Annotated in this window: 43 protein-coding genes; 16 read left to right on the top strand and 27 right to left on the bottom strand. The window is 63.3% G+C overall.

The annotated features are described in order from the left end of the window. From ABNU97_RS04080 to cynS, 3 genes are all read right to left on the bottom strand, one after another. Window positions 1-702 (bottom strand): PP2C family serine/threonine-protein phosphatase (locus tag ABNU97_RS04080; protein WP_348765475.1); only part of this gene is annotated, 702 nt, incomplete at its 3' end. Between the two features lie 94 nt (window positions 703-796). Then, window positions 797-1,609, bottom strand: coding sequence for a formate/nitrite transporter family protein (locus ABNU97_RS04075; protein WP_348765474.1), 813 nt, complete (start codon window positions 1,607-1,609; stop codon window positions 797-799). Between the two features lie 54 nt (window positions 1,610-1,663). Then, a complete protein-coding gene (gene cynS / locus ABNU97_RS04070) occupies window positions 1,664-2,110 on the bottom strand; it encodes a cyanase (RefSeq protein ID WP_348765473.1) in 447 nt (148 codons plus the stop codon). Between the two features lie 248 nt (window positions 2,111-2,358). Between cynS and ABNU97_RS04065 the strand changes: the two genes are divergently transcribed. After that, window positions 2,359-3,630 carry a mechanosensitive ion channel domain-containing protein gene (locus ABNU97_RS04065; RefSeq protein WP_348765472.1) on the top strand — a complete coding sequence of 424 codons (1,272 nt, stop codon included), beginning with the start codon at window positions 2,359-2,361 and terminating at the stop codon, window positions 3,628-3,630. A gap of 29 nt (window positions 3,631-3,659) precedes the next feature. Here the strand turns inward: ABNU97_RS04065 and ABNU97_RS04060 are convergent, their stop codons facing one another. Both ABNU97_RS04060 and ABNU97_RS04055 read right to left on the bottom strand, forming a co-directional pair. Further along, window positions 3,660-3,929, bottom strand: a complete 270-nt coding sequence (locus tag ABNU97_RS04060) for a DUF3253 domain-containing protein (RefSeq protein WP_348765471.1) — start codon at window positions 3,927-3,929, stop codon at window positions 3,660-3,662. Between the two features lie 2 nt (window positions 3,930-3,931). Then, window positions 3,932-5,668, bottom strand: coding sequence for an alkaline phosphatase family protein (locus tag ABNU97_RS04055; protein ID WP_348765470.1), 1,737 nt, complete (start codon window positions 5,666-5,668; stop codon window positions 3,932-3,934). A gap of 262 nt (window positions 5,669-5,930) precedes the next feature. Between ABNU97_RS04055 and ABNU97_RS04050 the strand changes: the two genes are divergently transcribed. Beyond that, window positions 5,931-6,911: an aspartyl/asparaginyl beta-hydroxylase domain-containing protein gene (locus ABNU97_RS04050; RefSeq protein ID WP_348765469.1), complete on the top strand. Its 981-nt coding sequence runs from the start codon at window positions 5,931-5,933 to the stop codon at window positions 6,909-6,911. A 286-nt stretch (window positions 6,912-7,197) separates the two neighbouring features. Further along, entirely contained in the window at window positions 7,198-8,295 is a 1,098-nt protein-coding gene (locus ABNU97_RS04045; protein WP_348765468.1) for a mechanosensitive ion channel domain-containing protein, read from the top strand. Here the strand turns inward: ABNU97_RS04045 and ABNU97_RS04040 are convergent, their stop codons facing one another. From ABNU97_RS04040 to ABNU97_RS04015, 6 genes are all read right to left on the bottom strand, one after another. Next, window positions 8,296-8,952: a DsbA family oxidoreductase gene (locus ABNU97_RS04040; protein WP_348765467.1), complete on the bottom strand. Its 657-nt coding sequence runs from the start codon at window positions 8,950-8,952 to the stop codon at window positions 8,296-8,298. An 84-nt stretch (window positions 8,953-9,036) separates the two neighbouring features. Next, window positions 9,037-9,684: a helix-turn-helix transcriptional regulator gene (locus ABNU97_RS04035; protein ID WP_348765466.1), complete on the bottom strand. Its 648-nt coding sequence runs from the start codon at window positions 9,682-9,684 to the stop codon at window positions 9,037-9,039. A 160-nt stretch (window positions 9,685-9,844) separates the two neighbouring features. Further along, on the bottom strand, window positions 9,845-11,338 hold the full coding sequence (locus ABNU97_RS04030) for a UdgX family uracil-DNA binding protein (RefSeq protein ID WP_348765465.1): 1,494 nt from the start codon (window positions 11,336-11,338) through the stop codon (window positions 9,845-9,847). After that, window positions 11,339-12,616, bottom strand: coding sequence for a putative DNA modification/repair radical SAM protein (locus tag ABNU97_RS04025; RefSeq protein WP_348765464.1), 1,278 nt, complete (start codon window positions 12,614-12,616; stop codon window positions 11,339-11,341). A 93-nt stretch (window positions 12,617-12,709) separates the two neighbouring features. Further along, window positions 12,710-14,233, bottom strand: a complete 1,524-nt coding sequence (locus ABNU97_RS04020) for a chemotaxis protein CheW (protein WP_348765463.1) — start codon at window positions 14,231-14,233, stop codon at window positions 12,710-12,712. After that, on the bottom strand, window positions 14,233-16,731 hold the full coding sequence (locus tag ABNU97_RS04015) for a PAS domain S-box protein (protein ID WP_348765462.1): 2,499 nt from the start codon (window positions 16,729-16,731) through the stop codon (window positions 14,233-14,235). Before ABNU97_RS04015 ends, ABNU97_RS04020 begins: the two co-directional genes overlap by 1 nt. 249 nt (window positions 16,732-16,980) lie before the next feature. On the opposite strand from ABNU97_RS04015, the gene ABNU97_RS04010 reads away from it, so the two are divergent. Beyond that, window positions 16,981-17,889 carry a mechanosensitive ion channel family protein gene (locus tag ABNU97_RS04010; protein WP_348765461.1) on the top strand — a complete coding sequence of 303 codons (909 nt, stop codon included), beginning with the start codon at window positions 16,981-16,983 and terminating at the stop codon, window positions 17,887-17,889. Here ABNU97_RS04010 and ABNU97_RS04005 read toward each other — a convergent pair. Together ABNU97_RS04005 and ABNU97_RS04000 are read right to left on the bottom strand one after the other, a co-directional pair. After that, window positions 17,875-18,462, bottom strand: a complete 588-nt coding sequence (locus tag ABNU97_RS04005; protein WP_348765460.1) for a nitroreductase family protein — start codon at window positions 18,460-18,462, stop codon at window positions 17,875-17,877. The two genes, ABNU97_RS04010 and ABNU97_RS04005, sit on opposite strands and share 15 nt — an antisense overlap. A 91-nt stretch (window positions 18,463-18,553) precedes the next feature. Then, window positions 18,554-19,387 (bottom strand): alpha/beta hydrolase, encoded by an 834-nt coding sequence (locus ABNU97_RS04000; RefSeq protein ID WP_348765459.1) that lies wholly within the window; start codon window positions 19,385-19,387, stop codon window positions 18,554-18,556. Between the two features lie 346 nt (window positions 19,388-19,733). On the opposite strand from ABNU97_RS04000, the gene ABNU97_RS03995 reads away from it, so the two are divergent. The 4 genes from ABNU97_RS03995 to ABNU97_RS03980 all read left to right on the top strand — a co-directional run bounded on the left by ABNU97_RS03995 (window position 19,734) and on the right by ABNU97_RS03980 (window position 24,434). Next, window positions 19,734-20,528: a formate/nitrite transporter family protein gene (locus ABNU97_RS03995; protein WP_348765458.1), complete on the top strand. Its 795-nt coding sequence runs from the start codon at window positions 19,734-19,736 to the stop codon at window positions 20,526-20,528. Window positions 20,529-20,641: 113 nt separating this feature from the next. Then, window positions 20,642-21,064, top strand: coding sequence for an alternative ribosome rescue aminoacyl-tRNA hydrolase ArfB (gene arfB / locus ABNU97_RS03990; protein ID WP_348765457.1), 423 nt, complete (start codon window positions 20,642-20,644; stop codon window positions 21,062-21,064). Between the two features lie 333 nt (window positions 21,065-21,397). Then, on the top strand, window positions 21,398-22,960 hold the full coding sequence (locus tag ABNU97_RS03985; RefSeq protein ID WP_348765456.1) for a BCCT family transporter: 1,563 nt from the start codon (window positions 21,398-21,400) through the stop codon (window positions 22,958-22,960). A gap of 250 nt (window positions 22,961-23,210) precedes the next feature. Further along, a complete protein-coding gene (locus tag ABNU97_RS03980) occupies window positions 23,211-24,434 on the top strand; it encodes a GGDEF domain-containing protein (RefSeq protein WP_348765455.1) in 1,224 nt (407 codons plus the stop codon). 91 nt (window positions 24,435-24,525) lie between these two features. Here ABNU97_RS03980 and ABNU97_RS03975 read toward each other — a convergent pair whose 3' ends face one another. Further along, complete coding sequence (locus tag ABNU97_RS03975) at window positions 24,526-27,162, bottom strand: EAL domain-containing protein (RefSeq protein WP_348765454.1); 2,637 nt, start codon at window positions 27,160-27,162, stop codon at window positions 24,526-24,528. A gap of 480 nt (window positions 27,163-27,642) precedes the next feature. Between ABNU97_RS03975 and ABNU97_RS03970 the strand changes: the two genes are divergently transcribed. Beyond that, window positions 27,643-27,993: a DUF4186 domain-containing protein gene (locus tag ABNU97_RS03970; protein WP_348765453.1), complete on the top strand. Its 351-nt coding sequence runs from the start codon at window positions 27,643-27,645 to the stop codon at window positions 27,991-27,993. Window positions 27,994-28,016: 23 nt separating this feature from the next. Here ABNU97_RS03970 and ABNU97_RS03965 read toward each other — a convergent pair whose 3' ends face one another. Next, entirely contained in the window at window positions 28,017-28,238 is a 222-nt protein-coding gene (locus ABNU97_RS03965) for a DUF3072 domain-containing protein (RefSeq protein ID WP_348765452.1), read from the bottom strand. Between the two features lie 217 nt (window positions 28,239-28,455). Here ABNU97_RS03965 and ABNU97_RS03960 point away from each other — a divergent pair, with 217 nt between their 5' ends. Continuing rightward, the gene (locus tag ABNU97_RS03960; RefSeq protein ID WP_348765451.1) at window positions 28,456-28,983 is read left to right on the top strand and encodes a hypothetical protein; all 528 of its coding nucleotides are present in this window, start codon (window positions 28,456-28,458) and stop codon (window positions 28,981-28,983) included. A gap of 138 nt (window positions 28,984-29,121) precedes the next feature. Here ABNU97_RS03960 and ABNU97_RS03955 read toward each other — a convergent pair whose 3' ends face one another. Then, complete coding sequence (locus ABNU97_RS03955; RefSeq protein ID WP_348765450.1) at window positions 29,122-30,720, bottom strand: isocitrate lyase; 1,599 nt, start codon at window positions 30,718-30,720, stop codon at window positions 29,122-29,124. Between the two features lie 349 nt (window positions 30,721-31,069). Continuing rightward, window positions 31,070-32,155, bottom strand: a complete 1,086-nt coding sequence (gene ada / locus ABNU97_RS03950) for a bifunctional DNA-binding transcriptional regulator/O6-methylguanine-DNA methyltransferase Ada (protein ID WP_348765449.1) — start codon at window positions 32,153-32,155, stop codon at window positions 31,070-31,072. Window positions 32,156-32,424: 269 nt separating this feature from the next. Here ada and ABNU97_RS03945 point away from each other — a divergent pair, with 269 nt between their 5' ends. Beyond that, window positions 32,425-34,263: a sensor domain-containing phosphodiesterase gene (locus ABNU97_RS03945; protein ID WP_348765448.1), complete on the top strand. Its 1,839-nt coding sequence runs from the start codon at window positions 32,425-32,427 to the stop codon at window positions 34,261-34,263. A gap of 33 nt (window positions 34,264-34,296) precedes the next feature. On the opposite strand, the gene ABNU97_RS03940 is transcribed toward ABNU97_RS03945, so the two are convergent. Together ABNU97_RS03940 and ABNU97_RS03935 are read right to left on the bottom strand one after the other, a co-directional pair. Next, a complete protein-coding gene (locus ABNU97_RS03940) occupies window positions 34,297-34,749 on the bottom strand; it encodes a hypothetical protein (protein WP_348765447.1) in 453 nt (150 codons plus the stop codon). 258 nt (window positions 34,750-35,007) lie between these two features. Beyond that, complete coding sequence (locus ABNU97_RS03935; RefSeq protein ID WP_348765446.1) at window positions 35,008-35,940, bottom strand: ring-cleaving dioxygenase; 933 nt, start codon at window positions 35,938-35,940, stop codon at window positions 35,008-35,010. A 161-nt stretch (window positions 35,941-36,101) separates the two neighbouring features. Here ABNU97_RS03935 and ABNU97_RS03930 point away from each other — a divergent pair, with 161 nt between their 5' ends. Then, window positions 36,102-36,680 carry a DUF2452 domain-containing protein gene (locus tag ABNU97_RS03930; protein WP_348765445.1) on the top strand — a complete coding sequence of 193 codons (579 nt, stop codon included), beginning with the start codon at window positions 36,102-36,104 and terminating at the stop codon, window positions 36,678-36,680. Window positions 36,681-36,766: 86 nt separating this feature from the next. On the opposite strand, the gene ABNU97_RS03925 is transcribed toward ABNU97_RS03930, so the two are convergent. The 3 genes from ABNU97_RS03925 to ABNU97_RS03915 all read right to left on the bottom strand — a co-directional run bounded on the left by ABNU97_RS03925 (window position 36,767) and on the right by ABNU97_RS03915 (window position 39,895). Further along, on the bottom strand, window positions 36,767-38,725 hold the full coding sequence (locus ABNU97_RS03925; RefSeq protein ID WP_348765444.1) for a diguanylate cyclase: 1,959 nt from the start codon (window positions 38,723-38,725) through the stop codon (window positions 36,767-36,769). Next, window positions 38,722-39,342 (bottom strand): hypothetical protein, encoded by a 621-nt coding sequence (locus ABNU97_RS03920; protein WP_348765443.1) that lies wholly within the window; start codon window positions 39,340-39,342, stop codon window positions 38,722-38,724. Before ABNU97_RS03920 ends, ABNU97_RS03925 begins: the two co-directional genes overlap by 4 nt. A gap of 229 nt (window positions 39,343-39,571) precedes the next feature. Further along, a complete protein-coding gene (locus ABNU97_RS03915; protein ID WP_348765442.1) occupies window positions 39,572-39,895 on the bottom strand; it encodes a hypothetical protein in 324 nt (107 codons plus the stop codon). 205 nt (window positions 39,896-40,100) lie between these two features. On the opposite strand from ABNU97_RS03915, the gene ABNU97_RS03910 reads away from it, so the two are divergent. Next, window positions 40,101-40,373, top strand: coding sequence for a DUF4235 domain-containing protein (locus tag ABNU97_RS03910; protein WP_348765441.1), 273 nt, complete (start codon window positions 40,101-40,103; stop codon window positions 40,371-40,373). 27 nt (window positions 40,374-40,400) lie between these two features. On the opposite strand, the gene ABNU97_RS03905 is transcribed toward ABNU97_RS03910, so the two are convergent. The 4 genes from ABNU97_RS03905 to ABNU97_RS03890 all read right to left on the bottom strand — a co-directional run bounded on the left by ABNU97_RS03905 (window position 40,401) and on the right by ABNU97_RS03890 (window position 43,621). After that, window positions 40,401-41,093, bottom strand: coding sequence for a uracil-DNA glycosylase family protein (locus tag ABNU97_RS03905; protein ID WP_348765440.1), 693 nt, complete (start codon window positions 41,091-41,093; stop codon window positions 40,401-40,403). A gap of 79 nt (window positions 41,094-41,172) precedes the next feature. Beyond that, window positions 41,173-41,904: an SURF1 family protein gene (locus ABNU97_RS03900; RefSeq protein WP_348765439.1), complete on the bottom strand. Its 732-nt coding sequence runs from the start codon at window positions 41,902-41,904 to the stop codon at window positions 41,173-41,175. A gap of 543 nt (window positions 41,905-42,447) precedes the next feature. Then, the gene (locus ABNU97_RS03895; protein ID WP_348765438.1) at window positions 42,448-43,503 is read right to left on the bottom strand and encodes a 3-deoxy-7-phosphoheptulonate synthase; all 1,056 of its coding nucleotides are present in this window, start codon (window positions 43,501-43,503) and stop codon (window positions 42,448-42,450) included. After that, complete coding sequence (locus ABNU97_RS03890; protein WP_348765437.1) at window positions 43,478-43,621, bottom strand: hypothetical protein; 144 nt, start codon at window positions 43,619-43,621, stop codon at window positions 43,478-43,480. The genes ABNU97_RS03895 and ABNU97_RS03890 overlap by 26 nt, the downstream gene beginning before the upstream one ends. A gap of 388 nt (window positions 43,622-44,009) precedes the next feature. Between ABNU97_RS03890 and ABNU97_RS03885 the strand changes: the two genes are divergently transcribed. The 3 genes from ABNU97_RS03885 to ABNU97_RS03875 all read left to right on the top strand — a co-directional run bounded on the left by ABNU97_RS03885 (window position 44,010) and on the right by ABNU97_RS03875 (window position 46,948). Beyond that, the gene (locus ABNU97_RS03885; protein WP_348765436.1) at window positions 44,010-45,152 is read left to right on the top strand and encodes a GGDEF domain-containing protein; all 1,143 of its coding nucleotides are present in this window, start codon (window positions 44,010-44,012) and stop codon (window positions 45,150-45,152) included. Between the two features lie 73 nt (window positions 45,153-45,225). Then, on the top strand, window positions 45,226-45,567 hold the full coding sequence (locus ABNU97_RS03880; protein ID WP_348765435.1) for an MliC family protein: 342 nt from the start codon (window positions 45,226-45,228) through the stop codon (window positions 45,565-45,567). A 109-nt stretch (window positions 45,568-45,676) separates the two neighbouring features. Beyond that, window positions 45,677-46,948: an aminotransferase class I/II-fold pyridoxal phosphate-dependent enzyme gene (locus tag ABNU97_RS03875; RefSeq protein WP_348765434.1), complete on the top strand. Its 1,272-nt coding sequence runs from the start codon at window positions 45,677-45,679 to the stop codon at window positions 46,946-46,948. A gap of 140 nt (window positions 46,949-47,088) precedes the next feature. On the opposite strand, the gene ABNU97_RS03870 is transcribed toward ABNU97_RS03875, so the two are convergent. Beyond that, window positions 47,089-48,876 carry a bifunctional diguanylate cyclase/phosphodiesterase gene (locus tag ABNU97_RS03870; protein WP_348765433.1) on the bottom strand — a complete coding sequence of 596 codons (1,788 nt, stop codon included), beginning with the start codon at window positions 48,874-48,876 and terminating at the stop codon, window positions 47,089-47,091. Window positions 48,877-49,115: the final 239 nt, after the last annotated feature.

Below are 49,115 nucleotides of genomic sequence, written 5' to 3'. Positions count from 1 at the left end.
CACGGTGAGGTTGTCGTGGCTGCCGTGTTCGTAGGCCATGTCCACGATGCGTTGCGCCGCGGTTTCCAGCGCATCGCCGTGGCAGGCCACGGTATCGATGAGGGTGGCATCGTCCATGTATTCGTAGACGCCGTCGGTGGCGAGGATGAACACGTCGCCCACGTCGATCGCGAGTCGCTGGTAGTCGATTTCCACCTGATTGTTAATGCCCAGCGCCCGGGCCAGATAGCTTTCATGGCGCGACATGCGGATACGATGATCTTCGGTCAGGCGTTCGAGCGCGCCATCGCGCAGGCGATAGATACGCGCATCGCCGACATGAAACAGATAGGCGCTTGCGGCCTTGAACACCACCGCGCTGAAGGTGCACACATAGCCGCGATCCGCATCTTCGCGATACTGGCTCTGGCGTGTCTGGGCATACAGCCAGGCGTTGATGGCGGTAATGACGCGCTGTGCCGAATTACGAACCGACCAGGCATCGGAGGTGCAATAGTAGTCTTCGAGAAAACTCGACACCGCGGTTTCGCTGGCGATATGGGCCACATCGCTGCTGCTGATACCGTCGGCGATGGCCAGGGCAATGCCCTTGGACTGCAATGCCGTCCCCTCGGGTAGGCGCAGGCCGTGAAAATCCTGGTTGCGCGGTTTGCGACCGGCCTGGGTAGCCTGACCGGCGGTGATGGCAAGCGACGTGTTCATGACCGCATCACTCGCTGGCGCAACGCGCTCGATACGGGATCACGGGGCGAACCGATGGCCCGCCCCGTGAGTTGCCGGCATAAACGCGCGGCGATCAAACGATCTCGCGCCGTGCCTGGGTACGCACGTGGGTGGAATACAGCGTCAGCCCGGTGAGCGAAATGCCGCCGACGATATTGCCCAGCACGGTGGGAATCTCGTTCCAGACGATGTAGTCCCCCAGTGTATAGCTGCCGCCCAGAATCAGCCCCAGCGGGAACAGGAACATGTTCACCACCGAGTGCTCGAAGCCGAGATAGAAGAACACCATGATCGGCATCCACATGGCTGCGATCTTGCCGGTGGCCGAGGTCGACACCATGGCGCCCACCACGCCCATCGACACCATCCAGTTGCACAGACAGCCGCGGATGAACAGCGTCATCCAGCCGCCGAAACCGTGCTCCTTGTAGCCGAGCGTACGGCCTTCACCGACGTGTGCAATCGTCTGGCCGACTTCGTTGACCGGTACGGAAAAGCCGTAGGTGAAGTTGATCGACATGATCACGGCCACCGTGAGCGCGCCGGCCAGATTGCCGAGGAACACCAGCCCCCAGTTTTCCAGCACCCGGGGGATGGTCACGCCCGGGCGCTTGTCCAGCCAGGCCAGCGGGGTGAGCATGAACACCCCGGTGAGCAGGTCGAACTTCATCAGGTAAAGCATGCAGAAGCCGACCGGGAACAGCACCGCGCCCAGCAGCGGGTTGCCCGTGTTCACGGTGATGGTGACCGCAAAGACCACGGCCAGCGCCAGGATCGCGCCGGCCATATAGGCACGCACGATGGTGTCGCGTCGGCCCATATAGATTTTGGATTCGCCGGAATCGACCATCTTCTTGACGAATTCCGCCGGTTCTAGATACGACATGGGTTCTCCCTGAAACGAGGTGACTGCACCGGAATAGAGCGCTGCATCGCGGTGCTACCAGCGCACATAGGGCAGGAACTTGCCGTTCATGACGATCTTCACGCGATCCCCCTTGGGATGTTCTTCGCGCGCCACGTCGATGGTGAAATCGATCGCCGACATGATGCCGTCGCCAAATTCTTCGTGAATGCACTGCTTCACGCCCGGGCCGAATACCGACAGAATCTCGTAGAAACGATAGAGCAGCGGATCGCTGGGGATGGTCTTGTCCATCCATTGCCCTTTCAGAGGGCATTCCTGTAATGCATCGGCGACGTCGTCGCCCAGGTCGAGCACGGCCGTGATCTTCTGGGCCTGTTCTTCGGTCGCCGAGGCTTCGCCCAGGCAGGCAGTGGCCGTCCATACCGGCGCCATGCCGATCTCGGCGGCGATTTCATCCCAACGCAGTCCCTTGGCTTTCTTGGCATCCAGAATGGCCCGGGTCATGTCTTTCTTTTCCACAGTGTTCCCCTTGATGACGTGAGTTTCTGTCGCCCGGGCGTTGTAACGCGCGCCCCGCCGCGTACCGGTGCGACATCGACAGCGCTTACTGCAAGATACTTGCCATACCCGTCGCGATTGGTCGGCGCGACGCCCGGCTGCAAACGACGCGGTCGCAGGGGCGGCGCTGCGCTTGTGGGCCACCGCGCAGGCCGCTACGGTCGTATCATCTGTGTGTCATCGGCTTTTTCGGGGTATCGATAACCTGCATGTATAAACGTCTGGGCGCGGGCATCACGGCCCTGCTATGTGTTGCCACCTGCGTTGCGGCTGCGGCTGCCCTGTATGGCTGGTGGCGTACCGATCACTGGAACGGACTGCCGATCCCACAAATTGCGCTGACGCTGGCCACGGTTCTGCTGGCATGGCTTGCCAGCCGCTGGACCGACCGACTCGCCACCGGCCTCAATGAAGGCCATCGCGTATGGCAGCGCCGTCTGCGGCGCTGGCTCAACGTGGAAGACGGCGAACGCTTTCGCGAAGCCGACCTCGTCGCCGCACTCCTGCATATGGCCATATGGCTGGCCGTGCCTCTGGCATTACTGGGTATCTGGGGGCTGTCCCGCGCGAGCTTCGACATGCTCCGGCATCTGGCCTGGACCGGGTTCAACCTCGGCCAGGTCCAGATCGTGCCGGCCCAGCTCATCATGGGTGCCCTGTTGCTGGTACTGCTGGCCACCGTCATCCGCTGGCTGACCGGGCGCATGGAGAACCAGTGGCTGGCGCGCACGCCCATGGAAACCCATACCCGCGAGGCGGTGGCCACGATTACCGGCTACGTGCTGTTCGTGATCGCGGCCCTCGTGGTGCTCAGCTATGTGGGCCTCGACCTCACCAAGCTGGCGTTCATCGCCGGCGCGTTGTCGGTGGGTATCGGCTTCGGGCTGCAGACGATCGTGAACAACTTCGTCTCGGGGCTGATCCTGTTGTTCGAACAGCCGGTGCGGCGCGGCAACTACATCACCGTGGGCGAAACCGAAGGCTTCGTCCGCCGGATTCGTATTCGTGCGACCGAGATCGAGACGCTGCAACGCACGACCGTGGTCGTACCCAACTCCGAGCTGCTGACCCTGCACCTGAAGAACTGGAACCTGCGCGATCGCTACGGGCGGATCGGCTGTCCGGTCGGCGTGGCTTACGGCAGCGACGTGCGACTGGTGGAACGGCTCCTGTTGGAAGTCGCCGACGAGCACAAGGACGTCATCAGCGATGGGCGTGGCGGCGTGCCGAAACCGGTGGCCCTGTTCCGCGGCTTTGGCAATTCCACTCTCGACTTCGAGCTGCGCTGTTTCATCCGCGATGTGACCCGACGCTTTTTCGTGGTCTCGGACCTGAATTTCGCTATCGACGCCGCTTTTCGCGAACACGATGTCACCATCGCCTTTCCGCAGCTCGACGTTTGGCATCGCAGTCTACCGCCCACCCCACAGCCGCCCGTTGATAGCGGCGACGACGCGCCGGACAACACGCGCCCGGACTGAGCCGGGCCTCGTTCCGTGCCCGGTACCGGCTAGGGGCCGCCCTCAGTCGGGCGGCCGAGACGGATCGGCCCACGCGCGTTGCGAATATTCACCGGCCAGCCGCCCTGCGTGGCCACGATCTCGCCTGCATCGATCAGCCGCGCGGCCGCTGCGCGCACCTCGTCCATATGATCTCGCCACTCGTTCGCCGACCACAGGCCCCGCGCGACTTCGGAAGGACAGATCGTGGCACCGCGCCGACGTGCGTCAACGCCCTCCAGAATGGCGGTTTCGATCGCGTTGTATCCAGAATCGGTCATGCTTAGCGGTGCGGCGCGGCGTCGCCGGCAGGCGCACCCTGGCGTAGACGCAGCAGCAGATCGGCGATCAGACGCTGGTCGTGGCGGCCGGCGAACGTCGTCTCCACGATACGACGCAGCGCCTCGCGCGTTTCACCGTGCCGAGCGACGATCAACGGCAGTTCGGAATCCCGCGCCGAGGGGCTGCCGTGCCAGGAATGATAAAGCGGTGCGAAATAATAACGCTGGGCCGGGTCTTCGCGATCGCCGTTGTGAGCGACCAGGATCAGATCGCCGGCGCGATCACCGTGCGGGCCCACCGTCAGATCGTGCAGCCTTTGCGGCATATCGACATAGTTCGGATGCGGATGGGCGGCCAGATAGTCCGCGATCGGCTGGGTCTTGCCGTGCCCGGTATAGACCTCGAATACCTGTTCGGCGTCGCTGTCGGAGGTCGCGATGCGAACCAGGATCATGTCCAGCGTATCCCGCATTTCCGGTACCAGCAGGCCGTCTTCGTTGTTGCGATAGAACGCCTCGGCCGCGGTTTCGATATCCGCGGCGCGCGCGGGCTGGGTCCAGTCGCAGGGCGTATCGCGGGTGGCACAGGTGGTGCGATCGGCCACGTATACATAGGCCAGCGCGCCCTGGTAGGCGATCACGGCATCGAAGAATACGTCGTCATCGATATCCAGCGCATAGGGACGCAGGGTAAAGCCGGCGGCTTCGAGCACGTTGGGCGGCTCGCCCGCGCCGTCGGTCGAAAGCGAGTGCGCGTCGTCGTGCAGCACGCCGGTATGGCCGTGGTCCGAGGTGATCACGATATAGCGATCGTCGAGCTCGCCGGCCTCTTCCAGCGCTTCGTAGAGGTCGGCCATCATCGGCTCGAGGCCTTTCTTGAGGTAGTCGCGGCGCGAAACGTCCGGGTCCGCGTCGGTGATATGGGCGTAGTGATCCAGCCCGGGCAGATAGATCGTGATGACATCGGCGGCCGGTTCGTCCTCGATGAGGTCGTCCATGTTCTCGATGACCTCGGCGTCCAGCTCCTCGAACAGCGATAGCGACTGCGCGCCGGTGAGCTGGCCGGCCACATGTTCGGCGAACAAACTCTGAAAGGCATCCAGCATGGCCGTACGGTCGGTGAGGATCAGACGATCGGCACCGCGATAGAACTGATGCATGCCTACCCAGATGCGCGCACCCGGGTCGGTTTCGCGCAGGCGTTCATAGATGGTCGGCACTTCCAGCAGATCGTTCGCATAGCCGTCGGTATAGATCTTGAATACCTGCGTGGCTTCGGGAATCGTCACCGGCACGGGCGCGGCATACTCGCCGGTCGCACGAACAAAGTACTCGTTGCCGGCCACGCCGTGCTCGGCCGGATTGGCGCCGGTGACCGTGGTGGCCCAGGACACGGCGGTCGATGAAGGCAGCACGCTGACGATCGAGTCCTCGAACCAGGCATGGGCGAACTCGTGGCTGCCCTCGTCGCCCAGCAGGCGCGCCATCTCGGGCAGCTCGCCGGCGCGCAGCATGTCGTAGAGCAGGGGCCGATCGATGCCGTCGATGGCCACCAGCAGCAGCTTGGGCGCCTCGCGGGCGGCCGGGCGTGCGTCGGCATCCGTGTCGCGTAGTTCGACCTGTTCGCCCGCCACCCAGAACTGGGCGGCCTGCCAGGCGCAGCCGCTGGCCAACACGGCCGCACAAGCACCCAGTACCAAGCCCGCGGCACGTGCCCGCCGACTGTTTGCTATTCCCACGCTCTGACTCCTTGTTTGCGCTGCTCGCGGCAACGCGGCTTTGCCCACGCGCAGCGGGCCACGCCCATTTTCGCGCGCTAAAAATAAACGAAACGGCGCCGCACCGCCTGCGTTTACGCCCAGATCGCCGCGCTGTCGGCCGACGCGGTCATTGGCCTGTACATGCTTGACGCCGTACTAACACCGGCCGTCGCAGAGTAGCGGCTCCTACGAGGCAAGTGGTCGACCGGGACATATCGCAGGCCACGAAAAAGGAGTTGTTATGCCCTTATTGTGGATGTTCGCGGGGCTGTTGGTCTTTGTGACCGGCTCCATGTTCTATGTGTACCGCCTTCGCGGCAACGTACGATACGACAGCTTCAAACAGTATCTGCGCAAGGGCTGGCCGATTTTCAGCCCGCTCAACTGCCTGTTGTACCTGTTTACCGAGCCCCGGGCGCAAAAGCCGATCGCCGATACGGCGCGCTTTCCCGAGCTGGACGTGATTGCCCGCAACTGGTCGGTGATTCGCGAAGAAGCCCTCGCCCTGTATCGCAGCAACGCCTTCGAAGACACCCAGTCCACCGAGTCGGCGGCCTATTACGACATCGGCTTTCGTACCTTCTACAAATACGGCTGGCGCAAGTTCTATCTGCGCTGGTATGGCACCACCCACAACTCGGCCCAGCGTCTATGCCCACGGACCACGCGCCTGCTCGAAGGCGTGTCCTGCGTGAATGGCGCCATGTTCTCGGTGTTACCGGCCGGTTCCAAACTCACGCGTCATGCCGACCCGGCGGCCTGTTCGTTGCGGTATCACCTGGGCCTGGCCACGCCCAATGACGACGCCTGCTATATCAATATCGACGGCGAGGATTATTCCTGGCGCGACGGCGAGACGCTGCTGTTCGACGAAACCTATCTGCATTACGCCCATAACGATGCCGAACAGGATCGCGTCATCCTGATGTGCGATGTCGAGCGGCCGACGCGCGTGGTCGGCCCGGTCGTGAATTTCTTCTACAAGGCCATCATGCGGGCCACGCTCGTGCCCAACACCGCCGAGGACAAGCGCGGCCTGGCCAACCGGGTATTCGCAGGCCTCGCGCCCGTGTTGGCGAACACGCGCGAACTCAAGCACACGCATCCGGCGCGTTACACCACCATCAAGTACTGCGTAAACGCCACGCTGGTCGTGCTCGCCGGCGGACTGCTGCTGGGCGCCTGCATGGCCGTGTATTCGCTGGGCACCGCGCTTGCCTGATCGCCGCGCCGGTACCGGCCGGGGCCGGCCGGGCGCGCCCGATATGGGCGCGGGCTGAAATCCTGCGTCGATGCGCGAGCGAATACGGGCCGGCGTGCTCGTTCGAGCCACGCTGCGGTCATAATGGGCGATACACCCCATAGCAAGGGCGAACGTCGCTTGCGGGAGACGCCTGGCACGGATTTCGCTAACTGACAGCTGTCGTGAGTGAAAACCGGATCGGGCGCTTCAAGCATCGCGGCGCCCGTACCGTTACCGCGGAGTCCGCGTACGTGAAACGCATCGAATGCTAGAAAGTCTGGATACCCCGGCCGGGCGCTGGGCGCTGGCGCTGTGTACGGGCGCCGCCTCGGCGATCGTCGTGACCATCGTCTATGTCCTGCTGATCAAGGTCGCCTATCGGCTGACCCTGCGGCATACCGTCGCCCGGGAATTCCTGCGCCAGTGCGACAAGCCCGGCGCGGTGGTGGTGTTCTTCCTGACCCTGCAGGCGGTCTGGCATGCCAGCCCGGACGATATCCCCTGGATCGCGGCCATTCGGCATATGAACAGCCTATGCCTGATCCTGGCACTGACCTGGGCCGCGCTCTGTGCGATCACGGCCATCGGCGATCTCATCGTCAGCCTGAACCCGGCCGTGGAAGGCCGGCACCACTCGGCGCGCAAGCTCGAAACCCAGGCCCGTTTTCTCACCCGCGGCCTGACGGTGCTGGTGGCGATCATCGGTATCTCTACCGCGCTGATGACCTTTCCCTCGATTCGCCAGCTGGGCACCAGCCTGCTCGCCTCGGCCGGTATCGGCGGCCTGATCATCGGTTTTGCCGCGCGGCCGGTGCTTTCGAACCTGCTGGCGGGCTTGCAGATCGCGTTATCGCAGCCCTTTCGGATCGAAGACGTACTCAAGTTCAAGGACGAATGGTGCTGGGTCGAGGAAGTGACCATCACCTATGTCGTGCTGCGCACCTGGGATTTGCGCCGCCTGGTGGTGCCTTTGCAGTGGTTTATCGAAAACCCCTTCGAGAACTGGACGCGCCGGCCCACGAGCCTGATGGGCACGGTATTCATGTGGCTGGACTATCGCATGCCGGTGCCGCCGCTGCGCGCCGAGTTCGAACGCCTGCTCAAAGCCGACAGCGCCTGGGACGAACTCATCGGCACCACCCAGGTGGTGGAGGCCGGCGAGCACGCCATGCAAATACGCTTTTTGATGAGCTCGAACGATTCCATCGCGCTGTGGCATCTGCGCTGTCGCATGCGCGAGGCGCTGCTGGATTTCGTGCAGCGCGACTATCCGGACTATCTGCCGAACGTGCGTGCCCGTATCAACGAAGACGAAGTGCCCGAGCCGTCACGCCCACCCGAGCCGACGCCCGATCAGGCCTGATCAGCCCTGTTCGACCTGCTCGGCCGCGATCTGGCGCAGGGCATCGGCCAATGTCTCGGGCGGCTGGGCGCCGGCCAGCAGATACTTGTGGGCGACGATGAACGACGGCACCGACGATACGCCCAGCGACTGCCAGTAGCCGATTTCGTGTTCCACCTGCTCGGCATAGGCATCGCCGGCAACGATTTCGCGGATGCGCCCGCCATCGAGCCCCAGCGATTCGCCGATCGTGGCCAGCAGCGCTGGGTCCGTGGGGTTTTGCGCGCGACCGAAGTAGGCCTCGAACAGCGCCCGGTTGAACGCGGCGTCGCAGCCCTGCTCCTTGGCGTACGCCAGCACGCGATGCGTTGCGAACGTGTTCCACGAACGGCGCTCGAGCGCCTTTTCGAAATTCAGCCCCAGTTCGTGTGCCGCGGCGGTGATCTCATGCTGGGAGGCTTTCATCTCGGCCTCGCTACGGCCGTATTTCGCGCTCAGATGCTCAAGAATATCGCGGCCCTCGGCCGGCACGTCCGGATTGAGCAGAAACGGATGCCATTCGACTTCCACCGCGAGTTCATCATTCAGCAGCGCCAGCGCCTGCTGCAGGCGCGCATCGCCGATGGCACACCAAGGGCAGACCACATCGGACACCAGATCGATCTTGAGCGTTTGCATCGCTCGGCTCGTGACAGGATTTATGTACGGATAGTGCCGTTGCTTACGCCGGTTTCAAGCCGGTAGCCGCCGCGATAGCCGCAGCTAGCCGCGGCGTCTGCCGGCGGTGTCGTCGTCCGTGCCGCGCGACGCCGTGCTCTGCTGGAACTGCACCGCCATCGTGAGCGCACTCTCGCAAAACGCCATGACCCGCTCGAAATCGGCCTGGGGCAGCTGGCGCGCGGCTTCGTTGCCGCGATAAATATTCATCCACTGGCGATCGCGTTCGACCATGCCGGGCAACCGGCCCACGCCCCAGTCCTCGGCCAGAGCCCACAGACGCGGGTTGAAACCACGCACCAGCTGGATGAGAAACGGAATCGGATCGTTGCGGGCCAGCAGCGATGTCAGGCGCAGGATGAGATCGAACGACACCGTCGCCGAGCCCTGCTCCATGGCCTGGAGCACGGTCTTGTCCTCGACGTCCAAAGCGTTGGCGAGTTCGTCGAGCGACAGCCCCGCGGTCTGGCGGGCATCCTGAATCGCCTCGCCGGCGCGTTTCATCCAGGCGCGCTGCTCGTCGGACAACAGCCGCCGCTGGGCGCGATCGAGAATGATGGTGCGCCCGATATCCAGCGTCAGCCCGCCCACGCGGCGGGTGAGCGCGCCCAGCGCCTTCTTCGACAGGCTGCCGCTGAGGCTCGCGAACTGCCCCAACAGATTGCTGCGTGCGCTTTCGCCTTTGTCTGCCATACGATTCGACCATCCGCGGCTGTATTGCAGCGCTGATCATGCACGCCCGGCGTGCGGTGCGCGAGTCGAAGCGAGCGCGTTGTCGATTCATCGGGCAAAGCGGTCGAGCTAATCGAGGTTTCGAGCCCACTACGAAAACGCCGGACTTTCGATCCTCGAATCAGACCCAATCGACGGCTTTTGCCAGATCGGCAACGAAACGCGCGTATTCGCTATGGTTCGCCGCAGCCGCGCCGCGGCGCAGCAGATAGGACGGATGCACGGTCAGCAGATAGCGCCGACCGTCGTGGTCGATGAACCGGCCGCGATCACGGCTGACGCGCACGTCGGCACCGAGCAGCGAGCGCCCGGCGGTGGCGCCCAGGCAAATCACGAGCTCCGGCGCCACCAGGCCGATCTCGGTGTCCAGCCAGGGGCGACAGGCCATGACTTCGGTTTCACTCGGGGTGGCATGCAGGCGCGTCTTGCCGCGTGGACTGAATTTGAAATGTTTGACGGCGTTGGTCAGATACACCCGCTCCCGCGCGATCCCGGCCGCTGCCAGCGCGCGATCGAGCAGCTGGCCGGCCGGGCCGACGAACGGCCGGCCGGCAAGATCTTCGCGATCGCCGGGCTGTTCGCCTACGAGCATCACGCGCGCCTGGGCCGGGCCTTCCCCGAACACGGTCTGGGTGGCGGGCTGCCAGAGCGGGCAGCTGCGACAGGTCGTCGCCTGCAGGGCGAGGCGCTCCAGCGAGGCGGGCGCGCTGGCTTCAACCGCCGCGGCATTGTCGGCGTCCGGGCTTGCCGGGCGCGGCCCGCAGCGCAGTTCGTCGCTGTGCCTGCGGTTGGCCTCCATGGCCTGCACGCGCCGGTCCGCATCGCGCAGAAGCGATGGAATGAGATGCGCCTCGGGCATGTTCTTCCAGTACTTCTGCGGCATTTCCGACTGCATCGCGCGAATCTTGACCCGGGCGGGGTTGAATATGCTGCGGTAATAGGTCTGCCAGGCAGCCTCCAGCCGATCGCCCTCGGGCGCGGCCGACTTGTCGGTGCCCGGCGAAAACCAGACATCGCCCTCGCCTTCCCAGTGCGCGCAGCCGAACGGGGTGAGAATTGACCAGCGCATGTTGGCGAATCGGCGTTTGAAAAAGCCGCTGACGTACTCGACGATGAAATGCTCGGGCTCGAACCAGGCGACATAGCGCGGCTCGGCATCGGCAGCGCCCGGCTCATCGACTTCGCGAAAACGAACGAACGCCTTCATCTTGTGCACGTCGCGCCGTACGGCCTTGGCATAGGCCCTGAGGCGCACCACGTCGCGATCGCCGCTGAGCTGCAACAGATGGCGTTCGCCGTGGGTCAGCCGCCACAGCAGCCGATACAAAAGCGCCCAGCGATCGTCGTCAACATGGCAGGCCACCGCGCGGGCCTGGTCGACGAAGGCCCTGGGCACCCGCCCCGCCGGCCGCGCTGCCGGCTTGTCGGCAGGCACCGAGACTTTCGTATCCTGTGATTCCGCGCTCGGCTGCCACCAGACGCGCTCCGGCGGCATATCGTCGGCCAGCAGCTGGCGAGCCCGGCCCTGCCAGCCGGCGAAATCCGGCGAGAACCTCGCCACCACCTGATCATCGGCGGTCGAGGCGGAATCGAATAGCGAAACCTGGAAACTCATCTAGAAATCGAAGGCCTGTTGCGCGGCGCGTGCGGGCACAAAGCGGGCCCGCAGCACGGCACTGGGCGCTTCGGACAGGGCCGGGCGGTGATTGGCGCAAACCACGAACGGCATGGCTTTCTTGACGCTGGCCTTCAATGCCACGAGATCTTCAAGACGTATCTTCTGCCAGCGTCGAATCTTGAGCAGCTTTTGTACCGATTTGACGCCGAGGCCGGGTACTCGCAGTAGCTGTTCGCGTGGGGCCCGGTTGAGATCCACCGGAAAATAACCGCGGTTGCGCAACGCCCAGGCCAGCTTCGGATCGACATCGAGATCGAGCATGCCTGCGGCCGCCAGATCGTCACTGCCGGCCGTTATTTCGTCGTGGCCATAACCATAGAAGCGGATCAGCCAGTCCGACTGGTACAGCCGGTGTTCGCGCATGAGCGGCGTACGCCGGGCCGGCAGCTTGGCCGAGGCATCGGCAATAGGCGAAAAGGCAGAGAAATACACCCGCTTGAGCTTGTAGGCGGAGTACAGATTCGCCGTGGTGGACAGGATCTGGGCATCGGTGGACGGCTCGGCACCCACGATCATCTGCGTGGACTGACCGGCGGGCGCGAATCGGGGCGCGGCGACTCGCCGCGGCGACAGACTCGACGTTCGACGCGCCTCGCGCCGGCTGTCGGCATATTCGTCCTGGCGCGCCCGGATACGCGCCATCGACAGCTTGATGGTTCGATGATCCTTTTCCGGCGCGAGATCGGCAAGCGCGATCCGCGTGGGCAATTCGACGTTGATCGACAGCCGGTCGGCATAGGTGCCAGCATCGGCGAGCAGCTGGCCGTCGGCGTCCGGAATGGTCTTGAGGTGGATATAGCCACGAAAATCGTGGTCGATACGCAGCCGGCGCGCGACTTCCACCAGCTGGCCCATGGTGTAGTCCGGGCTCTGGATCACCCCCGAACTCAGGAACAGGCCTTCGATATAGTTGCGCTTGTAGAAGTCCAGCGTCAGGCGCACCACTTCGTCGACCGTGAAGCGCGCCCGTGCCACATTCGACGAATTACGATTGATGCAGTAGCTGCACTCGTAGACGCAGAAATTGGTCAGCAGGATCTTGAGCAACGAAATACAACGCCCGTCCGGCGCATAGGCATGGCAGATGCCCGAGCCTTCGCTCGAACCAACGCCCTTGCCGTCCAGCGAGTGTCTCCGGCGGGTGCCACTCGACGCACAGGAGGCATCGTATTTCGCGGCGTCCGCCAGGATTTCGAGTTTCTTGAGCAGCTCCATAGCTGTAATAATATACAGCTATGGCCCGTTTGGATTCACGGCGCGGCTATTTTCTCAAGCCGCGCCGGCCCGCCGGCGCGCCCGTCGCGCACCTCAGGCGTTCGCTGCGTCGGCCACGCGCGGCCGCTGGCCACAGACGGCGTCCCCTGCGGGCACCTGGCCGCCAAGCAACTGTGCCGCCAGAGCCTGCAGGCAAAGCAGCGAAAGATACTGTTTACGCTCGCCCACGCCCACCGACGTCAGACAGTGATGCCGCTGGGCCAGCGTCGGCGCGGCCTTGTCGCTGCCGCGTCGATGCACCTGCAGACTGTCGGCCGGGGCTTCGATGTATTCGATATCGCGCGCGACATCCACCATGAACCCGATGCGCCCGGCCGGTACGGCCACAACCAGCACCTGACATTGCGCGTTTGGCGGGTTGTCTCGGCCGAGCAAACGGCGCAGATCAACCAGGGTGACGAGCTCGTCCAGATGCCGGAATACGCCTTCGAACACGCCGGCACCGCCCAGCGGAGAATATTTTTCGGGCATGGCCAGTACGGCCTCGAGCTGATCCATGAAGACCACGAACTCGCCGGCCGCTTCGAAGTGCAGGAAGGCAAAGCGCCGCCACGCCACCGCGCTGCGCTCGCGCTGCTGAACGTCCTGGTTGAGCTCCGCGTGCACGCGCGCGATGTTGGTAAGCGTTTCCTGCGCGAATAGCGCGGTGTGGGAGAGCATCAACGCGTCCGGCATGTCCGGGCGCGACAACAGACCGGACACGATCGTATCGCCCCGCTGTTCGGCCGGCCCAGCCAGGGGCAGACAATCCTGCGGCTGATAATCGACCATGCTCAGAATATGATCGACGGCCAGAGCCAGATTGCCCTGCCCTGTATCCAGAATGACCATCTGTTCGGGCACGCGCTTGGAGGCTGGCTGCCCCATGAGCAGAAGAGCATCGAATACCGGCACGATATCGTTACGTAACCGATGGTTGCCCAGGTACCCGGCGATAGCCACCGCCGGTTCGGTTAGCGTATGACAATCCGCGATCTCGCGTACCACGTCGGCATCGATCGCAAGCGTCATCGCGCCCGCACTCGCCACCACTGCACGCTGGCGGGTGGTCGCCCGCGCATAGTTGCCGGTACGCGCAGCGCGCGCGCTGCGCCCCGCTTCGTCGCTGACATGCACCATGCCTTCGATCGCGAGCATGGCCTCGATATCGAGCACATAGATGGGCCGATCACTGCCCGAGCGGCAGAACACGCGATTGGCGAACAACCGGACCGCGTCATCGTCGCGATCCAGCGTATTCAGCCGCTCGTCGTCGAGCGTGATGACATCGCCAACGCGATCCACGACCACGCCGAAGCGACGCCCCTTGTTGGCCAGCACGGCCACGGTATGGCCACTCTCCGGCGCAGCCGGCTCTCGGGCGAGGCCGAGCATGCCAGCCAGATCCACTGCTGGAACCTGGACGCCACGCAGGGTGAAGCTGCCCATCATCCAGGCCGGCGTGCGGGGCATGGGCGCCGGCGGCTGGCCCAGCGATACGACCTCGCGCAGCGAAGCCACATCAAAAGCGACTTCGCTTTCCCCGGCCCCGAGAATGCCGAATTTCTGGGTGCTCATCAGCCTGCGTTGACCGCCTTCAGTCGGGGCGGCTCGGCGCGCTGCGTGCGTTGGTCGCTGCGAACGTTGTCGCGGGTGGAATCGGTAAGCTCGCGAATCAGCCCGTCTACGCGGTCGGCCGTGCTCAGCTGACTTTCGGTCGTGGTTGCGATTTCCTCCACCGAGGAGGTCGTCTGTTCCACGCCTTCGGCAATCCGCCCGAACGCGTCGTGGGCCACGCGAATGACGTTGTTGCCGCTATCGATACGCTTGAGCGACTGGCTGATGAGTCGATTGATCTGGCGGGTGGCGTCGGCCGACTTCTCGGCGAGCTTTCGCACCTCGTCGGCGACGACCGAAAATCCGAGCCCGTGTTCGCCGGCCCGTGCTGCCTCGATGGCGGCATTGAAGGCCAACAGGTTGGTCTGCGAAGCGATTTCGCCGATCACCTTGACGATTTCCTCGATATCTTCGGAGGATTTCTGGATCGCGCCCATGGCTTCGGTGGAGTTTTCCAGCGCCTTGACGCCCTGGGCCGCTTCGCGCTGCGTCGTGCGCGCCATTTCCCGCGTCAGCCGCGTGTTCTCCACGATCGAGGCAATCGAGGCATGCAGTTCTTCCACCGCGCCACGCATCGCTTGCGACTGCTGCTGGATATGCTCTTCGCGCTCCACCTGTTCGGTGATGTCGGTAGCGAACTTGACCACCTTGTAGGGCTCGCCGTCGGCGTCGAAGATCGGATTGTAGGTCGCCTGAATCCAGATCCGCTGGCCGAAACGGCCGATACGCATGAAGCGGTCGCTTACATACTCGCCGCGGGCGAGCGTCTGCCAGAAATCGCGATAGGCACCGCTGGCGACATAGGACGGATCACACAGCAGACGATGATGCTGACCGATGAGTTCATCGCGCTGATAGCCCAGCGTATGCAGGAAGTTGTCGTTGGCGGTCAGGATATAGCCCTTGAGATCGAACTCGATCACCGCCTGCGAACGGGCAATGGCGTTGACCTTGCCTTCGAACTCGGTGTTGCGATGCTTGTCGTCGGTGATATCCGTGGCGAACTTGACCACCTTGTAGGGGCGGCCATGCAGATCGAAAATCGGGTTGTAGCTGGCCTGCAGCCAGATTTCGCGCCCGCCCCGGGCCACGCGTTTGAACTGGTCGGCGATGTATTCACCGGCCGCGAGCTTCTTCCAGAGCAGCTTGTAGTCCTCGCTGTCGGCGTAGTCCTCTTCGCAGAACATGCGGTGATGCTTGCCCACTATTTCGTCGAGCCGATAGCCGACCACGTCGCGGAAGTTCTTGTTGGCCGTGATGATCGTGCCGTCGAGGTTGAACTCGATCACGCCCTGGGCGCGGTCGATCGCGGCGAACTTGCCATCGGCCTCGGCCTGCGCCCGGCGCTCGTCGGTGATATCGCTGGCGAACTTGACGATCTTGGTCGGCCGTCCGCGCGCGTCGAGAATCGGGTTGTAGATCGCCTGCAACCAGATCTCCTGGCCATCCCGCGTGAGGCGTTGAAATTCGCCGGACACGAATTCGCCGCGAGTAAGACGCGCCCACAGATTGCGGTAGTCCTCGCTTTGCGCATATTCCAGGTCGCACAGCCGGCGGTGGTGCTCGCCGACGAGTTCGGCTTCGCTGTAGCCCATCAGGGTAAGGAAGTTAGCGTTGGCCTTGAGCACGTTGCCATCAAGATCGAACTCGATCACCGCACGCGAACGATCGATGGCCCGCAACAGGCTATGGGACTCGGCTTCTTGCATCTTCTGTGCCGTGATATCGGCCGCGAACTTGACCACCTTGTACGGCCGGCCATCGGCGTCCAGCACCGGGTTGTAGCTGGCCTGCAGCCAGATTTCACGCCCGTGCTTGTCGAGCCGGCAATATTCGCCGCTCATGAACTCGCCGCGCGCAAGCGCGCGCCAGAATTCGCGATAGGCCTCACTCTCGACATAGGCGTTTTCGCAGAACAGCCGATGATGACGACCGCGAATCTCGTCCAGCGTATAGCCGGTGACGGCCAGGAAATTCCGATTGGCATCCAGGATGATCCCGTCGAGGTCGAACTCGATCGCTGCCTGCGAACGATCCAGCGCGCTGAGCTTGCTGGCATGCTCCGCGCTGATCTGTTTTTCGCGCGTAATATCGGTGGCCAGCTTGATGATCTTGATGACATCGCCGGCCTCGTCGCGGATCGGGTTGTAGGTGGCACTCAGCCAGACTTCCCGGCCGTCCTTGGCCACCCGTCGGTATTCACCGCTATCGAAATGGCCGCTGCCGAGCCGCTCCCAGAATTCGGCATACTCGGGCTGCTCGACGTCTTCGGCCGTGCAGAACATACGATGATGCTGCCCGACGATTTCATCAAAGCTATACCCCAACGTTTCCAGGAAATTGGCGTTGGCGTTGAGCACGAGTCCTTGTGCATCGAACTCGATCACGGCGCTGGCCTGACCGATCGCGTGACGGAGCGCCTCGAGTTCGGCTGTCGCGACAGTAGAAGAATCAGTCATGTAAGTCCGCCTGTGTTGATAGGGCAGTAAAGTGTTCTGACGACGCACAAGCCGACCGAAAACCGCTCGATCGCGCTACGACACCGTTGGCATACAAATCGGCGCGTCGGCCCAAAACTTTATTGCCGGGCGGCACCGTGGCGAGGTCGCGATAACGACCGCTGCGGTGACTTACGGCCGCCGCTTGCGCGGCTGTTCTGGCCACGTCCAGCCGATACGCCGGCGCTCGACATGCGCTAGCATTCAGGCATGGCAACGAATGCAGAAACCGCTGCGGCCCCCACCAGCATCGACGAGGTCGTGGCTTCGGTACACGACACCGTTGTCGCCACCTGGGGCGACTTCGTCGCACACCTGCCGTTCATCGGGATATCGCTCGCGATCATCGTGCTGACCTGGCTCGGGGCCTGGCTGAGCACGCTGTTCGCTGCGCGTCTGGCCGGCAAACGAACCCGCCCTTCGCTGCGTCGCCTGATCGATCGACTGCTGTCGCTGGGGATCTGGGCGCTGGGGCTGACGCTTGCCGCCGTCGTGGTGTTTCCCGGCCTGTCGCCGGCAAAGGCGCTCGGCGGTCTGGGGCTGCTGTCGGTGGCCGTGGGCTTTGCCTTCAAGGACACCTTCGAGAATTTCTTTGCCGGCATGCTCATGCTCTGGAAATACCCCTTCGAAAGCGGGGATTTCATCGAAAGCGGCGAGATCATGGGCCGAGTGGAACGGGTCAACGTCCGGGTGACCCATATCCGCCAGGTGACCGGCGAACTGCTGATCGTCCCCAATGCGAGCCTGTTCAAGAACTCGGTGCTCGTACTCACCAATCAGCCGGTACGCCGTATCCATGTCGCCACCGGCGTGGCCTACGACGAGGACCTGGGTGTCGCACTCGAGTTGATCGAAACCGCCGTGCGCGCCTGCGAGAGCCGGGTCAAGGATTACCCCGTACAGGTCTTTGCCACCGGCTTTGGTAGCAGCAGCATGGATATCGACGTGAGCTGGTGGTGCGATTCGACGCCGCTGGGTACGCGCAAATCACGTAACGAAGTCGTGGTGGCGATCAAGGCGACCCTGGATCAGGCCGGTATCGAAATTCCCTACCCCTATCGCACGCTGCATTTCAGGGGGCCGATCCCGGTCGAAAACGAGCCCTCAACGCCCGGCTGAAGCTTCGGCGCAAGCGCCGATACAGAAAAGTGCCACCGGTCGCAGCGGCGCCGGCAGTGCCAGCAGATCAGCCAGACGGCGGTCGTCGAAGCCGGCCACGATAACGCCATCCAGCCTTTCGGCCAGCGTGGCCAGATGCATGTTCTGCAACACTGCGCCCGCTTCGATATGCACGTAGCGTTCACCGCGCCGGCCGTCGGGCTGCTGATCCACAAAATGCGCGTTCGCCGCATCATAATCAGCGGCCACGACCAGCACCGCCGCCGCGTGTTCCAGCCAGGCATCGTCGGCCAGCGAAGTCTCCCTTAGTGCTTCGGGCGAAATTGCTTTCAGCCATTCGCCAAGCCGCGCGTCGGGCGTATCGAGCGCGTACAAACCGGGTTTCGAGGCTTCCAGCCGCTGGACGACCGCAAACAGACGTAGCGGATAGAGCCCATGCGCCGACGGCGCGTTGCGTTTGCCCGAGCTCGAGCGCCCCTGTGCGCAGTGGACGATACGCTCGAGCGCTGCCCGGCTGATGGGTGCATCGCTGTATTCACGGACGCTGTGCCGGCACGCGATCAGCGTGTTCAAGACAGCCCGTGGGTCCGACGGTCGAGTGGTCACTGCTTGCGAAAACGGGGCCGACGACCGGCCCCGTTTGTTGCGCTCTGCGTTCTGCGCCCTAGGCGAGGAAGCCGATCAGCGCTTCGTTGAACTCGTCGGCGTGCGTGGCGTTGATGCCGTGCGGGCCGCCTTCGATGAGCTTCAGCGAACTGTCGGCGATGGCGTCCACAGAACGCTTGCCGCTGACCTCGAACGGCACGATGCCGTCCGAATCGCCGTGGATGATCAGCGTGGGCACATCGAATTTCGCCAAATCGTCGCGAAAATCCGTGCGTCCGAATGCGGCGATGCAGTCCAGTGTGCCCTTGGGCGAGGCGAACCAGGCAATGTTGCGATGGTACTGGCGATTGGCGTCGCTCACGAGCAGCCCGCCCTGTTCGGTGGAGAAGAAGTTGCCGGAGAAGTCTTCGAAGAAGGCCGGCCGATCGCTCTTCACCCCGTTCTCGAAGTCGGCGATGGTGGCATCGTCCAGACCACCGTCGGGATTATCGTCGGCCTTGTAGAGGTAAGGCGGCACCGCGGCGGCGAGTACGGCCTTGGCCACGCGATCGCTGCCATAGGTACCGATATAGCGGGCGACTTCGCCACCGCCCATGGAGAAGCCGACCAGCGTCATGTCGGACAGGTCCAGATGTTCGACCAGCCTGTTCAGATCGCGGGCGAGCGTGTCGTAGTCGTAACCGCCGAACGGCTGCGACGATTTGCCGAATCCGCGCCGATCGTAGGTGATGACTCGATAGCCGGCGTCGACGAGCGCCGGCACCTGGTTCTCCCAGGAGCGCCCGGACAAGGGCCAACCGTGGATGAGCACCACCGGCTTGCCGCTGCCCACATCCTCGTAATACAGCTCTACCGGCGCATCGTTTTCGCGATCGACTTCAATAAATGCCATAACGCGTTCTCTTGTCGAATAGTCATTCAAGAACATGGGTCGACGCAGGCCCGAGACAAGTGGCGCCCGGGTTGGCCACAGCGGCTAACGTAGCCACGTGTCCCGTACTCACCCATTCGGCTACCGTGGCCAACCCGGCATAAAGACAGCTGCCTGCGTCAGCTGTTTCCAACGCCATCGAAGGCTAAACGCCGGCAGCTGTGCGTTTTTATTTTCAATGGCGTCGCGGGCGGCGGCCGTGGCGCGCGTACGTTCGCACACGCGCATCATCAGCCCGAAAAATTATCCATCGTCAGGCCGGGTTGATAGTCTTGCCCGCCGTCTCGATTGCCTTGCGCACAATTCAATGTCCGATTCACAGCCGCGTCCCATTCCCAACGCGCGCGTTTCTGCCCGCGCGATCTACCAGACCATTCGCCGCGACGGCGAAGAAGAAATGGCCCGGCCCATGGGCTCGTTGTGGTGGTCCGGCGTGGCGGCCGGCATCGCGATTTCCACATCGGTAATTGCCGAGGGCCTGCTGCAAACCAGCCTGCCTGACAGCCCCTGGCGGGAACCGCTGGCGGCGTTCGGTTACTGCGTAGGGTTCGTGCTGGTGGTGCTCGGGCGCATGCAGCTGTTCACCGAGAACACGATCACCGCCGTGCTGCCGCTCATGGCCCGCACCAACCGCGAAGCGCTGGCGTGCATCGCGCGGCTATGGAGCGTGGTGTTCATCGCCAACATGTGCGGTACGCTCGTTGCGGCGACCTTTACCGACGTGGTGGGTTTTGCCACGCCAGAGCAGCTTGCCGCATTTCACGAGGTATCGCGGCCGCTGCTGGATAAGAACTGGCTGGATACCCTGCTGCACGGTATTCCGGCAGGCTTTTTCGTTGCCGCCATGGTGTGGATGCTGCCCAATGCCCGCGGCTCCGAGATCGGCGTAATCGTGATCGCGACCTATATCATCGCCATCGGCGGCTTCGCCCATGTGGTGGTGGGTTCGATGGAGGCATTCCTGCTGGTGCTGGCCGGCGAAATCGCGATCTTCGATGCGCTCTGGAGCTGCCTGCTGCCGGCGTTGATCGGCAACGTGCTCGGCGGCACGGTTCTGTTTTCGCTGCTGGCTTATGGCCAGGTTCGCCTCGAACTCGACTAGGGTCTGTGAACACTCGTGCCAATCGCTGCGTTGCTACACAACGCGCACCGCGCCTTGTCTTACGATAGGGCGCGGGGCGACAATTTCATTCGCGTTAACAGGTCCTAGATCGTATGGCGCTTACAATTTCCAACCGCGTTACGATCGCTGATTCGGATATCGAATGGCATGCCGTACGTGCTTCCGGCGCCGGCGGGCAGAACGTCAACAAGGTGGCCACGGCCGTACACCTGCGCTTCGATATTCGTGCGTCTGCGTTGCCCGATATCTACAAGGAGCGACTGCTGCAACGCCGCGATCGCCGTATCACGCGCGACGGCGTGATCGTCATCAAGGCACAGCAGTTTCGAAGCCAGGACAAAAACCGCGAGGATGCGCTCGCCCGTCTGCAGTCGATCGTGGCTGGGGCCACCGCGGTAGCGCGCCGCCGTAAGGCAACGAAACCCTCCCGCCGTGCCAAGCGCAAACGCGTGGATGACAAGACACGGCGCGGGCGGACCAAGGCACTGCGTACGCCGCCCTCACGCCACGATTGAGGCACTGGCTTGCACCTGTTAATCCGCCGCCAAAGCTGCTGACTGCGCCGCTGTTTTCAAACGCCATCAAAAGATCATTGACGGCTCCTGTCCGTCGTTTCTTTCAATGGCCTCACGGCCGTTCGCCGTAGCGCCTGCGTTCGCACACCCGCGTTATCGCCCGGGACCTCATCTGCTGCCATGCCGGGGTAATAATGTATGGTGGCCGGTTAGCCTTTTGCACCGCACCATGCGGCCACGGAGTCTGTAGGCGAGCGCCCCGGTGATGCCGTGGGATCAATCGATGCTGCTTCGTGCCGATAGCGGACATATTGACAACGATATATCGACTCAATGAATCAAACATCAACGGCGCCGGGCGCCGCGCACGCATCGCGCTGGGGCGATCCGATCACGCTGATTCTCGGCCTGGGTTTCGTGGCCGTGTTTCTCGGCCTGTCCCTTTACGATCTGGACGGCGTGGCGAACGCCATTTCGACCGGCTTTGCCTGGACCGCGGCTTCGCTGGGCACGTATTTCGAATGGCTGCTTCTGGCCACGTTCTTCATCGGTATGGGCGTAGCCTGCACACCGGCCGCGCGGGCCCGCATCGGCGCGGTCGATACGCCGGAACTGAGCACCTTCAAGTGGCTATCGATCATCATGTGCACGCTGCTGGCCGGCGGCGGCGTGTTCTTCGCGGCGGGCGAGCCCGTCTATCACTTTCTGACCACGCCGCCGGCGTTCGATAGCGAGGCCGGCACGGCCGCCGCAGTATCCGACGCTCTGGCGCAGTCGTTCATGCACTGGGGGTTTCTGGCCTGGGCGGTGCTGGGGTCGCTGACTGCGATCGTGCTCGCCCATGCCCATTACGACAACGGCGAGCCCCTGCGCCCGCGCAGCCTGCTGCTGCCGGTGCTCGGCCGGCGTGTCGTCCATGGACCCATCGGCAGCGTGATCGACGCGGTCTGCATTATCGCCGTGGTCGCAGGCACGGTCGGGCCGATCGGTTTTCTGGCCACCCAGGTCAGCTACGGGCTGCATGAAATCTTCGGTCTCGCCGAGGGCCTGCCCAGCCAGCTGTCGATTCTGGTCGTACTCGGCGTGGTCTATGTGACATCGGCGGTCACCGGCATTAACCGTGGCATTCAGCTGATGAGCCGCTTCAACGTATTTCTCGCGCTGGGCATCGCCGCCGTCATCTTCGTGTTCGGGCCGACGCTGTTTCTGGTCAACGCCTATAGCCAGGCCTTCGGCGACTACATCAGTTCGTTCATGACCATGGCCACGATGAACGCCCAGACCGCACCGGCCTGGTGGATGAAATGGTGGACGATCTTCTTCTTTGCCTGGTTCATCGGCTACGGCCCGCTGATGGCGATTTTCGTCGCACGTATTTCCCGCGGGCGCACCATCCGGCAGATGATCATATCGGTGGCCATTCTGGCCCCGATCGCGACCACGGTCTGGTTTACCCTGCTGGGCGGATCGGGCATTCATTATCAGATGAGCGGCGTGTTCGATCTAAGCGATGCGCTGGCGGAGTTCAAATTCGATGTCGCCACGCTCACCGTGGCCCAGGCGCTGCCGGGCGGCGCTGCCATGGCGTTGGCGATCATGGTGCTTACCTCGATCTTCGTCGCCACGACCGGCGACTCCATGAGCTATGCCATTGCCGTGGTGGCAGCCGGCCATGACGAGCCTGCCCCGCTCATGCGCGCGCTGTGCGGCATCATCATGGCGGTGATGGCCGGCGTACTCCTGACCATGGGCAGCGGCCAGATCGGCGCGTTGCAGCAGCTGATCGTGATCACCGCCATTCCGGTATCGCTGGTACTGCTGCCTTCCCTCTGGACGGGGCCGAAAACCGCGTATGCCATGGCGCGCGCGCAGGGTATCGTGGCGAATCCGACGTAATCGAGCCAAAACGAGGTCGACGGGATCGGGCCGGTTGAAAATGGGCCTGCTCAAGCCATCCTCGGCGTGGCCGGAGATTGGCTACGTCTTTGAAAACAAAAGAGGGATGCTCGGCGGGCCAAGTTGTGGGACACCAACGGGCCCGCCGGATCGTGGCTGCCCTCGCGAGCGGTTACATTCGTAGAGCCCGCTGATTGCAACCGACTAACGTGATAAAAGGCCCGTTCGCCCAGACGACACAGGTTCTGCCTTGACCAAGCCGCGCGCGACAACCAAGCCGGGTGCGATCGATCGACGGCTGATCGAGCGCTGCCTGAACGATCGCAGTGGCGGACTGGGATTTCCGCCCGTATTGGAGCGATCCTACGAAAGCTACCGACGGGAATATCGCGCACGCGTGATGAGCAGCACGATTGTCCCATCGCTGCTCATCTACAACCTGTTCCTGGTGATCGACTACCTGCTGTTGCCCGGCACGTTCGCAATCGCCCTGTTCTGCCACCTGCTCGTGGTCACACCGCTGTTGCTTGTGGCCGACCTCGTCGTGCGTCAGCGCCCCGGTTTGTGGGTGCGTGAATGCCTGTCGGCCAGCATGCCGCTGGCGATGGCGGCCCAGCTGCTGTTCATCTTCTATCTCAACCGGGGTGTCGATAACGCCGAGCATTATCAGTACGCCATTTCCGGCATCCTGACCTATGCCAACGTCAATCAGAAGCCGCCGTTTCGGTTTGCCCTGGTCAGCACCCTCATCCTGGTCGCCGGATACTGCGGCGTGCTGGTCGCCGCGCATACCGATTTTCCGACCTTGCTGGTGGGTATGTCGCTGATGAGCGGTGTGGGCTATGTGACCCTGGTAGCCAATTACCGCATGGAACGCGATGCCCGGTACGATTTTCTACGCCGCACGCATGACCGGCTGGAATACGAAATTTCCGAGCATGCGGCGACCCATGACCCGTTGACCGGACTGGCCAACCGGCATGAATTCGATCGGCGCAGCGCCCGACTGCAGGCCGATCGACGCCTGTCGAACACGAGCATTGGCGTTCTCATGCTCGATGTCGACAACTTCAAGGCCTACAACGACCACTTTGGACATCCGGCCGGTGATGCCTGTTTGAAGCGAATCGCCGCTGCGATTTCAGCCCAGCTGCGTAACGACGACGATCTGGCCGTTCGCTATGGCGGCGAAGAGTTTCTGGTCCTGCTGTTCGACACCACCCTGGCCGACACGGCAGTGATCGCTGAACGACTGCGCCACACTATCGAGACGTTTCGAATGCCGCATGTGCAAAGCCACACGCACGTGACCCTGAGCATCGGCGCGGCTGCCGGGCGTCTGGCCGATCAGCCCCTGGCCGAACTCATCACGCGCGCGGATGCGGCGCTTTACGACGCCAAACGCGCCGGGCGAAACCAGGTCTCGCCGTGTGTCGAGGCCGCGCATGACGCCTCTGCAAACGCGCCGAGATGACGGGCAGCACGGCATCCATGCCGGCGCCGTGTGTAATCGATGGCACGACGTTACACAGGCACATGTGCAGGCGACTTAAGGCTCTCTGACCTCAGCCGCTGCGTACTCGCTTTGCGCCTTCGACGGCCGGCTGGGCCTGCATTCGCGCCGACGCCGAGGTCTGTGCGGTGGTGCTCGCACCGAGCAACTCGGCGAACAGCGTCGCCGCGGTCGGGCGGCTGAAATAAAAACCCTGCATGCTGTCGCAGGCCTCGGCCCGCAGGAACGCTTCCTGTTCTGCCGTTTCCACGCCCTCCGCAATCACGTTCAGGCTCAGGTTCTTGCCCATGGTGATGATCGCCCGGGCGATGGATTGATCGGTCCGGTTCGTGGCCAGCTCGCTCACGAATGAGCGATCGATTTTGAGCGTATCGACGGGCAATTCGCGCAGCTGGGTCAGCGACGAATAACCAGTGCCGAAATCGTCGATCGCGATCATGACCCCCAGTTTCTTCATCTCCGCCAACAGGGCGAGCGCGCTGGCGATATCCCGCATCACCGCGGTTTCGGTAATTTCCAGCTCGAGCAGGTTCGGCGCCATACCGGTGCGCTCGAGAACGGCGCGTACATGTGAAACCAGGGTCTGATCGCTGAGCTGGACCGCCGAGATGTTCACGGCGATTGGAACCGGCGGCAGGCCGGCGCGCTGCCAGGCCATGTTCTGTTCGCAGGCGGTTTCCAGTACCCATCGACCGATGGGCACGATCAGCCCAAGCTCTTCGGCCAGCGGCAGGAACTGACCCGGCATCACCGTGCCCAATTCCTCGCAGTGCCACCGCAGCAACGCCTCCACGCCGACGATCCGTCCGTCCGCCAGGCTGATCTTGGCCTGATAGGCCAGTTCGAACTGGTCTTTCTCGAGCGCACAGCGCAGGTTGTTTTCCAGGCGCATGCGAACCAGCGATCGATGCTCGAGCTCCGCGGCATAGAATTGATAGTTGTTCTTGCCTTCGTCCTTGGCACAGTACATGGCCATATCGGCCTGTTTGAGAAGGCTCGATGCGTCGCGGGCATCCTGCGGATAGATCGAGATGCCGACACTCGCGGTGACCCGGTAGTCGTGGCCGTTCAAACAGACGGGCTGCAGAATGGTATCCAGGATCGTGTCGGCGACCGCCTCGAGCGCGCCGGCGCGCTCGTCCTGCGCTATGAGCACGACGAACTCGTCGCCGCCCAGGCGTGCCACCATATTCGTCGGCGATGTACAGGCACGCAATCGTGAGGCCACGGTCTGCAACAGCTGGTCACCGGCCTCGTGGCCCAGCGAATCGTTGATGAACTTGAAACGATCCAGATCGATGAAGAGCACGGCAAAGCGATGCTCGGCGGCGATCGCCATGGTCAACGACTGGTTGAACAAGGTTCGGTTGGGCAGCCGGGTCAACGCATCATGGGTGGCCAGAAATTCGATATGTTTTTCGCTTTCCCGACGCCAGGCTTCGCGCTCGAGGTTTTCCAGCGCGAAAACCACGTTCGCGACCATGCGTTCGATCAGCCGGACGCCGTCCCGACCATAAGCACCCTTGTGCGTGGCCACAAACAACATCACGCCGATGGTCGTGCCCGCCTTGATCACCGGCACAGCCGCGGCCGATTTCAACCCCATGCGCCTGCCAAAGCGACGCCAGGGCAGAAGCCGGCCGTCGTGGACATAGTCATCGGCGACCTGGGTACGCGCACAGTGAAAACATCGCGCAACCAACCCGTCGCCCAGGCGGCTGTGCGGGTCCAGAGGTATGATCAGCTCGCGAATATCGGCCGAGATTGAACTCGCCGCGCCCACCACGCACAACGCCTGTTTCTCCGCGTCGACCCGCAGCATGGCCGCGATCACCACGTCGTCGTTGGCCACGGCCGCCTCACAGACCTGCTGATACAGGTCCTCCGGCGTATCGGCCCGCAGCAGCGCCTCGTTCGTGGCGCTGAGCGTGGCATACATCCGGCTGAGCCGATCACGTGCCTGTTCGGCCAGCTTGCGATCGGTAATATCGTGCACGATGCTCACGATCACCCAGCGCCCCTCGACAAACAGCGCACAGCGCCGGCGCTCGACGATCATGGAGCCGCCGCGGCCGAGCCGGCTGCGGTCCTCGACGGTAAGCCGCCCGACCGCGATGACGCGGTCGTATTCGGCCTCGAGCATGCCCCGGTCGACGCCCAACATCTGATCGGGGGTCGACGCCATGAACGTTTCCCGCGGGTGGCCGGTCAATTCGCAGGCAATATCGTTAACGTAGAGAAAACGCATGGTCTCGCGATCGACCACGAAGATCATGTCGTGGGAGGCATCGATGGCCGTGCGCAGCTGCTCGAGCTCGCGGTAGCCGCGATGCAGCCGCGTGACATCGCGGGCCAGGCCCTGCCAACCGCGAACGACCCCGTTTTCGTCCCGTTCGCATTGCGCTGCGATGCTCAGGTGCCGAATCGAACCGTCGGCCCGTATCCAGCTCACCGAGGCATCGGCTACGGCCTGTTCAGGCAGCGGCCAGCCGGCCCGGTCGACAACGCCGAGGCCGACCTCGGCCGGCAGACGCCCCTGCCACGCCTGTACATCGATATCTCCACGCTCGACCGCTGCGCCTTGTACCGCGACGAAGCGACCGGCCTGATCGCAACGCCAGTAAAAGTCCGACACGAGCGCTACCAGGTGCCCGAGATCAGCGGGTTGCGGGTTATTGTTATCCGTCATCGCCGCCTCTGGTCCGGATTGCGGCACGCACACACGTGGTCGCGGCTGCGAGGGGTTTGTAAACCCCGAACTATCGTCATAACGATATCGGCGCGTTCCGGATAAACTTCAACATTAGCGAATGTTATTGATTAGGCTGCGATGCGCCAACGAGCCGCGGCGCTCCCCAATCGCGATTGCCGTCAGCCGGCTAGCCGCTGCGGCCGCTGGCCTGCACTCAAGCTTGGCCCGGCACTATATGTTCGGCGCCAGACAGCCGAGCCAGTTGGCTGTTTGCTAGGGCTTCACGGCCGACCACCGCGGCGCGTATGCCTTTCGCGTACGCCCAGCATCAACCCGAAACATCATCTACTTCATGCTGCGTTGGCCGCGCGGTGCGGCTGGGCCCATGCAAGGCCAAGGCCGAGTCGATGGCGCAAACGATGCCAGGCCTGGGGCCGACGGCTCGCACACCCGTTTATTCATCCTTAACCTGTGCGCATGCGTGACTCCGACGACCTGTTCGCTCAGCTTGCCCGTTCGCGTTTTCGTAGTCGCTTCCGACTTGGCGCGCGCGAACTTGATTACCTGGAACGGCGTGGGCTCGATACCGTGCTCGACCACGCCGAAACGTTTGTTGCCGAGCGGCTGGCACCGGCCCAACCGAAAAACGATGGCCGCCAGACGCCCATGCGCAACCACCCGGTATTCGTCGCACAGCACGCCACCGCCACCTGTTGTCGCAGCTGTTTGGAAAAGTGGCACGGACTGCCGAAGAACACCGCTCTGAATGCGGCCCAGCAGTCCTATGTGGTCGGCGTGATCCGGCGCTGGCTGGAACGCCAGCGCTGATCTAACGCGCTGATTCATCGGCGCTATTCGCCGCGGTTCGCGATCGTCTGTAGTTGATCGATGCGCTCGGACGCCTGGGCCTTGGTCAGGTTGGGGTCAAAGCTTTCGTTGGCTTCCTCGCACAGCGTCTGCAGATAGGACTTCTGCGCGCCGGTCATCGCTTCGTCACCGGTCGTCCAGTTGGACGGATCCTTTTCGGTATTGCTGTGGTCCGGCTGGGCCTGTGGTTTGTTGGCATCGGTCATGGCATTTACCTGTCGATAGTAGATCGTCTTTTTACTGTACGCATATACACACAACACGGATGCAGCGGGACGCGGTCGCCACCTCACCTGACTCCGCCCCGGACTCGGCAGGCCGCTCCACCGCCGCGTCGCGTTCGACGCGCGCTTGCGCCCGGCATGCGACAGTAAACTTCCACAACCCAATACCGGACCATTCAATCACTGCATCGGAGGGACCATGCGACTAGACGACGACCTGCAGGCACTGATCGAAAAAATCGACCTCGAAGCCCCGGATGGCGACGGCTCGCGTTTTGACGCCGGCGAACGCCAGCTCATGCGGGAGGCGGTGCAGGCATCCCAGACCCGCCGTGACCACGGCGATCAGGCCAGTGCAAGCCATTTTCGCCGCGAACTCGATTTCTTCGTCGTGTGCCTGGGGTACGGTCTGGTCGCATTCGCCGTACTGGTGATGATGCGCTGGTCGGCGGCCGAGCCGCTCGGTGCACCGGGGGTGTTCGGACTCGCCTTTCTGACCGGGGTCAGCGGTGCCTTGTTCCGCCATTTCTATCTTCGTCCGAGCGCGGATAATCGCAGCCTGGTGCTGGTGGCGGCCGCCCTGGTGATGCTGATCTGCTTGGTCGCGCTCGTGGCCGCCCACGCCATCGGCGGACTGCTGGGGATTGTGCTCGGCGCCGTGTTCTTCCGGGCGCTGGTGCGTCGGCGCGGCAAACAGCCCGAACCGAGCCGGACCGCTGCGCATTGAATCGGGAGCGCGGTTCGTCTGTCTTGCCTGGGCGAAAGACGATCCATCCCAAACGCGCATAAAAAAAGCGGGGCCGAAGCCCCGCTTTTTTAGTGGACGATCGCGGGCGAGCCCGCGATGTCACGATGTAGCCGGCGTTTAGCCGAACTGGTTCATCGTGTTGTCCTTGCCACCGGCCTTCAGCGCGCTTTCACGCGAGAAGAATTCCTTGTGGTCATCGCCGATGTTGGAACCGGCCATGTCCTGATGCTTGACGGTGGCGATACCTTCGCGGATTTCCTTGCGCTGCACGCCTTCCACGTAGGCCAGCATGCCCAGATCGCCGAAGTAGCCCTTGGCGAGCTGATCGGTCGACAGCGCGGCCGTGTGATAGGTCGGCAGCGTGATCAGATGATGGAAGATACCGGCCTTGGCCGAGCCTTCCTTCTGGAAATCACGCGTCCATTCGTCGGCGACCTTACCCAGCTCGGTTTCGTCGTACTTGACGTCCATGAGGCTGTCGCGGTCGTAGGCGGACAGGTCCTTGCCTTCCTCGGCCCAGGCGTCGTAAACCTGCTGACGGAAGTTCAGCGTCCAGTTGAACGACGGACTGTTGTTGTACACCAGCTTGGCGTCCGGCACTTCCTTGCGGATGCGATCGACCATGCCGCCAATCTGCTTGACGTGCGGCTTTTCGGTTTCGATCCAGAGCAGATCGGCGCCGTTCTTGAGGCTGGCGATGCAATCCATGACCACGCGGTCTTCGCCGGTGCCCTTGCGGAACTCGAACAGGCCCGAGGCCAGGCGCTGCAGACGCACGAGCTTGCCGCCCTGCTTGATCACGACGTCGTTCGGGTTGATTTCCGAGGCGTCCTTGATCTCTTCGCCGGCGATGAAGCTGTTGTACTGGTCGCCCAGGTCGCCCGGCTCGTTGGAGACGGCGATCTGCTGGGTCAGGCCCGCGCCCAGGCTGTCGGTACGGGCGACGATGATGCCGTCGTCCACACCCAGCTCGAGGAACGCATAGCGCACGGCGTTGATCTTGGCCAGGAACTGCGAATGCGGCACGGTGACCTTGCCGTCCTGATGACCGCACTGCTTGACGTCGGAGACCTGGTTTTCGATCTGGATGGCGCAGGCGCCCGCCTCGATCATCTTCTTGGCCAGCAGGTAGGTGGCCTCTTCGTTACCGAAACCGGCATCGATATCGGCGATGATCGGAATCACGTGGGTTTCGAAGTTGTCGATCTTTTCCTGAGCCTTCTTGGCCGCGGCGTCGTCGCCGGCTTCCTTGGCCTGTTCCAGATCACGGAAATAGTGGTTGAGCTCCCAGGCGTCGGCCTGCTTGAGGAACGTGTAGAGCTCTTCGATGAGCATCGGCACGGTGGTCTTTTCGTGCATGGACTGATCCGGCAGCGGGCCGAATTCGCTACGCAGGGCCGCGACCATCCAGCCGGACAGATACAGATAGTTGCGCTTCAGGCTGCCGAAATGCTTTTTGATCGAGATCGCTTTCTGCTGCCCGATGAAACCGTGCCAGCAACCCAGCGACTGGGTGTACTTGGAGCTGTCCTTGTCGTAGGCCGCCATGTCCTCGCGCATGATCTTCGCGGTGTACTTGGCGATATCCAGGCCCGTATGGAAACGGTTCTGGGCGCGCATACGCGCAGCGTGCTCGGGATTGATGGCCGACCAGGCGCTGCCCTGGGCGTCGCGCAGCGACGCGATCGCATCAACGTCCTTCGAATACTGTGACATGTTCATTCCTCAACAATTGACGAGTAGAAGCGAGCGCAGCCGATGGTAACAACCTGAGGATCGAGCCAATCGGCCGCTGACGGAGCGCATTCTAAGGTCGTTCGCCCGATGCGAACAGTAAATGCGCTCAATATTCGCCATTCACCATATGAATATAGCGACCGCTCCGAGACCGGCCCGGCAGCCGGTTTTCCATACCTCGCGATAACCTTGCGTGGCCAGCGGCACCGACCGGATTAGCATTGCCCTGGCACGAGAACAGCCCACCAGCTCAGCGCTTCGGGCGCCGGATCGATGCTCGTCGGGCCGTTCCGTGAACCTCGGGCAAGCGAGTCCGGCGCCGCGCGGGCTAGTCGCCGTCAGAAACGCCGGCGCTACGGGCTTCGGCGTCGATTAGCCGACGCTTGCGCTCGATGCCCCAGCGGTACCCGGACAGGCCGCCGTCGCTGCGCACCACGCGATGGCAGGGAATGGCGAGCGCCAGCTTATTGGCCGCACAGGCGCCGGCGACCGCCCGTACCGCGCGCGGCGAGCCGAGTCGGGCTGCGATCTCGGCATAGCTGGTCGTCTGGCCGGGCGGAATATGCATTAACGCCTGCCATACCCGCTGCTGAAACACCGTGCCACGAATATCCAGGGGCAGCCGAGCGAGCTGGGACCCGGGCGCGGTGACGAACCCGACCACCTGCGCGACATAGCTAGCGAACATGCTGTCGTCACCAATCAGCCGCGCCTGTCCAAAGCGCGCCTCGAGTTCGCTGAGCAGCTGTTCCGGCGTATCCCCGAGGCTGATGGCACAGATACCGCGTTCACTGCCGGCCACCAGCACGGTACCCAGACAGCATTCACCCAGCGCGAAGCGGATGACCTGATCCGGCGCACCGGCGCGGAATGCCCCCGGCGTCATGCCCAGCGCTGACTGTGACTGGGCATGCAAATGCTCGGCGGACCCATAGCCGGCCGCGAGCGCGGAAGAGGTCACCGTTTCGCCGGCCGCCAGATGGGCGTGCAGACGTCGACGGCGCTCGGCGTTCGCATAGGCGGCCGGGGTAACGCCGAGCTCACGTTTGAAAAGCCGCTGAAAATGAAACGGCGTCAGGCACACCGCCGCCGCGATCTCGTCTAGGCGCGGCGGGTCCTGACGCGCCGCGATATAGCGACAGGCCTTGATCACGCGTGCGTCAACGCTGTCGCTGCCCTGCACACGATCCGGCCGACACCGCTTGCAGGGCCGAAAACCGGCCGCGAGGGCCGCTGCCGAATCCTCGAAATAGCACACGTTCTCGCGGCGCGGCGTGCGCGATCGACAGCTTGGTCGACAATAAATGCCGGTGGTACGTACGCCGTAGAGGAAAGCGCCATCGGCGGCGGCGTTGTTTGTGCTGACCGCCTGCCAGCGCCGGCTGTCCTGCATCACGCGATCATCCTGTTTCACCATACGCTCCTGGCTGGAATGAAGGTCGCACCACGGGCTACCCCGAAGCCTATCCAACAAAAGCGATCTGCGCCTGCAGATTCTTGCGGTGCGATTCGCCGCGTACGGCGGCGCCTGGCCGGCAGGAACAATCGGCGATACCCGTCTGCGCCTTAAGCTGCGTGCATCGGGGCCGATTAATGAAAGTTGAGGCCCGTGAAACGCTGCGGCAGCCCCTCTGCGAACTCTAACCGCGACTAAGCCGCTGCTTTCGCCCACATAAGTATCGAATGATCGATTCGCGCCCCCAACTCGAGCACGAAAGCGAGCGCCTTGCCGCGCTCGATCGTACGCCGTGGTTTCAGGACGCCTACGAGCCGATGTTCGGGCAGATCACCGAACTGGCGCGCCAGCTTCTGGACACGACGAGCGCCAGCGTGACCATCGTCGGCGCACGCCACCAGTGGTTCAAATCGTCCACGCGCAACGCCGACTATCGCGTCGAACGCGAGCATTCGTTCTGTTCGTATACCATCGCCAGCGACGAGGCGTTTGTAGTCCACGATACGCTTAAGGATCCGCGTTTCGCCCACAACCCGTACGTTATCGGGTCGCCGTTCATCCGTTTCTATGCGGGCATACCGCTGACGTTCGAGGGCTACAACGTGGGCGCGCTTTGCGTGCTGGATAGCGCGCCACGACCGGATATCGGCGAACGCGAAATCAATCTGCTGCGGCAACTAGCCACGTTTCTGGAGCGCTGTCTGCCGGCGGCGAGCGACCCGAGCTATCGCGATCCCAGCACCGGCATCTTCACGCGCCAGCGCATGCTGAGCGTGCTTGAACAGGAACTGGCCAAACCGCCGGCCGAAGGCAACCTGCAGATGCGCCTGATCGGTATCGCGGATATCACCGTGCCCAAGCAGATGCACGAACTGACGCTGGTCATGGGCCACGACCAGACCGAACGTTTCATCGTCGAATGCGTCGACCGCCTATCCAACAAGATCGGCGCGCATCGCGAACTCTATCGTATCGGCCTGTATCGATTCGGTTTCTTGATGAAGGAGCAGCTCGGTATGGGCGTTCAGCGCCGGCTCGATGCGCTCGTTGCGGCGCTGCGTGAGCCCTTCGATTCGCGTGTGGGGTTGCTGCTTCGGCCCAGCGTGAAGCTCGGCGTCACGATGCTGCGCGAACACGACAGCGCCGGCGCGGAAGAACTGCTGCGCCAGGCCTCGGTGGCCGCCGACGATGCCTGGCAGCACTGTCGTTGCTGGACGTTCTACAAACCCGACAGCGACGTGTTGCGCCAGCGCAAGCTCCAGCTGCTCACCGAGCTGCCGGCCGCGCTGGCGTCGCAGGAACAGCTGTATCTGGTGTATCAGCCCCAGATCGACCTGCGCACCCGCAGCTGTGTCGGTGTCGAAGCACTGCTACGCTGGCAACATCCGACGCTTGGCTTTGTGTCCCCGGTGGAACTCGTCGAAGCGGCCGAAAAGACCGCGCTCATTCAGCGCTTGACCGACTGGGTGCTCGACGCGGCCATGTCTCAATGCGCGCGCTGGCGCAACATGGGCCTTGATCTGCGCGTAGCCGTTAATCTGTCGGCTCACGATCTGGCCGACGACCATATCGTGGAACGAGTCGCGCAGCGTCTACGACGTCACGACTTGCCGGGCGAAAACCTGGAGTTGGAATTCACCGAAAGTACGCTCATCGACGATCTCGATGCCAGCCTGCCCAAATTGCGGCATCTGCATATGCTCGGTGTATCCACGGCAATCGACGACTTCGGAACCGGCTACTGCAACCTGTCGTATCTGCAAAAGCTCAACGCCAGCCGGGTGAAGATCGACCGCCGTTTCGTACAGAACCTCGAATTCGACACGCGCGGGCAGACGCTCACGCGTGCGATCGTCAATCTCGCCCACGATCTGGGCTACGAGCTGGTTGCCGAGGGGATCGAAAACCGGACCACCCTGGCGATGATGTCGCAATGGGGCTGCGAGCAGGCCCAGGGCTTTCTGTTCAGCCGCCCGCTTGCCCCGGACGACCTCGCCACCTGGATTGCCGATAACGGCGTCCAGCAGGTGCTTGCACGCCAGGTCGCCGATCACTGCGGCGAATAGCGCCGCGGCATCGCGGCCGATCAATCCTCGGCTTCAATCCGCCAGCGCCTCGCGACGGTGTTTCTCGACGATGCGGGCCAGCGCCGGCACCGCCGATCGCACCTCCGTGATCGCGCGGGCACGCATGCGCGCATAGGCCGAGCGTATCGGCCGGCTCCCGATACGTTCGGCCCGGCGATCGGCCACCTGCAGTACGGCTTCGGCCACGCGCTCATCGCGCGCCGCCAGATAGGCGCCAAAATCACTGCCGTCGGTGGCCTTGAACTCGGCATGGCAAGGCTCGAGCTCGGCGAGGAACTGCGGCATGAGCTCGCGCACCGTGCGCTGCACGATCTCGGGCTTGATCTTTTTAACCATGCGCACCGCCGTGCGTACGGTCATCCCCTTGCGATCGATTTCGGTTTCGACGAGCCGCTGGCCGTCGGCCACCAGGCCATCAAAATACGGCTGTGCGAGCAGCATATCCGCGAGTGTGGGGTCGCTCATACGGGCATCCGTGGAAAAATATAGGGCAAATATCGCGCACTTTAGTCAATGCATGACCGCCGGGCCAGCGCGGCCTGTCGTGCGACTATTCGAACCGACCGTGCAACACGTGCGGCGGCCGCGCGGGTTGCGCCCAAAGCCCGGCCATGCGGCGTTGCGCGGCTTGGCTCTGGAATAACCAGAGCCGGCGCCACGCGCGTTGTCCGGCACGATTTTGCGCAGCAACGCGGCGGTTGGCATTAGCGTTAACAGAAGACCCTAGAAATCCAGCAAGGCTTTTTCGATGAGCTCGCGGCGCGGCTCGTACTGCGGCGGAAGCTTAAGCGAGCTGCCGAGCTCATGCGCCGGCTCGTCCACGGTGAATCCCGGCCCGTCGGTGGCAATCTCGAACAACACGCCGCCGGGCTCGCGAAAATAGACCGACTGAAAGTACTGCCGATCGATCTGGGGCGTTGCATGCAGGCCGTGGCCGGCGAGCCGTTCGCGCAGCTCGAGCTGGTGCGCGGTATCGCGGGCACGAAACGCCACATGATGAATACTGCCCACGCCCTCACGCGCCGAGGCAAACGCGGGGTCGATATGTAGATCCACCACCGAACCGAGCCCGTCGCCGGCCTCGGCCCGCAGGCGCAGGCGATCGCCTTCATGCGCTACGCGCTGAAAACCCAGGACCTGTTCGAGCACGGCCGCGCTCGGTTCGAGCTCCGCGAGCGCGAGCGTAACCCCGTGAAAGCCGCGAATGGCGTATTCGTCTGCAACCGGCGCGCCGGCCCACGCCGGCATGCGAGCCGCCCAGTCGCAGGCCACCAGAGCCAGCCTGTTGCCGTGCGGGCCCTCGAAGCAGAGCGCCTGTTCGCCAAAGCGGCGTTCGCGACGCGTCTGGATACCGTGATCGGCCAGCCGCGTCTGCCAGAAATCCATCGCATGGGCCGGCACGGCGAAGGCAATCTCGAGCGCCGCGCCCAGGCCGGGCTGGCCTCGGGGTGCGCCGGCGAATGCAAAAAAGGTCAGCGCGCTTCCGGGGCGGCCCAGCTCGTCGCCGTAGTACAGATGATAAGTGCCCGGGTCGTCGAAATTGACCGTTTTCTTGACCAGGCGCAGCCCAAGCACGTCGACGAAGAATTGCCGGTTTTCGGCCGGATCGCCGCATATGGCGGTGATATGGTGCAAACCCTGAGTGGATGACGTCATCGCAAAACCCTCGCCGCATCGCGGCATGGCAAAGTCTGTGCGGTGGATGTACGGGCGGCGTGGTGATATTGCAACTCGCCGCGCGTCTGGGTCGTATCCCGTCAGGGTTGTTCTGTTAAGGAAGCTCTGCATAACCTGCGCTGTTACAACCGGTTCGAATCATGGCCAAGAATCCCAATCCCCAGGGCAAGGGCGGATCGCTGGTACTCCACACCCTCGATGCGCATCGTGACCTGGCCGCCACGCTGCCGGCCAAGCCGGTGGATCAGGTCAGCGCCGAGCTATTTACGTCGCTGTTCGTGCTGGAGAGCCGCTTCCGTTTCAAACCGGTCCCTGGCCAGCGCTATTTTCTCTATCGGCGCGACACATCCGGCTACTGGCTGAGTCTTACGCCGCCGCGCATGCTTGGCGAGGCGGTCGCCGGGCGTTTTATCGGCGACTGTATGCTCCAGGCCGACATGACCTGGACACTCGCGCTCAGCGAGGACGCCAGGAACGATACGGTCTTCCTGGACGAACTCGAGGCAAAGCGTCGCGACTTCGACCAGCGGCTGCGATCGGCGACGCGAATCGAGGATGTGTTACCGATCTACGAACGTGGCTTCGATTTCTACCGGCGTGCGTCCGCGTTCGCGCTGGCCTATTCGCTATCCCATTCGATGAAACGCGCCGGCATCCACGGGCTGTCCTACGATCAAGCACGCGGCCTGCTTGGCAAGCCGGAGGAGCCTAGCGGCTGAGTCGGCGGGATCGCCTCGGTCTCAACGGCGTTCGATAACGCAACGGCGACCGGCATGGGCGCGGACTCGGCCTGCGCCGGCATTGGCTAGGCCCGTCTTCGCTGGCCTGCCTTGACGAGATAAAGACCCCGGTCGGCGTACTCGACAAGCCCGGTGGCATCTTGCGCGTTGGTGGGAAATATGGCCGTGCCCATGCTCGCGGAAATATCGAGTCGATGCTCGCCGAACGTGACCGGTTCGTTGATGACCTCGACGATACGCTTTGCCTGAGCTTCGGCATCCTTATCGTGCGCCACATGCCATTCGATGATCGCGAACTCGTCGCCCCCGAGTCGGGCGACGATGTCCTCGCGGCGGGCGACCGTTTTCATGCGCTCGCCCACCTTCTTCAGCAACTCGTCGCCGGCGACGTGGCCATAGGTATCGTTGATCGGCTTGAAGCGGTCGAGATCCAGCATATGCAACGCGAACCGCTCGCCGCTGCGGCGACAGTGGCTGATGCGATCGGACATGGCCTGTTCGAACGCATAGCGGTTGGCCAGGCCGGTCAACGGATCGAGATAGGCCAGTTCCTTGTGTCGCGCGGCCTGACGGTATTCGTCCAGCGCATCGCGCAGCTCTTGGGCTATTTCCAGCGTCGCCTCGCCCCAGCGCTTGGCACGGTAACGCACGTTCTGTGCCCAGGCCTCGAAGGAACTGCGCGGGGTCAACGCCGGCGGCGGATCGGCATCGGACGAGGCCTGCTTGCCCGCCCAGGTAACCTTTTGAATCTGCTCCTTGCGTACCGCGAGCAGCTCGCATTTCGGACTGATATGCAGGTTTAGCACACCGGCCGCGTTGAAGCGCAGCGTATCGTGGTGGCGCAGCGGTTTTGGCAGTTCGTCAAAATGAGAACTGACGCCGGGTTTGGTCTGAAGCAACCAGTCGTCGAGCGCGGCCAGGCCGTCTGCGTTCGGCAGCTCGCCCTGACAGTATTCCTCGCTGCCCCAGCGCAAGCGCACGCCATCGGCTTCGAGCATGTTCTGCAACCCGGCGAGCTGGCCCACCAGCAGCTGCTTGGGCTGCTCGGCGGCCGGATCGAGCGCCCGGCTCATCACCGCCAGCCGCTCGCGCAACACCGAACGCAGCGACTCGGTTTCAAGACGGCAGATATTGGTCAGATGCAGGCAGGCCAGCCGTGCCATCTCCTCGAACGCCAGCCGTTCAACGCTGTTGAGTGCCTTGCCCGAGTAGTCGTGGCAGGTCACCAGTCCCCAGAGCTGACCTTCGACCAGCAGCGACACGCTGAAAGAACCGCGAATGCCCATGTTGCGCAGATACTGGATATGCACCGGATGTACGGCACGCAGCATGGCAAAGGTCAGATCCAGCGGCTCGTGGATATCGGCCGCGGCATAAAGCTCGACGTTGGTGCTTTCCGTGTCGGCGATAATACGCTGCCAGTTGAGCGTATACAGACGCCGCGCGTTTGCCGGAATATCGTGGGCGGGAAAGCGCAGCCCCAGAAACCCCTCCACGCCGGGCTTGCAGCACTGGTCTATGACCTCGCCGTCCCAGTCCTCGAGAAAACGATAAACCATGACGCGGTCGTAGCCGGTACAGTCGGCAATGGCCGCGGTGAGCACGCCAGCCACGTCTTTGGGCGTGTAGGCGTGCGACAGACGATTGATGAAGTCGATACGCGCCGCTTCGTCCCACCATTCGGGGTCTGCAATCGCCGCCGGCTCGAACTCCAGCACGTAATACTCGCCTCGGCGATGGGCCACGGCCGTGACCGGTGCGGCGAGTTCGATCTGGCCGATACGGTTGCGACCCGCGCTTTCAGCCAGTCTTTCGAGTTCCGGCCAGGCCGCGCCGAACACCGCCGGCGCCGAACGACCGAGCACCGCATCCGGCGTATCGCCGAGCCATTCCGCAATATTAGCCGAACAGTAGTTCACCCGGCCGGTGTCGATATGCACCGCCACGAGAGCGCCCAGCGGCTGCAACGCGCCGATCAGATGCAGATCGCCCTCTTTACAGTCGGCGACCACGGAGGGGTTCATACCGACCTCGGCAAACGTGGCTGCAACTCGCAAGCGAAAAGTTCGAAGGTCTGCCGCGCCGCGCGGGCAGCCGCCGCCGCCTCGTCACGCGAACCCAGGCAGCGCAACGCCGCGCACAAACGCCGCCACTCGGCGGGCGATACGAACGAAGTGGACCAGAAACCCGGCCGCTGCGCGACCACCACCGCCGCGGGCGAACGCGCCAACGAGGCGGCAATGACCCGATGCCCGAACTGGGCTCCGTCGATGACATATCGAACGCCAAGATAGGCTGCTACCCCATCCAACTTCGGCGCGCGGGCCGGCGTCTTCGCGGCCACATCGCACCAGCGCTCCGTTTCAAGCTCTAGCAGAGGCGAACGTAGCCGGTAAGGGGCAACGGTACAGGGGCGCCAGCACTGGCCCGCGGTCAGCTTACGGTCAACAGCCGCATAGATGCGCGTCAGCGGGCGTAGTACGGCGCAATAGTCTTCGAGCGTGCAGTCAGGCGCGACCAGGCGCGCCATGGGCGTGCCGTGCTCGACGAAAGCATGCAGGCGCTGGGTGCTTCGACGCACCAGACCGAGCGGGTCCGGGTGCACCGTATCGCAGCAATCGAGGACGCTAGGAACCTGCATGACTTGGGGTACTCTTCAGTTCCACGATCCCGCATTGGAATAACGCGCGGAGATAAAACCGGCCAGGCTGACACAGCCAACAACCGACGGTGCAGAATCATCAGGATATAATATAGCGCCGGGCGTTTAATATACGTTCTAAAATAACTGCACACGATTCAATAGGCCGCAACATTACGCCTGGAGTGGCGACGGCTACCGTATCGCCAGATAACCCGCCGTGTTCCGCCTAGCCTTGCCCGCCGGTAAGGGCACCTTGGGCGTCGTTGCTGACACGCGCAGCGGGCAGTTCGGCGTCTACCACAGTATCGGCATGCGACCAGGTCCCCACCGCCACAATCGCGCAGCCGAGTGCCAGACAGGCCAGCGAAGCGTTGCGGCCTACCCGTGTATAGCTATGGCGTTCGTTGAACCAGCGCAGGGCAAACACCGCACCGGCCACAACGCAGAGCGCCATCGGTACCCAAACCAGCGGCGACGCCAAGGCGCCGTGCAGCATCTGTTGCAGATACTCCATGTCGGCCATGACCCTTGCCCATTGTGTGTCGGTCATACGGGTTCGAATGCACTATTTGAATGACGGTGAACTTATCGGCCGAAATCGTATTGGCTTGAAAACACGCAAATCGGCCTTGTGCCGGGGCATGCCACCAAGCGCAGGCCGGCGTTGCCGAGTTCAAGACACCTCGGGCGCCGTTGTGCGATAGGATCGGGCATGGCTTTGAACCGCTGGCCCGTTTTGCCGGCATTGACGACTCATGAATCGCGAACGAACTCTCTGGCTTGCCCTCGGCGCGGGTACCGCGATTGCGGCCGGCATGCTCGCACGCCGCGGCGTGGCGGCGGCCTGGCGCCATACGCTCTCGGAAGAGCCGCCGGTCAATCTCGAGGATCAGGATCCCGGCTGGCCGCGGATTCTGGCCTGGGCCGCCCTGAGCGGCTTCTGCGTGGCCTTTGCGAGGGTCGCCGGTCGCGGCGTCGCCAGTCGTGTATGGCAACGTCGCCTGGGACAGCGGCCGCCCGGTTACTGAAGCACCGCTTGGCCGCCCGACGGCCGTTCAGCGGCGCAGATTGTCGAGGCGGGCGTCGAGTTGCTCCAGGCGCAGGCGCAACAGGTCGGGAAAGCGTTTGTACCAGGTTGCATTCAAGGGCGACGGGTGCGGCAGCGGGCGAATATCGAATAGGGCCGTGCGGCCAGTCGGGCTCGTGAGTTCGACTTCGATGGCGCTTTCGAAGCGGTCCTCGCGTGCCCAGAATGCCTCGATGCGGGCCCGCTCGTCCTTCGATTGGCCGATACCGAACCACAGAAACGCCTCGCGTCCGAGCGTAATCAAGGATCGCCCCTGCCAGGCCTCAACCAGCAAGGAAATCATGGTGGGCTGAAAAAGCCGTTTGATCTTCATCGACCAGGCTTTGTTGCCGACCGGCTTGTACGGCACCGTGTTGATCCAGAAAAAGTCGTCGCCCAGCGCCCGCGAGGTGTCGAAATCCGGCAGCGGCACGCCGTGAAGATGCTGATACACCGTCTTGCGCACCAGCTGCCCCCCGGCGCCGATGAACGGTTCGCCGTATTTGACCTCGTCGGTCCCCGGGTCGCGGCCGAAAAAGCCGATTCGTGTATCGGCATCACCCAGGCCGATGATCGGCTCCAAGGGATCCTTGTCGAAGCGCGCATAAACGGCGCGGTCGATGCCGTCGATACGCCCGGCGATATCGCGCAGGGTCTGGTGTTGTTCCCGGCTTAGGGACATGGCAGTAAACTCGAGATGCAAACGCAGCCGGCGAGCCTATCGATGCGTGCGCGCTCCGGCAACGCACACGCGGCTGCCATCAGCGGCGCCGCAGATTCACCACCACGAAGATCACGCCGGCCACCAGCGCCATGAGAAACCACTGCGAGGCATAGGCATAGTGGCCGAATGGACGCAGGCCGACCCTGTCCTTTTCGTCCGCCCAGTCGCGTACGAAGCCGTACGGCGCCTTGGGATCCAGTAACAGCAGGCCGTCGAGCACCCGCCCGTCGTCGTACTGACAACGCACATCGGCGATCTTGGGGTAGCTCAGAACCCGCGGCCAGCCGGCCTTGTCGCAGGCCTGCGCCCCGCCCCAGTTCAGCGCCGGCGCCGGCAGCGGATGCCATACACCCTCGATGCGTACGCGTTGACTCGGGGCCGACGGGTTGGGCAGGCCGGCATCGGCAGGCGAGCGTGCCACCCAGCCGCGATCGACCAGCAGCCGCGTGCCGTTGTCCAGGCGCAGCGGAGTCCATACCCGATAGCCGACCTGGGAGGCATGCACCTGATCGGCCAACAGAATCTGGCGGTCGGCCTCGAACACGCCGCTCGCGTAATACGTGCGTCCCTGTACCGGTGCCTCGTCGCCCAATGTGACGATATCCGCCGGCGCCGCCGCCTCGGCCGACGTCTGCGCGGCAAGCAATCGCGCCTTGTAGTGGGCGCGTTCGATCTGCCAGATCCCGAGCGAACAGAAAACAAGCGCGCCAACGCCGAACAGCAGCACGCCCCACCAGGGCGGCGAAAATCGATAGGGGCCGATATTCATAGCCATACAGCCTTTTGTAATGACATCAGGGCTCGCTGCCCGAGCCTGCCGGGCCGAACGCGAAGCACGACGCAGGTCATTGCCCCATCCCGTTCGGCGGCGACGAATGCGCGGCCGACGCAGCCCGGGCGACCTTGCGAACCCCTCTAGCGTACCGGGCACGCCGAGCAGCGGCATGACAACGGTTCAAGTCTTGCCGTCTCGCGGCCGTTAGCAGCGTTGCATGACCACGCTCATGCCGGGCCTGGAGTGCGCGCATGCACACGGCGCCCGTGGGTCGAGAACCTTTAAAAAAACGGCCGCGCACACAAGGCGCCGCCGTCTTAGCACGCCTCGAACGAGGCAGGATCGTCGTCATGCCGTCCCGCAGCAAACCTGTTTCATCGCCTGTGCCAGGCACGCCCATGCCGGCTCGAGGCAGCCGTCGAAGCGCCGCGCCCCCGCTGGTGCCGAATACGCCCCGCAACCTGGCCGTACGGCTGCTCGACCTGGACTACTTCTAGGCGGCGAGATACCGCGCGACGTCGAGTCGCGCGGCGTCTATCACCCGCGGGCCAACCGACGCAGCAGCGCTGCGGTGGGCGCCCAGCCCAGACAGGCATCGGTGACCGACAGGCCGTAACGCAGCGCCGGGCCTAGCGGCTGCTTGCCGGTTTCCAGATGGCTTTCAAGCATTAGCCCGGCAATCGCCTGCGAGCCCTCTCGGCGCTGGGCCAGCACCTGCTCTGCAACTTCGGGCTGGCGTAGCGCATCCTTGCCGCTGTTGGCATGGCTGCAGTCCACGATCAGGCGCGAATTGTTGCCGGCATCCCCCAGGGCACGGGCGGCGGCCTGAACGCTGGCGCCGTCGTAGTTCGGGCCCTGGCGTCCGCCGCGCAGGATCAGATGTGCATCCGGGTTGCCCGTCGTAGTCACCAGAGCGCTCTGGCCGCTGTCGTCGAGGCCGAAATGACGGTGCGGGCATGACGCCGCCTGGATCGCATCCAGGGCCGCACCGAGTTCGCCGTCGGTGCCGTTTTTGAAGCCCACCGGCATGTCCAGACCGCTGACCAGCTCGCGATGGGTCTGGGATTCGGTGGTACGAGCACCGATCGCAGCCCAGCTGAGGGTGTCTTCGAGATAGTTGGCCACTGCCGGGCTGAGTATCTCCGTGGCGATCGGCACCCCCAGTTCGGCCAGCTCGATCAGCAGCCGGCGCGACACGCGCAGCCCGGCTTCGAGGTCGTTGCTCTCGTCGAGGTGCGGGTCATGCAGCAGGCCTTTCCAGCCGACCGTGGTTCGCGGCTTTTCTACATAGGCGCGCATGACGATCAGCAGCCGATCGCCCACTTCGTCGGCCAGCGCGGCGAGCCGGCGGCCATAGTCGAGCGCGGCCTCGGGGTCATGCAGTGAACAGGGGCCGGTTATCACCAGCAGGCGATCGTCTTGGCCGCCGAGTACGGCACGAATCGCGTTGCGGTGTTGCTGAATTCGATGCGCAAGCGCGGCGGATACAGGCAGCGCCTGGCGCAGGGCCGCCGGCGTGCTCAGCCCCAGGGTGCGGCGTGCTCGGCTCGGGTTATGGCGCTCGTGATCAAGCGTGGCAGCGGTGGCGGTCATGGGTTTTTCCTTGAAATACATGCGCGTTGCGCAAGGGCATGGATTGCTCGAAATCGGGCGCGGCGTTGTAGACGCCGTCGATAAACAGCCAGTCGCGGTAGCGGATATCGGGATACATGGATGACTCCGTGATGTTCGTGAATAAAAAAGGGGCCGAACGAAAAAACCCCCGGTTGGCACGCCAACCGGGGGTTAAGAAACTCGTCGGCAGGCGTCCCGTGATCGGGCGCCTGTCCGGGACGGATCAGACGCCGTAGCGGCTAAACCAATACCCGTAAAAATACGCGCGGGCCGCGCACACTGGCGCGCCGCGGTTGATCGATAGCGTGTTGTGTTGTTCTGAACGCATCGGTACAAGGCCTCTTTAGCTATCGCAAGAGCCTACGCCCTGTTGCAGCGAAGCTCAAGCGTGGTGCCCGCACCCGCCTTTCAAGCGTTGCTCCGCACGGCCGATAGTCCCTGACAGGACATCGGCGGTCGCTTTCGGGCCGTTCAGGAAATCGGACATGGCGGCCCGCAACTTCAACACATCCGCGCATCGCAGCCAGCTGCTGGGCCGGGCGCACGGTGCGCCGCGCCAGGTCGAACGCTCGTTCTGGCGGCTGTTGTTTCGCACCTCGATCATGGCCGGCGTCACACACATTCTGTTCGTAGCGCTGTTCTACAAGCTCGACGTCGAGCCGCTGGCCATCATCAATATCGGCAGCAGCGCGTTGTATCTGCTGATATGCCTGCTGATGCTACGCCTTCGAACCCGCTTCCTGGCCCTGGGCCTGTTCGTGTTCGAATTTCAGGCCCATGCGCTAATTGCCGCGTATCTGATCGGCTGGGACTCGGGCTTTCACTATTACGCCTTGCTCACCATCCCCCTGATCACCCTGGCCTATTTCCGTGACAAACGGATGAAAGGCGTCGCCATCTTCCTCGTCATCGCGCTCATGGTCGTCACCGACGCCTTGTCGCGTGGCGCAGCGCCCGCCTACGTATTACCGCGGTCGGTCGTCGACGCCCTGCATTACGCCAACCTGATCGCCAGTCTGACCATTCTTGCGGTGATCGTGGCGTTCTACTTCGGCCTGATTACCCGTACCGAAGACAAGCTGCGCAAGCTGGCTACCACTGACCCGCTCACCCACCTGCTTAATCGCCGCAGCATGCTCGAGATCTGGAATCTCGAATGTGCCACGCAACGGCGTTCGGGTAATCCGATGTCGGTGATTCTCTGCGATATCGACCATTTCAAGCGTATCAACGACCGGTATGGACACGACGTCGGCGATCAGGTGCTGCGCGTGGTCAGCGACACGCTCGCGAGCAAGACCCGCCAGTCCGACCACGTCGCCCGCTGGGGTGGCGAGGAATTTCTGGTGCTCATGGTGGGTACGCCTATCGACAAGGCCGAGCAGCTCGCTGAACACCTGCGGCAAACCGTCAGCCACCTGGACGTGTGCATCGATCCCGAGAACGACGTGCAGTTAACGGTTACGCTCACCTTCGGCGTCACCGACATGCCGCCGCATCAACTCGATTCCCAGGAGGCTGCAATCACACGCGCGGACGTCGCCCTCTATGCCGGCAAGCACGCCGGGCGCAATTGCGTACGCTGCCAGGCCTACGACGCGCCACTCACGCGCCATAGCGCCGCATGACCGACACACGCCCGTCGATTGCCTGTTGGCCGCAAGGCCTGCCATAACACCGCCCTTTCAGCCGGAGCTCACCATGCATCGTCGCTTTATCGTTTCCTTGCTCTGTGTAACGGCCCTGGTCGGCGCCGGCTGTGCCAGCGGCCCGCAGGAACACACTGCCCGTTACGAATGCAAAAGCGAACGCCCCTTCACCGTGACCTATCGCGGCCCCGAAACGGCGATCCTGCAAATGGGCCCGCGCCTGATTGAAATGCAGGCCGCACCCAGCCCGGTCGGCCAGCGCTATGCCGGCACCGAGCTACAGCTGCTCATTCAGACTGAGGACGACGATCGCCACGCCACGCTGTTTACCCGCGGCAACGATGGCGGGCCGGGCGAAATCGTCGAGCAATGCCGCGAGACCGAACGCGACTGACCGGGGATCGCGCCGACGCAGGATCGCTCGCCCGCAATACAAGCGTACAGGGCCGAATCGTATCCCTATACTCGGAGCTGAATTCAGCCATGCCCGTCGAGACCCGCTCATGAAACCGGAAACTATTGCCCTGCACGCCGGCTATGCGCCGGACGAACAGCACGCCGTTGCCGTGCCGATTCACCAGACCACCTCCTTTGCCTTCGACAACGCCCAGCACGCGGCCGATCTGTTCGATCTCAAGGAAGCGGGCAATATCTATAGCCGGATCACCAATCCCACCTGTGGCGTGCTCGAACAGCGCGTGGCCGCACTCGAAGGCGGCGTGGGCGCGCTGGCACTGGCTTCCGGCATGGCGGCGATCACCGCGGCCATCCAGACCATCGCCGAAGCGGGAGACAATATCGTGTCGATCAGCGAACTGTATGGCGGCACCTACAACCTGTTCGCGCATACGCTGCCGCGCCAGGGTATTACCGTACGCTTTGCCGACAAGGACGATCTTGAAGCCATGGCGGGCCTGATCGACGAACGCACGAAGGCGCTTTACTGCGAATCCATCGGCAACCCGTCGGGCAACATCTCGGATATCGCGCGGCTGGCAGAAATCGCCCATGCCCACGGCATACCGCTGATGGTCGACAACACCGTCTGCTCGCCCATGCTGCTGCGCCCCATCGAACACGGTGCGGATATCGTCGTGCATTCGGCCACCAAGTATATAGGCGGTCATGGCACCACCATCGGCGGGCTGATCGTGGATTCCGGGCGTTTTCCCTGGCTCGATCACGCCAAGCGTTTTTCGCTGCTGACCGAACCGGACGTGTCGTATCACGGCATCAACTATGCCAAGGACGTTGGCGAGGCCGCGTTCATCACCCGTGCCCGCGTGGTGCCACTGCGCAACATGGGCGGCGCGATGAGCGCGATGAACGCCTGGCTTTTCCTGCAGGGTCTGGAAACCCTGGCCCTGCGCATGGAACGCGTCTGCTTCAACACCCAGCGCATCGCCGAGTACCTGGATGCGCACGCGCGGGTGGCCTGGGTCAGCTATGCCGGCCTGACCAGCCACCGCGATCATCACCTGGCCGAAAAATACATGAACGGCCAGGCCTCGGGCATTCTCAGCTTCGGGATCGTGGGCGGCTTCGACGCAGGGGTGAAGTTCTACGATGCGCTCGGGCTGTTCGCACGGCTGGTCAATATCGGCGATGCCAAGAGCTGTGCCGCCATGCCCGCAGCCACCACCCACAGCCAGCTCAACGAAGCCGAGCTCGAAAGCGCTGGCGTCACCGCCGACATGGTACGGCTGTCGGTCGGTATCGAGCATATCGACGACCTGATCGCGGATCTGGACCAGGCCCTGAAAGCGGCCACCTAGCGGGACATCGGCAGGCGGCGCGCGCGCCTGAGCGGCGTTGCCGCTCGCTTATTTGCATTCAGCAAACGGCGCTCGCGGCGTCTTGTCAGACGCGCGCAAAAGACACCGGCGCGACCGTAGATGAATAGATCAGAGGTTCCTTAGAGCAGGCTGGCGACACAGACGGTATTGCCGGTGATCTTGGCTTCCTCCTTGAGCCGGGTGATCAGCGTCATGAGCGCGTGCTCGCTGCGTGGGCCGCTGTGCTCGGCGCGCCGTACCGCGGCACAGCTGGCCGAGAGCAAGGGAAATTGCGCACGCCGACCGCTGCGATCATGACCGACGATACGCCTCGCCTTGCGGTCGGAGTCGCTGTACAGCGACTCCGCGCTTGAACGAAATTCTGCGACCACACGCATCGCCGATTCGACACCGACACCGGCCGCATCGCCGCGCAGGCCAACGAAGAAATCGTCGCCGCCGATATGGCCAATCAGGCCATCGAAGGCGGCGAATGCCTTGCCCAGCAGATCGGCAAACATGCGCAGCGCCCGGTCGCCCATGCGAAAGCCGTAGGCATCGTTGAACGCCTTGAAGTTGTCGAGATCGAAATACATCAGCGTGAGCGTGGCGGGCACGGCCAGCTGTTCGGCAATGAAACGTTCGATCGAGGGATTGCCCGGCAAACCGCTGAGCGGATTCTGATCGCGTGCGAGTTCCAGATTGCGCTCCTGCACGGCCAGCACCAGTGCCTCCGCACTGAGCACGCCGCGATAGCGGCCGTCTTCGGTGATGAGCACCCCGTCGCGGCTGGGGCTGACCGCGTACTGCTCCAGGATGATATCGATGGGCGTGTTGATATCGGCGACCGGGCAGCGACGTACGAACAGATCGAGATGATCGCCGACCTTCTTGCGTGACAGCAGATCGCGTCCGTAGGGCGAGTAGATGTATTCCTTGAGCTCGGTTTCGCGGATCACGCCGATGGCTTGCCGGTTGTCGCCGAGAAACGGAAAGAACGAGCGCTGCGGGTTGACGCGAAACGACTCGAAAATATCTTCCATGCGCATACCGACATCGATAGCCGGGGCATGATCGAGCTGGTCCGAAACGAAACGCGACTCGAGCCGCTCGCGTCTGCGATCCTTGCGGCGCATCTCGGCCACGACCTCGTAAACCTGTTGGATATGCTCGACACGCTGACTGGGTCTCTCGATGAGATACCCCTGTACCAGGTCGCAGCCGATCTCGCGGCAGGTATAGAACTCGGCTGCGGTTTCCACGCCTTCGGCTACCACGCGAATCCCCAGCGTCTTGGCCAAGCTTACGACATGCGACAGAAACACCTTCTTCTTATGGTCGCTGCCGATACCGCAGATAAAGTAGCGGTCGATCTTCACGTACTCCGGGTGCGTGTCGTATAGCAGCGCCAGCCCCGAAAAGCCCGTGCCGAAGTCGTCGAGGGCAATCTGCACGGTGCGACTGCGATAGGCCCGCAGGATCTCGTAGGCGGCCTGACCGCGGCCCATATCCTTGCGCTCGGAAACCTCGAGCACGACCGACGAGGGACGCAGCCCGCAGCGTTCGAGCATCGCCACGGTCGCGGCCGGTCGGTAGCCCGGCGCGCTGAACACGCGATTGTCGATGTTGAAGAACAGGCGCAGCTCGCGATGGTGCGGTATGCGGCTGAACTTCTCGAACGCCATCTGCTTGAGCAGCGCATCGACTTCGAGCAGCAAGCCGAGCTCGAACGCCTGGTCGAACACGCTTTCGATGCTGGCGAACCCGGCCTTAGCCCAGCCCCGCATCAGCGCTTCGACCCCATAGCAGCGTCCGCTGTTGAAGCTCGCGATCGGCTGAAAGGCGTAGTCGATATGCCGCGCGAGTACGGCAAGGAAATCATGTCCCTTTGCCTTGTCGGAAAACCTGGCCGTTACCGCCATGTCCATGTCTGCGCCCCTGTGCAATCTACCCACGGTGTATGGCTTCGCGTTCTGTGTTCGCCGGTTTTTTATCGACCGGGGCCAGTCGACGTTGATAGCGAAAACCTTTATTTCACAATAAATTCACTTAAGGAAGCGCTGCATAACCTGTCACGGTCGCGCCGGCGTGCTTTGCGCGTGATTGACAGACAAGTGAGAGCGTAGCGTGCCCAAGCCAAAAACAAGTGGCACGGTAGCGAACACTG

Origin of the sequence: uncultured Salinisphaera sp., from assembly GCF_964012375.1 — a bacterium.
Classification (GTDB): Bacteria; Pseudomonadota; Gammaproteobacteria; order Nevskiales; family Salinisphaeraceae; genus Salinisphaera.
This window is presented reverse-complemented; position numbering and strand designations above follow the sequence as displayed.

Coding starts and splice junctions, on each gene's coding strand:
- ABNU97_RS04075 (WP_348765474.1), bottom strand. CDS start 1,609: ATGTCGTATCTAGAACCGGCGGAATTCGTCAAGAAGATGGTCGATTCC.
- ABNU97_RS04065 (WP_348765472.1), top strand. CDS start 2,359: ATGTATAAACGTCTGGGCGCGGGCATCACGGCCCTGCTATGTGTTGCC.
- ABNU97_RS04060 (WP_348765471.1), bottom strand. CDS start 3,929: ATGACCGATTCTGGATACAACGCGATCGAAACCGCCATTCTGGAGGGC.
- ABNU97_RS04050 (WP_348765469.1), top strand. CDS start 5,931: ATGCCCTTATTGTGGATGTTCGCGGGGCTGTTGGTCTTTGTGACCGGC.
- ABNU97_RS04045 (WP_348765468.1), top strand. CDS start 7,198: ATGCTAGAAAGTCTGGATACCCCGGCCGGGCGCTGGGCGCTGGCGCTG.
- ABNU97_RS04040 (WP_348765467.1), bottom strand. CDS start 8,952: ATGCAAACGCTCAAGATCGATCTGGTGTCCGATGTGGTCTGCCCTTGG.
- ABNU97_RS04035 (WP_348765466.1), bottom strand. CDS start 9,684: ATGGCAGACAAAGGCGAAAGCGCACGCAGCAATCTGTTGGGGCAGTTC.
- ABNU97_RS04030 (WP_348765465.1), bottom strand. CDS start 11,338: ATGAGTTTCCAGGTTTCGCTATTCGATTCCGCCTCGACCGCCGATGAT.
- ABNU97_RS04025 (WP_348765464.1), bottom strand. CDS start 12,616: ATGGAGCTGCTCAAGAAACTCGAAATCCTGGCGGACGCCGCGAAATAC.
- ABNU97_RS04020 (WP_348765463.1), bottom strand. CDS start 14,233: ATGAGCACCCAGAAATTCGGCATTCTCGGGGCCGGGGAAAGCGAAGTC.
- ABNU97_RS04015 (WP_348765462.1), bottom strand. CDS start 16,731: ATGACTGATTCTTCTACTGTCGCGACAGCCGAACTCGAGGCGCTCCGT.
- ABNU97_RS04010 (WP_348765461.1), top strand. CDS start 16,981: ATGGCAACGAATGCAGAAACCGCTGCGGCCCCCACCAGCATCGACGAG.
- ABNU97_RS04000 (WP_348765459.1), bottom strand. CDS start 19,387: ATGGCATTTATTGAAGTCGATCGCGAAAACGATGCGCCGGTAGAGCTG.
- ABNU97_RS03995 (WP_348765458.1), top strand. CDS start 19,734: ATGTCCGATTCACAGCCGCGTCCCATTCCCAACGCGCGCGTTTCTGCC.
- arfB (WP_348765457.1), top strand. CDS start 20,642: ATGGCGCTTACAATTTCCAACCGCGTTACGATCGCTGATTCGGATATC.
- ABNU97_RS03985 (WP_348765456.1), top strand. CDS start 21,398: ATGAATCAAACATCAACGGCGCCGGGCGCCGCGCACGCATCGCGCTGG.
- ABNU97_RS03975 (WP_348765454.1), bottom strand. CDS start 27,162: ATGACGGATAACAATAACCCGCAACCCGCTGATCTCGGGCACCTGGTA.
- ABNU97_RS03970 (WP_348765453.1), top strand. CDS start 27,643: ATGCGTGACTCCGACGACCTGTTCGCTCAGCTTGCCCGTTCGCGTTTT.
- ABNU97_RS03965 (WP_348765452.1), bottom strand. CDS start 28,238: ATGACCGATGCCAACAAACCACAGGCCCAGCCGGACCACAGCAATACC.
- ABNU97_RS03960 (WP_348765451.1), top strand. CDS start 28,456: ATGCGACTAGACGACGACCTGCAGGCACTGATCGAAAAAATCGACCTC.
- ABNU97_RS03955 (WP_348765450.1), bottom strand. CDS start 30,720: ATGTCACAGTATTCGAAGGACGTTGATGCGATCGCGTCGCTGCGCGAC.
- ABNU97_RS03945 (WP_348765448.1), top strand. CDS start 32,425: ATGATCGATTCGCGCCCCCAACTCGAGCACGAAAGCGAGCGCCTTGCC.
- ABNU97_RS03940 (WP_348765447.1), bottom strand. CDS start 34,749: ATGAGCGACCCCACACTCGCGGATATGCTGCTCGCACAGCCGTATTTT.
- ABNU97_RS03935 (WP_348765446.1), bottom strand. CDS start 35,940: ATGACGTCATCCACTCAGGGTTTGCACCATATCACCGCCATATGCGGC.
- ABNU97_RS03930 (WP_348765445.1), top strand. CDS start 36,102: ATGGCCAAGAATCCCAATCCCCAGGGCAAGGGCGGATCGCTGGTACTC.
- ABNU97_RS03925 (WP_348765444.1), bottom strand. CDS start 38,725: ATGAACCCCTCCGTGGTCGCCGACTGTAAAGAGGGCGATCTGCATCTG.
- ABNU97_RS03920 (WP_348765443.1), bottom strand. CDS start 39,342: ATGCAGGTTCCTAGCGTCCTCGATTGCTGCGATACGGTGCACCCGGAC.
- ABNU97_RS03915 (WP_348765442.1), bottom strand. CDS start 39,895: ATGACCGACACACAATGGGCAAGGGTCATGGCCGACATGGAGTATCTG.
- ABNU97_RS03910 (WP_348765441.1), top strand. CDS start 40,101: ATGAATCGCGAACGAACTCTCTGGCTTGCCCTCGGCGCGGGTACCGCG.
- ABNU97_RS03905 (WP_348765440.1), bottom strand. CDS start 41,093: ATGTCCCTAAGCCGGGAACAACACCAGACCCTGCGCGATATCGCCGGG.
- ABNU97_RS03900 (WP_348765439.1), bottom strand. CDS start 41,904: ATGAATATCGGCCCCTATCGATTTTCGCCGCCCTGGTGGGGCGTGCTG.
- ABNU97_RS03895 (WP_348765438.1), bottom strand. CDS start 43,503: ATGACCGCCACCGCTGCCACGCTTGATCACGAGCGCCATAACCCGAGC.
- ABNU97_RS03890 (WP_348765437.1), bottom strand. CDS start 43,621: ATGTATCCCGATATCCGCTACCGCGACTGGCTGTTTATCGACGGCGTC.
- ABNU97_RS03885 (WP_348765436.1), top strand. CDS start 44,010: ATGGCGGCCCGCAACTTCAACACATCCGCGCATCGCAGCCAGCTGCTG.
- ABNU97_RS03880 (WP_348765435.1), top strand. CDS start 45,226: ATGCATCGTCGCTTTATCGTTTCCTTGCTCTGTGTAACGGCCCTGGTC.
- ABNU97_RS03875 (WP_348765434.1), top strand. CDS start 45,677: ATGAAACCGGAAACTATTGCCCTGCACGCCGGCTATGCGCCGGACGAA.
- ABNU97_RS03870 (WP_348765433.1), bottom strand. CDS start 48,876: ATGGACATGGCGGTAACGGCCAGGTTTTCCGACAAGGCAAAGGGACAT.